Raw genomic sequence first — 57,671 nt, forward strand, 5'->3', positions numbered from 1 at the left:
GGACCAACTGACATCGCCGGGGGTCGGCGCGAGTTCGCGGTTGACGGTCGGCGCCTGCTCGGAGCGCATGCAGAGCTTGCCGCTCATGCCCATCGACAGTGTCAGCGCAGAATCCCGGCTGAGGATGGCCTCGTCGGCGGCGAGCGTCGGTCCGTCGATCGGGCCAGGCAGGCGTGCCGCACGCGACGCCACGACGAGTCGCGAGCGCGGGTACGCCATCGCCAGGGGCTCGTCGCTCATACCGGTGTCCCGCCGGAAGTCGCCGCTTCCGAACGCAAGTCGGAACGTGGCGTCGGCTCGTGCGATTTCGGGCGTCGCCTCGAGACCCATGGCAGACTCGATGAGCGCGAGCACACGGGTGCCCTCGGGGAGGCGAGCAGCAGTTGCCTCGACCTGGCTGCCGCTCTCGGTCTTGGCAAGCATGACGCCGGCGAGACCCTTCAGGCCGGACAGTGCGGCGAGATCATCGGCCCAGAACGACGTGGTCGCGTCGTTGATGCGAACCCAGGCGGAGTTGCCGGCTTCGAGCCACTCGACGACGGCTCGACGCGCTGCGGGCTTCGCGGCGGGTGCGACAGCGTCCTCGATGTCGAGGATGACGGCGTCGACCTCGGATTCGACTGCGGCAGAGAACGCCTCGGGCTTGGTAGCGGGAACCAAGAGCCACGAACGGGCGCGGTCGGGCGCGACGCCGGACGTCACGGGGGTCTCCATGAAAGTGGTCACGTAAGGCTCCTTGCGGTGAAATCGGGCACGACCAACCTTATCGATTCAGTCCGCAGGTGCCAGCTTGCGTGCATAGTGTTCAGCGAGCTGTGATCATTTTCGCTTCGCCGCCCGGCGAATCTGCAGGATCCGGACGCCGCCCGCGAGAGCCATGACCAACGCGCCTGCGATCGCCGCGAGAAGCATGCTGACGCCGAGCGGAAGTTCGAACGTCCAGACGAAGATGTTCACCGGCACGGAGCCGAGATTCTGCAGGATGAAGATCAGCAGGATCACCAGAACGATCGCGCCGACCACCAGTCCGGTCCAGGTAGCCGCGGCCTTGGTGTGGGCGATACCTTCCGGCGACTTCCCGACGGGTCGGCGCGTGTCGCGAACCGCCTCGGGATCCGGTGCGCTGTGGTCGTCGGAGTCCGGGTTCGTGATCGGGGCGGGCGTGCGGTCGTCGAACGTATCGGGGACCGGGGTGGTCTCGTGAATTCGGTCGTTGCGGTCACCTGATGCTGTGGACATGATCGGATCCTTTCGCACACCGGAACTGGATGCACTCTTTTCGCTGACGGTTCGCTTACCCGTCGGTCACCTCCCGAAACCGAGCAGAATATGCGGAAACGCGCACTAGTGGGACACTGGGAGCACTATGAGTGACTCCGCCACGACAACCGACGATTCCGCAACACCGAACCCCCGCACGCAGACGAGGCCGTCGCTGCCGTTGGTGTTCGCGGATCGACGTCGAGGGATGCCGCCGCGGCATCTCGCGGACCTCGACAAGGAGGGTCTGCAGGCTGCGGTCAAGGAGCTCGGGTTGCCCGCTTTCCGTGCCGACCAGCTCGCGCGGCACTACTACGGTCGCCTCGAAGCGGACACCTCGAAGATGACCGATCTTCCGGCTGCGGTCCGCGAGAAGGTCGGTGCCGATCTGTTTCCGCCGCTGCTCACGCCGCTGAAACACCTCGCATGTGACGACGGGGACACTCGGAAGACCCTGTGGAAGGCGAACGACGGCACACTGCTGGAAAGCGTGCTGATGCGGTACCCGGACCGAGCGACGCTGTGCATCTCGAGCCAGGCGGGCTGCGGTATGGCGTGCCCGTTCTGCGCGACGGGACAGGGTGGTCTCGATCGGAACCTCACGACGGCGGAGATCGTCGACCAGGTCCGAGCGGCAGCTGCCGACCTGCGGGACGGCGTCGTGCACGGGGGAGAGGGAAGACTCTCGAACGTCGTCTTCATGGGCATGGGTGAACCGCTGGCCAATTACAAGCGTGTCGTCGCTGCCGTGCGCAAGATCACCTCGCCTGCACCGGAAGGGCTCGGTCTGTCGCAGCGATCGGTCACGGTCTCGACCGTCGGTCTCGCGCCCGCGATTCGGAAGCTGGCCGACGAAGGCCTGTCGGTCACGCTGGCCGTGTCACTTCACACACCGGACGACGAACTGCGCGACACCCTGGTGCCGGTCAACAACCGGTGGTCGGTGGCCGAGGTCCTGGCGGCTGCGCGGTACTACGCGGACCAGACGGGCCGACGGGTGTCGATCGAGTACGCGATGATCAAGAACGTCAACGACCAGCCGTGGCGGGCTGACATGCTCGGCAAGAAGCTGCACAAGGCGCTCGGGTCACGCGTGCACGTCAACCTGATTCCGTTGAATCCGACGCCCGGCAGCGAATGGGATGCGAGTCCGAAGGACGTCGAGCGCGAATTCGTGCGTCGCGTCATCGCGCAGGGCGTGTCCTGCACCGTTCGTGACACGCGCGGTCAGGAGATCGCCGCGGCATGCGGGCAGCTCGCCGCCGAGAACTGAGCACACACGACGAAGCCCGGTACGAGATTCTCGTACCGGGCTTCGTGGCGTGACGGGTGTTACCGAGGCTTGCGCTTGACGATGACGTCGCGGACCACGAGACCGACCAGGACGATCGCAAAGCCGATGAGCCACAGGTCCTCGACGAAACCGTGGTGGTTGCCGTGCATCATGAACAGCAGCATCGCCGCGACGACCAGGGCTGCGACGCGCATCGCCTTGGGCGATTCACCGCTCCAACCCCACTTGGCCGACGGGACCTCGGCGATGTCCTCGTGCGTGTACTCGACCGGGTCGTACGAAGCGGGGTTCAGCTCGGTTTGTGCCACCGGTCGATCCTCTCGGGTCAAAGGCGCGCCGACATGCTCGGCGCGTGTGTGGTCACAATATTTGCATACGACCGTCCGTCGTAGCGAGGTGGGTGCGACGCCCGGCGTGCCTTTCGCCGGGCATGAGGTCGTCATTGCTGGGAGACTCCTGATTCGTGACCTCGGAACGACTCTCGCACCCACTCGTCCCGTACCCGCGAGACATGGTCGGTTACGGCGCACACCCGCCGGACCCGAAGTGGCCGGGTGGGGCGAACGTCGCCGTTCAGTTCGTTCTGAATTACGAGGAAGGCGCCGAAAGCAACGTTCTCGACGGCGACGCGGCGTCCGAGACCTTTCTGTCCGAGATGATCGGCGCTCAGGCCTTTCCGAACCGCCACATGAGCATGGAGTCGTTGTACGAGTACGGATCTCGGGCCGGAGTGTGGCGGGTGCTGCGTGTGTTCGAGCGTCGGGGTCTGCCGCTGACGATCTTCGCCGTCGCGCGTGCGATGCAACGCAATCCCGACGCGGCTGCGGCGTTCGTCGAACTCGGGCACGAGATCGCATGCCACGGTCTACGGTGGCTGAGCTATCAGCAGGTCGACGAGCACGTCGAACGCGAGCACATGGCCGAGGCCGTCGAGATTCTGACCGAACTCACCGGCAGCGCACCTCTGGGGTGGTACACCGGACGCGACTCGCCCAACACGCGTTCGCTCGTCGTCGAGCACGGCGGTTTCGTCTACGACTCGGACTCGTACGCCGACGATCTGCCGTACTTCCTCCGCGTCGGTCGTGGTTCGAGGACCGTCGACCATCTGGTCGTGCCGTACACCCTCGATACCAACGACATGCGCTTCTCGTCGCCTGGCGGTTTCTCGACGGGGGAGGAGTTCTTCGCGCATCTACGCGATGCGTTCGACGTCCTGTATGCCGAGGGCGAGGCCGGAGCGCCGAAGATGCTGTCGATCGGGTTGCACTGCAGGTTGGTGGGCAGGCCCGCACGCACTGCCGCGCTCGAACGATTCCTGGACCACGTGCAGTCGCACGACAAGGTGTGGGTCACCCGTCGGATCGACATCGCCCGGCACTGGCTGGAGAAACATGCCCCTACGCCGCGGCCCGCATAGCTGCCACGTATCGGTCGGTGAACCAGCGCTGCACCGCACGGCCGATCGGCCCGCCGAGCTTCGTGTACCAGGTGCCCGGTCGCGAGAAGGCTCTGATGTGGGCGTACACCTCGCCGTCGTCGTCGATCTCGACGAGGAAGCATTCCTCACCCCGCTCGGGATGACCGGGAAGGGTTCCGTAGGCGAACCCGGCACGCTGCGGTTCGTCGACGACGTACACGACGCGGCACGGAATGCGCACGGGCCCGAGATGCAGCACGACCGTCGTCCCGTCGTCCGCTGTCGGCGACGACGCCTCGGCGCGTAACCCGGCTCGGCGGTGTACCTCCCAGCTACGGAGCGCAGCCGCGACGGAATCGAACGAAGCGCGGCCGTCGCCGATCCGTACGCGCCGTTCGACGTGGTGATAACCACTCGGCAGACGGCCCCGGGTTGCGCCGATCTCGGCGTAGGAGAGGTCCATGTCGGCCAGCGTGCCATGCGTAACCAAACCGCACAGCAGACTCTCAGGCGCGATCAGGAACAATGGACGGGTGCCAGAGCCCAGAGCGCCACACGAACCGTCGTCGGACACCCCGAAACGGGTCCTTCTCCTCGGCAGCACCGGATCGATCGGTACTCAAGCGCTCGACGTCATCGCGGCGAATCCGTCCCTCTTCGAGGTGGTCGGTCTTGCCGCAGGCGGCGGCAACATCGACCTGCTCAACCGTCAGATCAGGGAGACCGGCGTCGAGTCGGTCGCCGTCGCGCGGTCGGCAGGGGAGCTGCACTGCCCGAACGTCCTGACCGGTGACCGCGCGGTCACCGAACTCGTCGAAGCGACGTCGGCGGACATCGTGCTCAACGCCCTCGTCGGGTCGCTCGGCCTCGAGCCGACACTCGCCGCGCTGAAGACCGGTGCGACACTCGCGCTCGCCAACAAGGAGTCGCTGGTCGCCGGCGGCGAGCTCGTCCAGGCCGCAGCAGCGCCCGGCCAGATCGTGCCGGTCGACTCGGAGCACTCGGCGCTGGCGCAGTGTCTGCGCGGCGGCCGTGCGGACGAAGTCGAGCGATTGGTCCTCACCGCGTCCGGCGGGCCGTTCCGCGGCTGGTCCGAGACCGAGCTGAAGTCGGTGACGCCCGAGCAGGCGGCCGCGCATCCCACCTGGTCGATGGGTCCGATGAACACGCTGAATTCGGCGACGTTGGTGAACAAGGGCCTCGAGCTCATCGAGACGCATCTGCTGTTCGGCGTTCCCTACGACCGGATCGACGTCACGGTGCATCGACAGTCGATCGTGCACTCGATGGTCACGTTCTTCGACGGCTCGACCATTGCGCAAGCAAGCCCGCCCGACATGCGTCTGCCCATCGCATTGGCCCTCGGATGGCCCGACCGCGTGCGTGACGCGGCCCGCCCCCTCGACTTCACGACGGCGTTCACCTGGGACTTCGAGCCGCTCGACGACCGCGTGTTCCCCGCGGTCCAGCTCGCCCGCGAGGCCGGCATCCTCGGCGGATGCATGACGGCGGTCTACAACGCGTCGAACGAGGTTGCGGCCGAAGCGTTCCTGGCCGGGCGTATCGATTTTCCGCAGATCGTCCGGACCGTCGCCGAGGTCGTCCAGTCCGGTAGTTCGGAATGGACGTCGACTCCGACGAGTGTCGACGACGTACTGGCAGCCGATTCCTGGGCCCGTCGGCAGGCCCGCACACTCCTGGATCGGAAGGACTAGTCGCGATGGTGTTCGTGTTCGGCGTCATCCTCTTCGCGTTGGGGATCACGGTGTCGATCGCCCTGCACGAGGCGGGGCACATGTGGACGGCCCGGGCCACCGGCATGAAAGTGCGACGGTTCTTCGTCGGGTTCGGTCCCAAGGTCTTCTCGTTCCGACGAGGCGAGACCGAGTACGGGCTGAAAGCGATTCCGGCAGGCGGGTTCTGCGACATCGCGGGCATGACGGCCATCGACGAACTGGCGCCGGACGAAGTCGACCGCGCGATGTATCGGCAGAAGACCTGGAAGCGTCTCGTCGTCATGATGGGCGGAATCGGGATGAACTTCGTCCTGGGATTCCTGCTGATCTTCATCCTCGCCGTCGGATGGGGGCTGCCGAACCTGAACCCGCCGAGCGGTGCGATGGTCGGCAACATGCCGTGCGTCACCGCGACGCAGAACGACGACCTGACCTACCCCGACTGCACCGGCACGAGCCCGGCGTACGACGCGGGCATCCGTCAGGGCGACGTCATCACGAAGGTCGGTGACACCGAGACGGCAACCTTCGCCGACGTCGTCGCCGCGACCCAACCGTTGTCCGGAACGGTCGACTTCGTCGTCGAGCGTGACGGCCGGGAACTGACCTTCCCGGTCCAGGTGCAGCAGGTTCAACGCTGGGTGTCCGACGGAACCGAGACCGGCAGGAAGTCCGCGACCGTCGGCGCCGTCGGCGTCCAGATGGAGACGTTCGGCCCGACGAAGTACAACCCGCTCGCGGCGATTCCGGCGTCGGTCGCGTTCACCGGGGACATGTTCGTCGAGACGGCGCATCGCCTGGTGCAGATGCCGAGCAAGGTTGCGGACCTGTGGACGTCCGTCACCGGCGGCGAACGCGATCCGGAGACACCGATCAGTGTCGTCGGGGCGAGCGTCATCGGTGGCCAGCTCGTCGAGCGTTCGCTGTGGCCGGTGTTCGTGCTGCTGCTCGCGAGCCTCAACTTCTTCCTGGGAATCTTCAACCTCCTGCCGTTGCTTCCGTTGGACGGCGGGCACATGGCAGTGACGATCTACGAGCGGATCCGCAACTTCTTCCGTCACCGTCGGGGTCTGCCCAACGGCGGACCCGTCGACTACATGAAGCTCATGCCCGTCACGTACGTCGTGATCGTCATCGGCGGGGCATACATGTTGCTCACGTTGACGGCGGACATAGTGAACCCCATCAAGCTGTTCTAGCTAAACTCACGGATAGAGCTAGGAAAGAAGGCATCGAAGTGACTGTTCCCGTCGGACTCGGCATGCCGGCACCGCCGGTACCCGTGCTCGCCCCTCGTCGCAAGACTCGTCAGCTGCAGGTCGGTTCGGTCGGGGTGGGCAGTGACCATCCCATCTCGGTTCAGTCGATGTGCACCACCAAGACTCACGACATCAACGCCACGTTGCAGCAGATCGCCGAGTTGACGGCGTCGGGCTGCGACATCGTTCGGGTGGCGTGCCCCACGCAGGACGACGCCGACGCGCTGGCGATCATCGCGAAGAAGAGCCAGATCCCGGTCATCGCAGATATTCACTTCCAGCCCAAGTACATCTTCGCCGCGATCGATGCCGGGTGCGCTGCGGTGCGCGTCAACCCAGGCAACATCAAGGAGTTCGACGGTCGGGTCAAGGAGGTCGCGAAGGCTGCGGGCGATGCGGGCATTCCGATCCGTATCGGTGTCAACGCCGGTTCGCTCGACAAGCGGATGATGCAGAAGTACGGCAAGGCGACGCCCGAGGCACTCGTCGAGTCTGCGCTGTGGGAAGCGGGACTGTTCGAGGAACACGGCTTCGGCGACATCAAGATCTCGGTCAAGCACAACGACCCCGTCGTCATGGTCGAGGCGTACGAACAGTTGGCGGCGCAGTGCGACTACCCGTTGCACCTCGGTGTCACCGAGGCCGGTCCCGCGTTCCAGGGCACCATCAAGTCGGCCGTCGCGTTCGGCGCGTTGCTGTCACGGGGCATCGGCGACACGATTCGCGTCTCTCTGTCGGCTCCGCCGGCCGAGGAGATCAAGGTCGGCAACCAGATTCTGCAGTCGCTCAACCTGCGTCCGCGCAAGCTGGAGATCGTGTCCTGCCCGTCGTGCGGCCGTGCGCAGGTCGACGTCTACACACTGGCCGACGAGGTGACCGCGGGTCTCGAAGGCATGGAAATTCCGCTGCGCGTCGCCGTCATGGGATGCGTCGTCAACGGTCCGGGTGAGGCGCGCGACGCCGACCTCGGTGTGGCGAGCGGTAACGGCAAGGGCCAGATCTTCGTCAAGGGCAAGGTCATCAAGACCGTCCCCGAAGCTCAGATCGTCGAGACCCTGATCGAGGAAGCAATGCGCATCGCCGAGGAATTCGACGAAGACGGAAGCGCCGAGGCAGGCGCGCCGGTCGTGACAGTGAGCTGAATCGCCCACTTCTCGGCCTGCGTCTGGCACGCTGTCATCGACGGACGAGGCACGCGTTGATCTGGAGGTGACCATCGGTGCTCAAGCTCCTCGGCGCGAAGCCATTGGGCAGCAAGGACACTGCCCATGTGCTGCGTGTGCTGGACGCCGACCCGATCGCGTCCTGCATGATCGCCGCGCGCGTCCAGGAGTCCGGTCTGGATCCTCGATCGTTCCACGGTGAGCTGTGGAGCCGGGGCGGCCCCGACGAGTCGCTGTGTTTCTACGGCGCGAATCTCGTGCCCCTTCTCGGGTCGACGGACGACCTTCGATCGTTCGCGGACCGCGCATGTCGCGGTCCGCGCATGTGTTCGTCGCTCGTCGGGCGGGCGGAGCTGACGCTGCCGCTATGGGAGATGCTCGAGGCGGATTGGGGTGCGGCTCGCGAACTTCGCAGCGATCAACCGCTGTTGGCGACGTCGCAGTACTCGTCGTACCCCGCGGATCCGCACGTGCGTCTCGTCCGCGCGGACGAACTCGACGTGTACCTCGCGGCCGCGGTTGCCATGTTCATCGAAGAGGTCGGCGTCGACCCTCGTGCCAACGACGGTGGCCGCGGTTACCGTCGTCGCATCGCCAGCTTGATCGCGGCAGGACGCGCCTGGGCGCGGTTCGAGGACGGTGCAGTCGTCTACAAGGCCGAGGTCGGGTCGCAGTCCGCGTCGGTCGGGCAGATCCAAGGCGTCTGGGTCGATCCGGTCCACCGAGGGAACGGCCTCGGATCCGCGGGCACCGCCGCAGTCGTCGACGCGGTCGTGCGGAGCGGACGCGTCGCGAGTCTGTACGTCAACAGTTACAACTACGCCGCACGACGCGCATACGAACGCATCGGTCTGACACAGGTGGCCACGTTCACGACAGTTCTCCTCGACTGACCGCGATTCGTTCGGCGACGGTGGGGCACCGGCGATCTACGATGAGCGCGATGAGATTCTCCGATGTTCGGCGCGTTCGCCGGTGTGCAACAACTGTGGTGGTGGGCGTCGTCCTCGTCGGTTCGATCTCCGCCTGCACACCGGGTCCCGACGGTCCGGAACCCGCGGCTCAGGCGTTTCTCGCGGCGTTCTCCGAACGCGACATCGACACCGCGTCGGCCGACACCGACCGTCCGGACGCGGCCGCTACGGCCCTGAACGACGCGTGGAACAACCTGCAGGCCCAATCACTGGACGCGCGAACCACTTCCGTGGAGGTGAACGGCGACACGGCGACCGTGGGATTCACCTACGACTGGCATCTGCCGAAGGACCGGGTCTGGACCTACGACGGCCAACTTCGGATGGGCCGCACCGACGGTCAGTGGGGTGTCCGGTGGTCGTCGACGAACATTCACCCCGGCCTCGGCGACACGCAGACGATGGCGTTGCGTTCGACGGCTCCTCCTCGGGCTCGTGTCAACGAACGATCCGGATCCGATGTTCTCGTTCCCGGAACTGTGCACCGCATCAAGATCGATGCGTCCGAGTCGAGCGACATCGTCTCGGCGGCCACGGGATTGGCGAGACTCCTGGCGCCGTTCGACAACACGATCTCGGCGCAGAGCATCGTCGAGTCGGCGACGTCGACCAAGGGTGACTATCCCGTCGCTCTGCTGCGTGACGATGACTACAAGACAGTCGCCGCGGCGCTGACGGCGCTGCCGGGGGTCACCGCGTCGGACGAATCCGACCTGATTTCCACCGACCGGACGTTCGCGCCGGATCTGGTGTCGCAGGTGAAGAAGACGGTCATCGACGAGGTCGACGGCAAAGCCGGCTGGAGCGTGGTGACGGTGAATCGCAACGGCGTGGAGATCGACGTGCTCACCGATACGCCGCCCGAGCCTGCCCCGTCGTTCTCGATCAGTCTCGATCGCAACGTCCAGGTTGCCGCCCAGAACGCCGTGAATGCTCGCGTCGAGCAGGCGATGACGGTCGTCATCCAGCCGTCGACAGGCGCCGTGCTCGCCGTGGCTCAGAACAAGGAAGCCGATCGAGACGGGCCGGTGGCATCGGCAGGTCTGTATCCGCCCGGGTCGACGTTCAAGATGGTCACCGCCGGTGCGGCGATCTCGAACGGTCTGGCCGGTCCGGACACCATCGTGCCGTGCCCGGGCCGGATCACGATCGGCGAGCGGAGCGTCCCCAACTACAACGAGTTCTCGCTCGGCAACGTGTCGATGGGCACGGCGTTCACTCGGTCGTGCAACACCTCGTTCGCGAAGCTCGCCAGCGAGATGCAGCCCGACGCGTTGACGGTGGCCGCGTCGCAGTTCGGCATCGGAACCGACTACGAGGTCGTGGGACTGCCGACCGACAGCGGATCCGTCCCTCCGGCAGAGGAATTGGTGCAGCGAACCGAGGACGGGTTCGGTCAGGGCAAGGTCGTCGTCTCCACGTTCGGTATGGCCCTCGCGGCGGCGACGGTCGCTCACGGTTCGACGCCGGTGCCGAATCTGATCGTGGGTCGAGAGACCAAGGTCGAGGGTGACCATCCGCCCATCACGCCCGAGATGGTCGACGGCCTTCGCGGCATGATGCGGTCGGTGGTCACGAGCGGCACGGCCGAACGCATCGCCGACCAGGGCGAGGTGTACGGCAAGACCGGTGAGGCCGAGGTCGAAGGCGGATCACATGCCTGGTTCGTCGGCTACCGAGGTGACCTGGCCTTCGCGACGCTCGTGGTGCGCGGCGGTAGTTCGGACAATGCCGTCGCCGTGACCCGAGAGATGTTCGAGCAGTTGCCCCCCGGCTATTACGCCTGAGGTCCTACGGCAGCAGGCCGTGACGTCGAGCCGCGACGACCGCTTCGTGACGCGACCGCGTGCCGAGCTTGCCCATCGCAGACCGCAGATAGGACTTCACCGTCTCGGGCCCGAGCGACAACCGTTCGGCCGCTTGCGCATTGGTGCACCCGAGCGCGATCTGCGCCAGCACGTCGATCTCCCGCGCGGACAGCGTCACCGTGCCGTCGGGTGCGTCCTGATGCAAGGCGCGAGCGATGCGCTCCGACAGCTGCGTCAGCGACGACCGCAGGGACGCGTCGTCGGCTTTCGTTGTCAGCGTACGAAGTTCGGCGTGTACATCTCGCAGGATCTCACCGGCAACCGTGGATTCGGTGTCGACGGTCCTCGCGGCGAGCATGCGTATCCGTCGATCCACCTCGTCGCGTACCTCGATCTCCCGGGAGAGCCGTCGCGACGCCTGCACCATCGACGTCGCGACGCGATCGCCGATCGGCCCGCGTTCCCTCACGGCCGCGTACATGACAGCGCGCGAGGTGCCGGCGACGACGACGGGCACCGCCAGGATGGACCGAAGGCCCTCTCCGAGCACGGGCTGGTCGAAGTCGTGGGTGATGTATTCCGAGCTTCCGTAATCGCTGACCGCGGCCGGGCGAAGCTGATCCATGACCCGGCCACCGAGCCCGAACATGCTCGGAATAGTCAGCCCGTCCAGGCCGCGGGTGCGGGTGCCGTGGAACTCGGTCAGATGCAGCGTCGTCGCGGACACCTCACCGCCGAACACCACCGGCACGCCCGAGGCCTTCACGACGTGACGAAGTTCGGCGCGGAGCGCGTCCCCATCGCGGGGGCGGAGCAGATCGGTGGTCGGCACGGGTCCACTGTAAGCGTCTGCGGCACCCGTGCGTGCAGGTTTGCCTACGCTGCTACCACGCACGCACGGGTGCTGCAGGCGCACGGACTACCCTGGTCCCCATGTCTGTGACCGCCGAGAGCAAGCCCCGTCAGCCACTCGTGCCGGGTGTAGTATCGCCCATCCGTTCCGTGCCGAAGGCGATCGAACGGCCGGAGTACGCCTGGAAGCCGACGGCCGTCGAGGGCAACGAGCCGTGGGTGCAGACGCCCGAGGTCATCGAGAAGATGCGTGTTGCGTCGAAGATCGCGGCGCAGGCCCTGCAGGAGGCAGGCAGAGCCGTCGCACCGGGTGTGACGACGGACGAGCTCGATCGCATCGCGCACGAGTACATGATCGACCACGGTGCCTACCCGTCGACGTTGGGCTACAAGGGTTTTCCGAAGTCCTGCTGCACGTCTCTGAACGAGGTCATCTGCCACGGCATTCCGGATTCGACGGTGATTCAGGACGGTGACATCGTCAACATCGACGTCACCGCGTACATCGACGGCGTGCATGGAGATACCAACGCGACGTTCCTCGCCGGCGACGTCTCCGAGGACGTGCGACTTCTCGTCGAGCGCACACACGAGGCCACGATGCGGGCTGTGAAGGCCGTCAAGCCGGGTCGCGCGCTCAACGTCGTCGGCCGTGTCATCGAGTCGTACGCCCACCGGTTCGGCTACGGCGTCGTCGAAGATTTCACGGGACACGGCATCGGCACGACGTTCCACAACGGTCTCGTCGTGCTGCACTACGACCAGCCGTCGGTCGAGACGATCATCGAGCCGGGCATGACCTTCACGATCGAGCCGATGATCAACCTCGGCGGCATCGAGGCCGAGATGTGGGACGACGGCTGGACCGTCGTGACTCGCGACCGGAAGTGGACGGCGCAATTCGAGCACACTCTCGTCGTCACCGAAACCGGTGCCGAAATCCTGACACTGCCGTGAGTGGAGCCTGCGGAATGAATCGAGAAGAACGGCCGTGAGTGGAGCCCTGCTGGTTGCGGGGACGACGTCGGATGCGGGAAAGAGTGTTCTCGTCGCCGGGATCTGCCGCCTGCTGACGCGTAAGGGTCTGTCGGTCGCCCCGTTCAAGGCGCAGAACATGTCGAACAATTCCGTGGTCACGCTCGACGGCGGTGAGATCGGTCGCGCGCAGGCGTTGCAGGCGCGCGCGTGCGGCCTCGAGCCGAGCGTCCGGTTCAATCCTGTTCTGCTGAAACCCGGAAGCGACCGTACGTCGCAATTGGTGGTTCGTGGCCGGGCGACGGCTCAGGTGTCGGCGTCGAACTACATCGAACATCGGCAGGCTCTGCGCGCGGTCGTCGCCGACGAACTCGCTTCGCTGCGTGAGGAGTTCGACTACGTCATCTGCGAGGGTGCGGGCTCGCCCGCCGAGATCAATCTGCGTGCAACGGATCTCGCGAACATGGGATTGGCCACCGCGGCGTCGCTTCCGGTGATCATCGTCGGCGACATCGACCGCGGTGGAGTGCTGGCGCATCTGTACGGCACGGTCGCGGTGCTGTCGCCCGAGGATCAGGCGCACATCGAAGGCTTCGTCATCAACAAGTTCCGCGGCGATCAGGCGCTGCTGGCGCCGGGGCTCGACCAACTCGAACGCCTCACCGGTAAGCCGACTCTCGGCGTCATCCCGTACGCCGACGGTCTGTGGATGGACGCCGAGGATTCGTTGGGCACCGTCGCCGATGCGCCGGTGGGGAGGCCGCGACCTCCCGTCGGTGCCACGTGGTTACGCGTCGCTGCCGTCAGAGTGCCCCGTATCTCGAACACCACGGACGTGGAGGCGCTGGCGTGCGAACCCGGTGTGTCGGTGCAGTGGGTGACCGAGCCGTCCCGCGTCGTTGACGCGGATCTCGTGGTCGTCCCCGGTAGCAAGTCGACGGTCTCCGACCTGGAATGGCTGCGCCGGACCGGAATGGCCGACGCCGTCCTCGCGCACGCCGGGGCAGGCAAACCCGTCCTGGGTGTGTGCGGCGGCTATCAGATGCTCGGGAAGACCATCGTCGACGGAGTCGAGTCGTCCACTGGCCGGGTCGACGGGCTCGGATTGCTCGACCTCGCAATCGAATTCCATGCCGACAAAGTGCTGGATCGCGTGTCGGGTCGATCTTCGTTCTTCGACGCCGACGGCGCATCCGGGTACGAGATCCATCATGGACGGGTCGTGCACTCCAACGATGCGAACCTGTTGGTCCACGACGACGGTCGCCCCGAGGGCAGTGTGCGCGGTTCGGTCCTCGGTACTCATTGGCATGGTGTGCTCGAGTCGGATGTCTTTCGACGGGCTTTCCTGCGCTGGGCCGCGCGTCGCGCTGGACGGACGGGCTTCGAGGTGGCGGACGACACCGTCGTCGCAGCGATGCGCGAGCAGCAGCTGGATCTGTTGGCCGATCTCGTCGCCGACGGACTCGACGTCGACGCCGTGCTCGAGGTCATCGAGCGCGGCGTCGCGCACCTCTGACGTCGTCCTGGTTCGGCGGTCAGTGTCGACGGCACCGAGCGCTGCGTTCACGAACCGAATGCGAATCCACCCGCGTGCGGTGCAGTAGCGTCGTGACCCATGGATTACAAGCAAGTGACTGCCCTCGGCGGACGCTGTTCGGTGCGCGTGGCGGGCCCGGAGTCGAGGCACACCGTATTGCTGCTTCCCGCGGTGGGCGACGCCCCCGACGTGTACGACGAGGTGGCCGAGAAGCTGCACAACTCGGACCTGAAAACCGTTGCGGTGGAAGATGTAACGGGTCTCGACCACGAAACGGTTCTTGCCGTTCTCGACGAGCTGTCGCTCCCGTGGGTGCATCTCGTGGGCAGTGGGGAAGGGGCGGAACTGGCGTGGAGTCTCGCCGCGCGGACGTTCGGCCGTTTCGCGAGTCTCGTCGTGTGCGATCGGGGGCATCCCGCCGTCGCCGACGATCAGGGTGTCGTGCTCGCCGCGGACTGCCCGCCGGTCGAACTGCCGACGACGCTCGTCATCTCGAGTTCGCTGAGGCGCGGCAGTGCCGACGCCAGCGGCCGCGTCGTGTACTCGGATTTCCGTGTAGTGCAGCTGGATGGAGTCGATTCGATTCCGGCCGGCGCCACTGCGGAACTCGCGACGGAGATCACGCTACGCACCAGTCCCTGGTGACGTGCCGTGCGTGGATAGTCGGCCCATGGCCGACTATCCACGCACGAGCCGCGCAGCGGCACTACAGGCCCAGCAGAGCGTTCTCGACGACCTCCGGCAGACCCGGGTGAATCCAGTACTGACCTCGGGCCATCTCGGGCGCCGTGAGCCCGAAGCTCATCGCCTGGATCAGCGGCTGGATGACCGTCGGAGCTTGATCGCCGATGATGTGGGCACCGAGAATGCGTCCCGTCTTCTTCTCGGCGATGATCTTGACGAATCCCTCGCGGTCCTCCATCGCCCAGCCGTAGGCGACGTCGCCGTAGTTCTGGATCTTCACGGTGATCTCGAGACCGGCTTTGTGGGCTTCGAGCTCGCTCATGCCGACCGCGGCGATCTGCGGGTGCGTGAACACCGCGGCGGGGACGAAGCGATGATCGAACGCCTGGAACTTCGCAGTGTCGTCCCACGTACGCTGCAGGAGATTGTGCTGCACGACGCGACCCTCGTGGTTGGCGACGTGCTTGAGCTGGAACGGCGACGAGACGTCGCCGATCGCGAAGACGCCCTCGGCGCTGGTGCGTCCGAACTCGTCGACGACGATGCGGCCGTCGTCGAGTTCGATGCCGCCTGCCTCGGCGCCGATGCGGTCGCCGTTGGACTCACGACCGATGGCGACGAGCAACGCGTCGCCGAGTACCTTGTCCCCGTCGCGAAGCTGGACGCCGACCTGGCCGTCTTCCGAGATCGCCGTGGACTCGCCGACATTGAGGTGGACGTCCCAGTACTTCTGTGCCAGCTCGGTGAACCGGTCGGAGATGTCCGGGTCGAGTCCGCGCAGCAGGTTGTCCTTGCGAGCGATGATCGACACCTCGGATCCCAGTGCACCGAAGACGTGCGCGAATTCTGCTGCGATGTAACCGGATCCGAGAATGACGAGATGTTTCGGCAGCGTCGGCAACCGCATGATGTCGTCGTTCGTGTGGTACGGCACGCCGCTGTCACGCACCTGCTGCGGGATGATCGGGCGCGAACCTGCTGCGACGACGATCTGGTCGGCGGTGATGATCTCGCCGGTTCCGGTGTCGATGGTGCGCGGTCCGACGAACGTCGCATGGCTGGAGTACAGCGTGACGTTCGGGCTGCCGTTCTCGCGGTAGTGCTTGCCGCCCTCGGAGATCGGATCGATGCGACCGAAGACGCGATCGACGATGTCCTCCCATCGAACCTTGTCGATCGACGCGTCGATCCCGTAGCGCGCCGAGTCACGGATGGTCTGGGCGACCTCGGCCGCGTAGACGAACATCTTCGTCGGGATGCATCCGACGTTGAGGCACGTGCCGCCGAACGGCGAATGTTCCTCGAACAGGGCGATCTTCATGTCGGAGAAGCGTTCGTCGGCGATGGAATTGCCGGAACCGGATCCGATGACGACGAGGTCGAAGTGTTTCCGGTCGCTCACGAAATGGCTCCGATCTCGGTGTGGTTCTTGCCCGACGGGTGTTCGATGCGGCTGCGGTCGAGCCAGCCTAACCATTCGTCGACTTCGGCGAATGCTCGTGCGCGTGGCTCCTCCTGCGAGAGAAACACGTCGTGGCGCGCGCCTTCGATCGGAACGACGGTCGTTCGGTCGCCCAGGCAGCCTGCCCAGCGTGCGATCTGCTTCACGTCGAGGACGGCGTCGGCGACGTCGATCCTCGAGCTGTACTTCCGTGAGAAATGCGTCACCTTCGAGCGCAGGATCAGCGACGGCACTCCGATGTCGAGTCCGCGGTGCAGTGCGGCGTGTCCGTGCCGGATCGCGCGGATCCACCCGAATCTGACGGGGAAGCCGGTCAGAGGCTTCCATTCGAGGTTGTAGGTCCACTCGCCCTCGTGTGAGCTGGCGAGTGAACGGCCGTAGGTGTCGAGTCCTTGGCCCGGCACCGGAGTCTTGGCCCTGAATCGTCCGATGACGTCGATGGCGGTCGTGCCGACGCTGCGGATCGCGGCAGGTCCCTGCAGGTCGAACCACGGGCTGTTGAGAACGACGCCTGCGATCCCCAGGCCCGCGCTTCCGCCTTCCCGACGGTTCAGCCGGTCGAGCCACAGCGGCAGGATCAATCCGCCGGTGGAATGCGCGACCAGCACGATGGACCGACCGCTCGACTCCGCGGACACGATGCCGAGCGCGGCGTTCAGCTCGGCGTCGTAGAAGGACAGGTCGGTCACGAAGTGCGGGGTCTGCCCGTCGCGAAGCGAGCGGCCGCACTTACGCAGGTCCAGCGCGTAGAACGCGTAGCCCTGCGCGGCGAAGAACTCGGCCACGTGCTGCTGGAAGAAGTAGTCCGTGAATCCGTGAACGTAGACGACCGCCTTTTCGAACGGCGGGGAATCGGCCGGTTGATAGCGGACGAGGGTGGCCTCGACCTGGCCTTCGCCGTCCGGGTCGTCACCGAGGGGAATGGTCGTCTGCTCGTAGCCGTCGCCGAGGACATCGGGCATCCAGGTAGTCACAGATCACAACTGTAGTGGTCACGGCAGGGGCGTCACGAGGAGCACAATCGAGGTATTGCGCAAAGGGCGTCGGGACGGTGTCGTACGGACGGGTAACGTAACCGCCATTCGTACACCACTCGGTAGCCGAGAACTCACGGACAAAGGAAGTCGAAACTCCAGTGTCAAATGAACAGCGGTCGAATCAACAGCAGGTCACGAACGTGAAGACCGACGTGGTCCTGGTCGGCGCCGGAATCATGAGTGCCACTCTGGGTGCGCTGCTGCGGCAGCTGGAGCCGGAATGGTCGATCGACGTGTACGAGCGGCTCGACGCGGCGGCAGCCGAGAGCAGTGACGCATGGAACAACGCGGGCACCGGCCACTCGGCCCTGTGTGAGCTCAATTACACGCCGCAGAACAAGGACGGCTCGGTCGACATCGCCAAGGCGTTGAACGTCAACGAGCAGTTCCAGGTGTCGCGACAGTTCTGGGCCCACAGCATCGAATCCGGTGTTCTGTCCGATCCGAAGAACTTCATCAACCCGATTCCGCACGTCAGCTTCGTGCACGGCGAATCCAACGTGAAGTACCTGCGCGCTCGGTACGACGCTCTGGCGTCGAACCCGCTCTTCGAGGGCATGGAGTACATCGACAGCCCCGACGAGTTCACCCGTCGTCTGCCGTTGATGGGCAAGGGTCGTGACTTCTCCGATCCCGTCGCCCTGAACTGGAGCGACGAGGGTACCGACGTCGATTTCGGCGCTCTGACGCGTCAGCTGTTGAACTACGTGTCCGAGTCCGGCGGCACCGTCCACTTCGGTACCGACGTCAAGAACATCTCGAAGCAGTCCGACGGCACGTGGGACGTCAAGATCGCGAACTTGCGAACCGGCGCGAAGAAGACCGTCAACGCGAAGTTCGTCTTCGTCGGCGCGGGCGGCGGGGCGCTGCATCTACTGCAGAAGTCCGGCATCGCCGAGATCAAGGGCTTCGGCGGATTCCCCGTCAGCGGCGAGTGGCTGCGGTGCACCAACCCCGACCTCATCGCCCAGCACTCGGCGAAGGTGTACGGCAAGGCGTCGGTCGGTGCACCTCCGATGTCGGTTCCGCACCTCGACACTCGTGTCATCGGCGGCAAGCCGGGTCTGCTGTTCGGACCGTACGCAGGCTGGTCGCCGAAGTTCCTCAAGCAGGGTAAGTTCACCGATCTTCCCGGCTCGGTCAAGCCCGGCAACTTGATGTCGATGCTCGGCGTCGGCGTCACCGAGCTCGGTCTGGTCAAGTACCTCGTGGGCGAGCTCGCGCAGTCGCAGGCCGACCGCGTGGAGACGCTCCGCGAGTTCGCGCCCCAGGTGATCGGCAAGGACTGGGAGCTCGTCACTGCAGGCCAGCGCGTACAGGTCATCCGCAAGAAGGGGCGCGGCGGCGTGCTCGAGTTCGGCACCGCCGTCATCAACGCCGCGGACGGATCCATCGCCGGTCTGCTCGGTGCGTCGCCCGGTGCGTCGACCGCCGTGCCTGCGATGCTCGACGTGCTCAAGCGCTGCTTCGGCGACCGCTACACGGCCTGGCAGCCCAAGCTCACGCAGATGGTTCCGTCGCTCGGAAAGAAGCTCGCCGAGGAGCCTGCGCTGTTCCGTGAGGTCTTCGACTGGACGTCCAAGACGTTGCAGCTCGACGAGACCACCCGGCTCGCACAGCCCACCGGTGTGTGATAGCAACAGCAGATGACTACGCAAGCGGCTGCCCTCAAGCGATCCTGGGCCTTGGATCTGTCCAACAAGACCCTGTACGACTTGCTCAAGCTGCGTGTCGAGGTGTTCGTCGTCGAGCAGGCGTGCGCGTACCCGGAGCTCGACGGCAGAGATTTGCTCGCCGAGACCCGTCACTTCTGGCTCGAGCGTGACGGCGACGTCGTCTGCACGCTGCGCCTGCTCGAGGAACACGACGACGGCGAGAAGTCCTTCCGGATCGGGCGTCTGTGCACGCAACGCTCGGCCCGAGGACAGGGGCATACGACGCGTATTCTGCGGGCCGCTCTCGCCGAGGTCGGCTCGGCTCCGTGCCGCATCAACGCGCAGAGCTACCTCGTCGACATGTACGCCAAGCACGGCTTCCTTCCCGATGGCGAGGAAGTGCTCGAAGACGGCATTCCGCACACCCCGATGCGTCGTGGTGGCGGTTCGCCGTGGAGCGAAGCCTGAAGTTTCTGGAGCGAAGCCTGAAGACTCTGGAGCGAAGCCTGGAGTCGTGCAGTAACCGATCGACACGCCGATGCGGGGAAGTCCTGTGTGATTCAGGCGCGGTCCCGCCACTGTGTACCGAGTGCCCGTGGGCACTCGGAAGCCAGATCACCGCGCGGCGCGTCATGGCCCACCGATCCCGGTGGGCCGTCCCAGTCCTCGGCGAGGAGTCCGAGGGATGAAGGAGAGTGTGTCGTGCAGCCCGGATATCCGTTCAGTGCGGTGGTCGGTCAGGATCAGCTCCGGCTGTCCTTGATTCTCTGCGCCGTGCACCCCGGCATCGGCGGTGTGCTGGTGCGCGGTGAGAAGGGCACCGCGAAGTCGACGGTGGTGCGCGCACTCGCGACGCTTCTGCCCGCCGTCGAGGACGAGGGCGGTAGCCGTCCGGCCCGTCTCGTCGAACTACCGGTGGGCGCCACCGAGGATCGCGTCGTCGGCTCGCTGGATCTCGAGAAGGTGCTGCGCGACGGCGAACGCGCGTTCCAACCCGGTCTGCTGGCCGCGGCTCACCGGGGCGTGCTCTACGTCGACGAAGTGAACCTGCTGCACGACCACCTCGTCGACGTGCTGCTCGACGCGGCCGCGATGGGGCGCGTCCACATCGAGCGCGACGGTGTATCCCATTCTCACGCAGCACAATTCGTGCTCGTCGGCACGATGAACCCCGAAGAGGGCGAGTTGCGACCGCAGTTGCTGGACCGTTTCGGTCTTGCGGTCGACGTGACGGCCTCGCGAGACGTCGACACCCGCATGGACGTCATCCGACGACGTCTGGACTACGAACGGAATCCGTCCGAGTTCGCAGGTCGATACGCCGACGAGGACGCCGATCTCGCCGCTCGTATCGTCGCTGCCCGGGCGGCCATCGACGACGTCGTGTTGAGCGACACCGAACTACGACGGATCGCAGCGCTGTGTGCGTCCTTCGACGTCGACGGCATGCGCGCGGATCTGGTCGTCGCACGCACGGCGACGGCCCACGCGGCGTGGCGAGGGTCGGCGGCCGTCGAAGAATCGGACGTCCGCGTTGCTGCGGAACTCGCGCTGCCGCACCGTCGCAGGCGAGATCCGTTCGACGAACCGGGAATCGACGAGAGCGCCCTCGACGACGCCATGCGTGACGCAGCCGAGCAGGCGGAGCAGCAGCCCGAACCCGAGCCCGATCCGGATCCCGACGGGGGAGGCGCGCCGCCGCCCCCTGCCGGCGAATCTCCCGAGTCGAACGGCTCGGACGCGCCTGAACGGCAACAGAGCGGCGACAACTCGCGTGACAAGCAGGCGGCGGCTCCCGGGTCGCAGTTCCGTGCGCGGTTGATGCAGGTCCCCGGCGTCGGGGAAGGCGCTCCGGGGCGTCGGTCGCGTTCTCGGTCCTCGCAGGGTCGTGTCGTGCGCGCAACGACGGAGCGCGACAAGGGAATTCACCTCCTGGGTACCCTGTTCGCTGCCGCCGAGCAGCAGGTCGCTCGCGGTCGGACTGCTGGACGGTTCCGGTTGGAGCCGGCCGATCTGCGGGGCGCGCTTCGCGAGGGGAGGGAAGGCAACCTCATCGTCTTCGTCGTCGACGCCTCCGGCTCGATGGCTGCGCGTGATCGGCTGTCGGCGGTGACGGGCGCGGTCCTGTCCCTGCTGCGCGACGCGTACCAGCGGCGAGACAAGGTTGCCGTCATCACGGTGCGTGGACGCGACGCCGAGGTCGTGCTGCCGCCGACGTCGAGCGTCGACGTCGCGGTCACCCGCCTGCGTCGCATGAAGACCGGCGGCAGATCGCCGCTGGCACAGGGGTTTCTGACAGCGCGCGAGGTGGTCCAGCGGGAGAAGGTACGTGACCCGCTGCGCCGCGCACTCGTGGTCGCGCTGACCGACGGTCGTGCGACCGGGGGAGTCGACCCCGTCGAGCGAGCGCGCATCGCCGCATCACGGATTGCGGCGGACGGCACCGCCTCGGTCGTCGTCGACTGCGAGACGGGCATGGTCCGGCTCGATCTCGCGCGCGAATTCGCCGAGCATCTTGCCGGGGGATACGTGCGACTCGCCGACCTGTCGGCCGAGCAGGTCGCGGCCGTCGTCCGCGCCGCGGCGTAGGGGGCGCGACATGCCACAGGGAGTACCACTGCCAGGAACCGTGCCTGCCGACGGCTTGACGACGCGGCAGCGCCGCAATCAGCCGGTCCTCGCGGTCCATACCGGGCCCGGGAAGGGCAAATCCACCGCTGCCTTCGGCATGGCTCTGCGCGCGTGGAACCAGGGATTCGATGTCGGTGTCTTCCAGTTCGTGAAGAGTGCGAAGTGGAAGGTCGGCGAGGAAGCTGCGTTCCGGACGCTCGGCGAACTGCACGAGCAGTCCGGTGTCGGCGGCGGCGTCGAATGGCACAAGATGGGCGAGGGCTGGTCGTGGACCCGCAAGAAGGGTTCGGACGTCGACCACGCGGCGGCAGCAGCCGATGGCTGGCGCGAAATCGCCCGCCGGTTGGGCGAGCAGACGCACCGCTTCTACGTCCTCGACGAATTCACGTATCCGCTGAAGTGGGGATGGGTCGACGTCGACGAGGTCGTCGAGGTGCTGACGCATCGGCCGGGCAACCAGCATGTCGTCATCACCGGCCGCGACGCCCCGCAGGCACTGATCGACGCAGCCGACCTCGTCACGGAGATGACCAAGGTCAAGCATCCGATGGACGCGGGCCGCAAAGGCCAGCGGGGGATCGAGTGGTGAGTGTCCCCGCGGTCGTGATCGCGGCCCCGGCGTCGGGAAGCGGAAAGACGACGGTCGCAACGGGATTGATGGGTGCACTGCGCGCCGCAGGCCATCGCGTCGCCCCGTTCAAGGTCGGACCCGACTACATCGACCCCGGATATCACTCGCTTGCGACGGGATTGCCCGGACGTAACCTCGACGCCGTCATGGTCGGCGCCGACCGCATCGGAGCGCTGTTCCGGCACGGAAGTGACGGGTGCGACATCGCCGTCGTCGAGGGCGTGATGGGACTGTTCGACGGCAAGATCGACCCCAGCGGCGCGGGTGACGCGTCGGCCGAGGGATCGACGGCATCCGTGGCCTCGATGCTGGGTGCACCCGTCGTGCTCGTCGTCGACGCGCGGGGACACAGCCAGAGTCTCGCCGCAGTGCTGCACGGTTTTTCGACGTTCGACTCCTCGGTGCGCATCGGCGGGGTGATCCTGAATCGCGTCGGAAGTCCGCGTCACGAGGAAGTGCTGCGACATGCGTGCGACCGCGTCGGCATTCCGGTACTCGGCGTGCTGCCGCGAATGTCCGAATTGGCCGTGCCCTCACGGCATCTCGGGTTGATCACCGCCGTCGAACACGGGCAGTCCGCAGGCGCGGCGGTCGATGCCATGGCGACGCTCGTAGCCGAACACGTCGATCTCGACGCACTCCGTGCGTTGGCTGCCTCGTCGGTCTCGACGGCCGCGTGGAACCCGGCCGACGAGGTGGGCACGCCCGTGTCGCAGGCTCCTGTCGTCGCCATAGCCGGTGGTCCGGCGTTCACGTTCGGTTACGCCGAGCATGTCGAACTACTGCGGGCAGCCGGCGCCGACGTGACGGTGTTCGACCCGTTGACCGACGGGCTCCCCGCCGGCACGGCCGGTGTCGTCGTTCCCGGTGGCTTTCCGGAGGAGCATGCCGAGCAGCTGGCGTCGAACGAGCTCCTGTTGGCGGACATTCGCCGTACCGCGGCCGCCGGAATGCCGATTCATGCGGAATGTGCTGGGCTGCTGTATCTTTCGCGCAGTCTGGACGGTCATGCGATGGCCGGGGTGATCGACGTCGATGCCCGCTTCTCGGCGTCGTTGACACTCGGCTACCGCGACGCCGCTGCACTGCACGACTCGGTGCTGTTCCCTGCGGGCGCACGGGTGACCGGACACGAATTCCACCGCACGATGCTCGTCGACGTCGCGGACGAGAATCCGACGGCTGCTTGGGGATGGCGCAACCCGAGCCGTGCCGCCAGGAAGAACGTCGTGCAGGAGGGCTTCGTGCACGGCAACGTGCACGCGTCGTATCTGCACACTCATCCGGCGGGTGTGCCCGAATCGGTTGCGCGTTTCGTCGCTGCCTGCGCGCGGTTCGCGTCCCGTGACTGACCGCGTCGTCGCGGGAGTCGGGGCGTCCAGCAACGCCCCGATCGACGGCATCGTCGACGCGATTCTCGCCGTCGTCGGAGCGGATCGGACCTTGGTGTCCGTCGCGACGATCGACACCAAGGCGGACGTCCTGGCGCCCGTCGCGGCTGCGCTGGGGGTCTCGTCGACGTCGTGGACCGCGGAGCAGCTGAACCGGGTCTCCGTGCCGAACCCGTCGGCCCGTGTGCGGCGCGAAACCGGGACCGCCAGCGTTGCCGAGGCTGCCGCGACTCTCGGAAGCGGCGGCGGACGCGTCGTCACCCCGAAGACGAACATCGGAGCGGTCAGTATCGCACTTGCTTGCGCAGTAGACTAGAACACGTTCTAATGCGAGCATGCGCTTCGGCCTCGTCCTGTTCACCTCCGACCGCGGGATCACCCCTGCCGCCGCTGCAGCGGCCGGGGAACACCTGGGGTTCGACTCGTTCTACGTACCCGAACACACGCACATCCCGGTGAGACGAGAGGCGCCTCATCCACTGACCGGTGACGCGTCGCTTCCCGACGATCGGTACGCGCGCACCCTCGACCCCTGGGTGTCGCTCGCGACGGCAGCTGCGGTGACCTCGCGGATACGGCTGGGCACAGCCGTCGCGATACCCGTCGAGCACGATCCGATCACTCTCGCGAAATCGATTGCGTCGCTGGATCATCTCAGTGGCGGACGGGTCGTGCTCGGTGTCGGATTCGGCTGGAACGTCGACGAGTTGACCGACCACGGCGTGCCGCCGAAGCGTCGACGGACGATGCTGCGCGAATATCTTGCCGCCATGCGCACGTTGTGGTCCGACGAGCAGGCCGAGTACTCGGGCGAGTTCGCCGAGTTCGGGCCGAGTTGGGCGTGGCCGAAACCGATTCGAGGCGACGCGATTCCGACCTACGTCGGAGCAGCAGGCACGGACAAGAACTTCGCGTGGATCGTGCAGTCGGCGGACGGGTGGATCACGACGCCGGGTGAGCAGGACATCGAGTCCCGTGTCGTGCGGCTGCAGCAGATGTGGCGGGACGGCGGACGCGTCGGCAACCCGGAGATCGTGGTGCTCGATGTCAAGCCCGACGTCGCCAAGCTCGCGCGATGGGGCGAGCTCGGCGTCACCGAGGTCGTCTACGGCATGCCCGACAAGTCCGAAGCCGAGGTGCTGGCCTACCTCGATCGGCTTGCGAACAAGCTTCCTGTCCTGCACTGACTGGCGCAATTCGCCGCGTCGGTGCACTGTGTGAAAGATGAAATCCTCGCCCCTCGTTCTCGGCCCGCTGGTTCGCTACGTCGGTGCCGACGACGCGACCTTCTGGTTCGAATTCGACACCCCTGGTGCCGTCGAGGTGCGGACGTCGGTGGGGCAACACGTGGAGGTGCCCACCTGGGGCGTGCACGGCCATCACTATGCACTCGTCGCGCTCACCGACCTGCCCGCGAACACCACGATCACCTACGAGGTGCTGTTCGACGGCACCCAGGTGTGGCCGGTCTCCGATACCGCCGCGATCCACACGTGCGACCCCGAGGGTCCGGTGACCTTCGCCCTCGGCTCGTGCCGACGCGGGGACAACTACGGCGACGAATCGCTGCAGCGTATCGGCGCCGACGCGCTCGCCGGTCTCGGCAACCGTATGCGCACCCAGGACCCGAGCGAGTGGCCGCAGGCGTTGCTGTTCCTGGGCGACCAGGTCTACGCGGACGATCCGTCACCGGAGATTCTCGAGCGCCTGCACGCCCGACGCGCCGCAGGCGACGGCCCGGCCGGAGCCCGCGGTACCGAAGCCGAGAACGAGATCTGCGATTTCGAGGAGTACTCGTGGCTTTACCACGAGTCGTGGGGTGTCGAACCTGTCCGAACGCTGCTCGCGAGCGTGCCGTCGTGCATGATCCTCGACGACCACGACCTCCGCGACGACTGGAACTCGTCGGCGTCGTGGCGGGCGGACATCGAGACGAGGCCGTGGTGGCACGACCGGGTCGTGGGCGCGTTCTCGTCGTACTGGGTCTATCAGCACCTCGGCAACCTGTCGCCCGACGAGTTGTCGCGCGACGAGCTCTACGAGAAGGTTCGTTCCGCGACCTCGGACGCCGAGCGGGAGAAGTTGCTCGCGGACTTCGCGCTGCGCGTCGACGAGCATCCGGAGACCGGCCGATGGAGCTTCTATCGCGACTTCGGCACGACGAGGTTGATCATGATCGACTCACGGTGTTCGCGGAGTCTCGACCCGGACGATCGGCGCATGGTCGACGCCGCCGAGTGGGCCTGGGTGCGTGAGCGGGCGCTGGAGAGCCCGTCGCGTCACGTGCTGTTCGGATCGTCGCTTCCGTTCTTGATGTTGCCCGCGTTGCATCACCTGGAACAGTGGAACGAGGCGGTGGCACAGGGCAGTTGGGGTCGCCGGATGTCCTGGGTCGGTGAGAAGCTTCGGATCGCGCTGGATCTGGAGCACTGGGCGGCGTTCGGAAAATCGTTCGTCGACATGTCAACGCTGACGCGGGAATTGAGTCGAACGGACGATCCACCCGCCTCCATCCTGTGGCTCTCGGGCGACGTGCACTGCTCGTACGTGGCGCGCGCCGATTTCGGGGTCGGCGGTGAGAACGTCCCGGTGACCTATCAGCTGACGATGTCGCCGTTCCGCAATCCGCTGGATCTGCCGATTCGCGCGGTGAACCGGCTGGCCATCCGAAAGCCTGTCGCGCGCTTGCTCGGCCGCCTCGCGCGATCCGCGAAAGTTCCACCCGTCGACGTGGCCTGGGAGGCCGAAGCCGGGCCATGGTTCGACAACGGCGTCATGTTGCTCACCACCGACGGCGAAACTGCCTCGGTGAGAGTCGAACACGCGCACGTCGACGTCGTCGGCAGGCAGACGCTCGAACAGACTGCGGAAAAGAAGTTGACCGTCTGACATAGATTGGCCGATGTGGCTCATCTCGAACTGACCGACATCGACTACTTCCTTCCCGACGGGCGGCAACTGCTCGGCGGCGTCGGATTCCGCGTCGGCGACGGTGCGAAAACCGCCCTGATCGGGCCGAACGGAACCGGCAAGACGACGTTGACGCGCATCGTCGCCGGAGACATCGAACCCGACGACGGATCGGTGACGCGGTCGGGTTCGCTCGGTGTGATGCGTCAATTCGTCGGGCAGGTCCGTGACGATTCGACGGTGCGGGACTTGCTGCTGTCGGTGGCGGCGCCTGCTGTTCGTCACGCTGCAGAGGCACTCGATGCCGCCGAGAACGCGATGATCGAGGCCGACGACGAGAAGACGCAGCTGAAATATGCTTCGGCGCTGTCGGATTGGGGCGATGTCGGCGGCTACGACATCGAACCGTTCTGGGACGAGGTCACGATGGCAGCCCTCGGCATGCCGTTCGATCGAGCGAAATGGCGCACCGCAGCGACACTCAGCGGCGGCGAGCAGAAACGGCTGGTGCTCGAAGCGTTGTTCGGCGGACCCGACCAACTTCTGCTCCTCGACGAGCCGGACAACTACCTCGACGTACCGGGAAAACGCTGGCTGGAGAAGACGATTCGCGAATCGCCCAAGTCGGTTCTGTTCATCAGTCACGACCGTGAGCTGATCGCGAACGCCGCGACGCGCATCGTCACACTGGAGCCGGGAGCGGCAGGGGCGTCGTCGTGGGTGCACGGCGGCGGGTTCGACACGTACTACCGGGCGCGCGAGGACCGGAACGCCCGACTGGACGAACTACGACGTCGATGGGACGAGGAGCGCGTCAAACTTCGTGCGCTCGTGTTGCGCCTGCGTGAGAAGGCCAAGTTCAACGACGGCGTCGCCGCGCGGTATCACGCGGCGCAGACGCGTCTCGCCCGATTCGAGGAGGCAGGCCCACCGGAGGCCGTGCCGCTGAAACAGAAGGTGACCGTCCGTCTGCACGGCGGCCGCACCGCGAAGCGCGCGCTCGTGTGCACCGACCTCGAGATGACCGGGCTGATGAAGCCGTTCGACACCGAGATCTGGTTCGGCGATCGCGTTGCGGTGCTCGGCTCGAACGGTTCGGGCAAGTCGCACTTTCTCCGATTGCTCGCCGGCGGTGGGACCGACCCGGAACGCGAACACCTGCCCGTCCAGGAACTCGCACTCACCCCGGTGCCGCACACGGGTACCGCTGTTCTCGGTGCGAGGGTTCGGCCGGGATTGTTCGCACAGACGCACACACGACCCGACCTCGCAGGTAAGACGCTGCTCGACATCCTGCACATGGGTAACGAGCACCGCGACGGAATGGGACGCGAGGCAGCCAGTCGCGCACTCGATCGATACGGACTGGCGTCGGCGTCCGAGCAGGTGTACGACAACCTGTCGGGCGGACAGCAGGCGCGGGTGCAGATTCTCCTCCTCGAACTGTCGGGCGCCAGCATGCTTCTGCTCGACGAGCCGACCGACAACCTCGATCTGCTGTCGGCGGACTCGCTGCAGGACGCCATCGCCGCGTTCGAGGGAACCGTGATCACCGTCACGCACGACCGCTGGTTCGCGAAGAGTTTCGACCGATTCCTGGTCTTCGGATCCGACGGCCAGGTCTACGAATCCGACGAGCCGGTATGGGACGAGAAGCGTGTTACACGCGCACGGTAGCGCGTAACACGAGGGCGGTAAGTTGCCTTCCGTGATCGAAAACGAAGGTGATGCGACCGACTCTCCCTATCTCGTCGGCTTGAATCTGTCGGGTCGACGCGTCGTCGTCGTCGGTGGTGGCACCGTGGCGCAGCGACGGCTGCCGCTGTTGATCAGCTCGGGTGCTCGGGTCCACGTGATCACACGCGCGGCGACGCCAGCGGTGGAGGCGATGGCGTCGTTCGGGCAGATCACGATGGAACTGCGCGAGTACGCCGACGGCGATCTGGACGGCGCCTGGTATGCGATCGCATGCACCGACGAGGCCGGCACCAACGCGGCGATCGTCGCAGAAGCAGAGCGGTCGAGAATCTTCTGCGTTCGCGCCGACATCGCGCGGGACGGCACAGCCGTCACCCCGGCATCGGCCGAGTACGACGGGCTCACCCTCGGTCTTCTGGCCGGCGGTGACCACCGCCGATCCGCGGCGGTGCGCAACGCCGTCGTCGAAGCCATGCACTCCGGGCTGATCGCCGACTCGACGGACACGCCGCACACCGGCGTGGCACTCGTCGGCGGTGGTCCGGGCGATCCGGATCTCATCACGGTTCGCGGACGCAAACTACTCGCGTACGCGGATGTCGTCGTCACCGACCGTCTCGCGCCGCCGGAACTGATCGCCGAGCTCGGACCACACGTCGAGGTCATCGATGCGTCCAAGATTCCGTACGGCCGCGCGATGGCGCAGGAGGCCATCAACCAGGCGTTGATCGACCATGCGAAGGCGGGCAAGTTCGTCGTCCGGCTCAAGGGCGGCGACCCGTACGTGTTCGGGCGCGGCTACGAAGAGTTGGAGGCGCTGGCGGCCGAAGGCGTACCGGTCACGGTCGTACCGGGAATCACGAGCGCGATCTCCGTTCCGTCGGCTGCCGGGGTTCCGGTGACCCACCGCGGTGTGACGCACGAGTTCGTCGTCGTCAGCGGTCACGTCGCGCCCGATCACCCGGACTCGCTCGTCGACTGGAATGCCCTGGCGAAGCTGAAGGGCACGATCGTCCTGCTGATGGCCGTCGAACGCATCGAGAAGTTCGCGACGGTTCTGATCGACGGCGGCAGGCCCGCGTCGACGCCGGTGCTCGTGGTTCAGGAGGGAACGATGCGAACGCAGCGCGAAGTGCGCGCCGATCTGGCGACCGTCGCCGAGAAGGTCAAGGCCGAGGGCATCAGGCCTCCGGCGATCGTCGTCGTCGGGACCGTTGCTGGTTTTTCGGCGGACTCTCGGTAACGTGAACTCTCGTGCCCGACCACTCGCAGCCCGCAGCGGCCTCCACGCAGATCGTCTATCCGGTGACCACCAGGGCTTTCGGCCTGGCGATCATCGTGCTGAGTGGTCTCCAGCTGATGGTGGTTCTCGACGGAACCGTCGCGAACCTGGCCCTGGCCCCGTTGCAGGCCGACCTCGGGCTGAGTGACGCCGGCCGAAACTGGGTTCTGACGTCCTACGCACTCGCGTTCGGCGGGCTGATGCTGCTCGGTGGGCGGCTCGGTGATGCGTACGGCCGAAAGAAGATGTTCCTCGGCGGCGTCGTGCTGTTCACGGTGGCATCGTTGCTGTGCGGGCTCGCGGTCAACGAGGCGACACTGGTTGCCGCTCGCGCACTGCAGGGCGTCGGTGCGGCGGTCGCGTCGCCGACGGCGTTCGCCCTCGTTGCGACCACGTTCGCGCCGGGCCCGGTCCGCAATCAGGCCGTGGCGATCTACGCGGCGATGACGGGTGTCGGATCGATCGCCGGGCTCATCATCGGCGGTGCGCTGACTCAGGTGTCGTGGCGATGGATCTTCCTGATCAACGTCCCGATCGGCATCGTCATCGTCATCCTCGCGGTGGTGTCGCTTCGCGAGACCAGCGGAATGCGGCTGGCCTTGGATTTCCCGGGAGCGATACTCGGCACGCTCGGATGTACCGGAGTGGTGTTGGCGCTGAGCGAGGGCACCGAACTCGGCTGGACCAGTCCGCTGGTGATCGGCTCGTTCGTCGCGGGTGTCGTGCTGCTCGGGCTGTTCCTCGTCGTCGAGCGCCGTGCCGACAATCCGCTGCTACCGTTCTCGCTCTTCTCCAGCAAAGACCGCGTCGCGACGTTCGTTGCCATCTTCTTCGCGGGTGGCGTCATGTTCTCGCTTGCGGCGTTCGTCGCGTTGTTCGTGCAGGACGTGCTGGGCTACAGCCCGCTGGCGGCCGGTCTTGCGTTCGTTCCGTTCGCGTTCGGACTCGGTGCCGCTGCGTTCATCACCTCGCAGCTCGCCGTCCGAATCCAGCCCCGCTTTCTCGTCATGGCCGGTGCAGCGATCATGGTCGGCTGGCTGCTGTTCTCGGTGCTGACGATGGACGGCGATTCGTCGTACTTCCCCGGCATCTTCTTCCCGGTCATCGGCATCGGGTTCGGCGTCGGTATGGCGTCCATTCCGCTTCCGCTGTGTGCCATCGCCGGTGTCCAGCCGACCGAGATCGGACCGCTGACGGCGATCGCACTCGTCGCGCAGACGTTGGGCGGCCCTGTCGCCCTGGCCGTCATCGGCGCACTGGTGACGTCGCGGACCTTGTCTCTCGGCGGCACGACCGGACCTGCGAACCTGATGAACGCAGCGCAGCTCGACGCGCTCAGTTCCGGCTACATGTTCGCGTTGTTCTGCTGCGCGATCGCGGCCGTCGTCGCGGGCATCGCGGCGTACTTCATCCGATTCAGCCCACAGCAGGTCGCGCAGGCGCAGGCCGCGCAGGAGGATGCGCAGAAGGGCTGACGGTCACACTCCGAGCACGAGCTTCGCGATCGCGAAATACACGATCAGCCCCGAAGCATCGCAGAACGTCGAGATGAACGGCGTCGAGAACACGGCGGGATCGACGCCGATCTTCTTCGCGATCAGCGGCATCGCCCCGCCGACCGTCGCGGCGAGCGTGCAGATGGCCAGGAGTGTCGAGCCGATGACGAGGCCGAGATGGAAGTCGTAGACGAGCCCGGCGATCACGAATCCCAGCGAGCCCAGCATCGCGCCCATCGTCGCGCCCACGCGCACTTCGCGGAACAACACCGCCGCGATGTCACGGGGTCGGACGTCGCCGACCGCAAGTGCACGCGTCACCGTCGTCGCGGCCTGTGACCCGGTGTTGCCGCCCGTGCCGGTCAGCAACGGAATGAACAGAGCCAGGGTGACGACGGCAGCGAGCGCATGCTCGAAGATCTCGAGAACCTGAACCGTCAGTATCGCGGACAATGCCAGCACGAGCAGCCACACGACTCGGGAGCGCACGATCGACAGGACGGGCGTCGACAGATAGGGCCGTCGGAGAGGCTCGGTACCGCCTGCCCTCGCGGCATCCTCGTCCTCGGCCTCCTCGAGAATCCGCGACGCCTGTTCGATCGTCACGATCCCGATCAGGCGGTGCTCGGAATCGACGACGACCACCGCCGGGCTGCGATTGCCGAGACACATGCGTGCGGCGTCCTCGGCGGAGATCTCGGCGGTGACGACGGGTCCCGCACTCGCGAGATCGCCGATCGTCGTGTCCGGTGCCGCGGTGGCGACGTCGGCCAGAGTGGCGACACCGACGAGGCGTCGACGGTCGTCGGTGACGGGCAGCATGTAGACCGACTCGGCATCGGCGCCGGTGGTTCGAACCTGGTGCAGCGCCTGTGCAGCCGTGGTCGACGGGTGCACGCGGATGTACTCCGGGCTCATTCGTCGGCCGACCGAACCCTTCGCGTAGCCGAGCATCGGTGCCGTCAGGTCACGTTCGGTCGCCGACAATCCCTGCATCAACCGGTGTGCGACGTTCGACGGCAGTTCGTCGACGAGTTCGACGCGATCGTCCGGGTCGAGTTCCTCGAACAGCGTGATGACGTCGTCGTCGCGCAGAGCGCCGAGCAGTTCGCCGCGCAGTGAGGCGTCGAACTGCTCGAACACGTCGAGGGCCTGGTCCTTCGGCAGAAGTCGGTACAGCACAGCTCTTTCCGCCGAATCCGCGCGTTCGAGGACCCGAGCCGCATCGGCCGGGGACAAGTCGGCGACGAGCTCCGACATCGCAGCCAGATCCTTGCGCTGCAGCAGCTCGGTCGCCCGGGCGATCGTGTCATCGAAAGTGTTCTGCACTGAACCCATTGTGCCCGGCGGGGTCGACGCGTGTTCGCGCACGTGTTCACCAGCTGCGCACCGGACTGCGTCGGCAGATGAATATTCGGTCGGCACATTCGTGGCGCGCCACCATCCACAGGATGGCTTCATCCACAGACGAACCTTGTAGGCGGATTTGTCACACCGTCGCCGTGCTGTACTTCCGTGATGCGCCCCGACTCGTACGGTTTGATCACCCGCGCTTCGGCATTGGAGGCCGGATACACCGACACCGAACTGCAACGCCTGTGTGCGCGCGGCGAACTGATACGAATGGTCCCTGGGATCTACGTGCGACCGGAGCTGTTCGACTCGTTGAATCCGCGACAGAAACACCGGCTCCGAACCATCGCGACGCTGCGGGTGAACACGGCTGACGCCGTCGCGAGTCACCTGTCGGCGGCAGTTCTGCACGGTCTCGACATGTGGGACACCGATCTGACGCGGGTACATCTGACGATTCCCGGCGGTAGTGGCCGCACTACGTCGGGCCTTCATGTACACACGGGAGCCTTGTCGAACGAATCGGTCACGGTGTCGGACGGAATCCGGCTGACCACTCTCGATCGGACGGTGAGTGATTGTGCTCGGATAGTCGATTTGGATCACGCTGCGGTGATCGGAGATTCGGCTCTGAGATCGAAGAAAGTGTCCATGGACCAGTTGCGTCGGGCCATCGAGGCATCGGCGCGGTCGAACGGAATCGGTGCCGCTCGGCGGGCCTTCGCCGCTATGGACATCGGCAGCGAGAGCCCAGGTGAAACCCTCAGCCGACTCAGAATGATGGAGCTCGGCATGCCGAAACCCGTTCTTCAACAGGTGCTCAGGGTCAAGGGGCGGTTTCTCGCCCGGGTCGACTTCTATTGGAAGCGATGGCGGGTCGTCGGTGAATTCGACGGCGAAAGTAAGTACGACGATCACGAGGATGTCGTGAAGGAGAAGTGGAGGGAGGACGACTTGCGCGATCACGGGTTGGAAGTCATCCGGTGGGGATGGCGCGATCTGTGGTCTTTCGCTCGTGTTCGCGACAAGTTCGAGCGTGCGTGTCGACGGGCCGAGCGGCGGCGATGAGTATGCCGACCGATTGTTCATCTACGCACGAGACCCCGTCGGCAGGTGATTATTTCGTCGGCAAACCCGATCCCAGCTACCGCAACTCCGCCTTGTCCGCCGCTGCCTGACCCGATTCCCAGCCCTCCGCGTCGAGCCTCGGTCCGCGCATCGCCTTCACCCTCGGGAAGAGTCGGTCGAATGCCTCTTCGACGGCGACGGTCTTGGCGGCGAGCATGGGAAGGAGGTCGCGGGAGTCTCCCGATGCTTCGTCCAGGGCGTGCGCGTCGGCGTCGGCGAGGCGTTCACCGATCCGCACCGCATACGCGAACAGGAACGCCTTGCCGAACGCGGCCGACGCGGAACCCTTGCGCCGCTTGGCTTTCGGAGAGTGCGACAATGCGCGTGTCGCCTGGATGAGGAGCGAGGTGAACAACACGACGGTCTGCTCGACGTCGATCGGTGACCCGACGAGCGTCGCTACGGCGAACTCGGGATCCCAGATCGACTTCACCCGGTTGACCTCGCCGACCACGTGCAGCAGTTGAGCTTTCGCCGGCGCGTGCGGATTGTCGACGTGGACGCGGCGGCTGTCGACGTCGACGTTTCCTTCGCTCAGAAGAAGCGAGTCGATCGAGTACCGGGTCATCAATTCCTGCGCCTTGGCCGTCAGGATCTCGGCTTCCTCGTCGAAGTCGGTGGCGTCGGCCTTGGCGAGCAGGCCACGAATACGGCCCAGTACCTTCGAGTTCGGAGAATCCGCACCGGCCGTTGCCGTGACGCGTGGGGTTGCCCGCTTCCTCGGCCACTGCGATGGCAGCGGGCCGATCTGCGGCCACCGCGGCAGGGTCTGCCACTGGCCGAGCAGCGCGAGCACCGCGATCCACTGATCGCTCGCCGCGATGTAGTCGGACTTGCCGCTCGAACGAAGCAGCGCTGCAAGAAAACTGGGCGACGCCTCCACGCGCGACGCAGCCTTCGGATACAGCGCGCAGATCTCCGACAACTGGTCGACCCAGAACTCGGGCGCGCGGTCGTTCGCGTTCGTCAGATCCGACTGATGGAGAATCACCGCAGCCGCGAGCGACGACACGGCGACGGTCTGTTGGCGTCGCACGATGTGCAGCAGATCGAACGGCTGCCACCCGGCCTCGTACATCGTCTGGATCATGTTGGTCAACGCGAGCGACCCCAGCGCCATCGCATCGAAGTCTTCCAGCCCGATCAGACGGTCCGTGATGTCGTCGACGACGCGTAAGTCCTTGTCGCGCCCGAACGACGCGTCGGCGCCCGCCCTGAGCAGCTTCGGCACGGGATTCATTCGGTAACCACGATCAGTTCGGTCGACGACGCGACCTCGACGCGCAGCCCTGCCTTCGACGCGACTCTGGCGAGTCCCTTCACGTCCTTGGGTTCGGCTGTCGTCAGCGTCAACGCGCGAGCCAGCAGTCCCTTGTGATGCTTGTTGAAATGGCTGACGACCGACCGGGATCCGTCGGGCTTCTCGGTCAGCACGGTCGCTGTGATCGCACCGGGTATCGGTCCGAGCTGTTGATACGTACCGGATCGCAGATCGACGACGACGCCGTCGGCCGCGGAGACCACAGCGTCGGTCAGCTCCGGCTTCCAATGCGAACGCAGTGTTCCGAACCCGGGGATCTTCGAACCACCGGACAGACGGTACGTCGGGATCGGGTCGTACGCGCGGACGACACCGAACAGCGCCGAGCCGATCCACAACCGGGCGGCCGCACGGGCGCGACCGGCCTTCGTGAACGATTTCGCGTCGAGCGCGTCGTAGAGAACACCGGTGTAGCGGCTCAGCGCCGGGGCTGTCGGTGACGTGAACAACGACGCATTGCGTTCGATCTCGTCGTCCTGCGTCGGCCCGAGACCGAGTGCCGCGCGCGAGCCGGGGACATCGTCGGCGAGTTCGACGAGCGCGTCGGCCAGCTTCTGCCGAAGTGGGTTGAGCTCGGGCAGCGACAGGCGGGTCAAGTCCAGCGGGGAGTCCTCGCCACCGTCGGACTTCGTTTCGGACGGGGGCAGCAGAACGATCACGGGCATCAACGTTACCCACCGCCGGCAAGAGGTGGGCGGCTGCCGGTCAGCGCCGGGCCACCGACTATTCTCGTACCCCGTGATCACCCGCCTCTCTCAGCTGTTTCTCCGCACTCTCCGCGACGACCCCGCGGACGCCGAAGTCGACAGCCACAAGCTGTTGGTTCGCGCCGGATACGTCCGGCGCATCGCGCCCGGCGTCTACTCCTGGTTGCCGTTGGGGCTCAAGGTGTTGCGGCAGATCGAGAAGGTCGTTCGGGAAGAGATGAATGCGATCGGCGCGCAGGAGATCTCGCTGCCCGCACTGCTACCGCGTGAGCCCTACGAAGCGACGAACCGCTGGACCGAATACGGCGACGCACTGTTCCGACTGCAGGACCGCAAGGGCAACGACATGCTGCTCGGTCCGACGCACGAGGAGCTGTTCGCGCTGACGGTCAAGGGTGAGTACAACTCGTACAAGGACTTGCCGGTCACGCTGTACCAGATTCAGACCAAGTACCGCGACGAAGAGCGTCCGCGTGCAGGCATCCTGCGCGGCCGCGAGTTCGTGATGAAGGACTCGTACTCGTTCGATCTCGACGAGGACGGTCTGAAGGCGTCGTACAACGCACATCGCGAGGCGTATCAGCGCATCTTCGAACGTCTCGGTGTCAAGTACGTCATCGTGGCGGCGACGTCGGGAGCCATGGGCGGAAGCGCGTCGGAAGAGTTCCTGGCCGAGAGCGAGATCGGCGAGGACACCTACGTGCGTTGCGTCGAATCGGGCTATGCGGCCAACGTCGAAGCCGTCACGACGCCTGCGCCGGACCCGCTGCCCATCGAGGGTCAGCCCGCCGCGGTGGACCACGAGACGGGCGACACACCGACCATCGCGACGCTCGTCGACTGGGCCAACTCGGCCGACCTCGGCCGCACGATCACCGGCGCAGACACCCTCAAGAACATTCTGCTGAAGGTACGGAACGCGGAAGGGGAGTGGGAACTTCTCGCGATCGGCCTGCCCGGCGACCGCGAGGTCGACGAGAAGCGGCTCGAGGCAGCGCTCGAACCCGCGGAGTTCGAACTGCTCACCGACGCGGACTTCGCGGCCAATCCGTTCCTGGTCAAGGGCTACATCGGTCCGCGTGCACTGCAGGCGAACGGTGTTCGCTACCTCGTCGATCCCCGGGTCGTCGACGGCACGTCGTGGATCACCGGCGCCGACATCGGGGGCAAGCACGTCGTGAACCTCGTCGCCGGCCGTGATTTCACACCCGACGGCACCATCGAGGCAGCCGAGGTGCGAGACGGCGACCCGTCGCCCGACGGCCAGGGCACGCTGGTCTCGGCGCGCGGAATCGAGATCGGCCACATCTTCCAACTCGGCTACAAGTACACCGACGCGTTCTCCGTCGACGTTCTCGGCGAGACCGGCAAGCCGGTCCGACTCGTCCAGGGTTCGTACGGTGTCGGCGTGTCCCGGCTGGTCGCGGTCGTCGCCGAGCAGATGCACGACGACAAGGGCCTGCGCTGGCCTGCCGAGATCTCGCCGTACGACGTGCACCTCGTCATCGCCAACAAGGACGACGCCGCCCGCGAAGGCGCAGAGTCCATCGCGTCGGCGCTCGACGTGCAGGGCCTGGAGGTCCTGTTCGACGACCGCAAGGCATCGCCTGGCGTGAAGTTCAAGGATTCCGAGCTGCTCGGCATGCCGCTCGTGGTCGTGGTCGGTCGCGGATGGGCCGATGGCAAGGTCGAGATCCGCGATCGGTTCTCCGGTGAGAGCCGAGAGGTCGACAGGGATGCCGCCGTCGCCGAGATCGTGAAGGCAGTTCGCCCTACCGCCTGATTTCCACTCGGGCTCGGTTACCCCTTGATAGCTTCGGGGGTAACCGAGTGTGAGAGGTGATTCGCCGTGGCCGGTTTCTCGCTGTTCGATCCGACGACATTCGACGGTGCACAGTTCGACGACGAGACGGCGCGGCAACTCCGTGCCGTGATCGACTGGTTCGAGAACCGAGGCAAAGCCAGGTTGCTCGACGACGACCTCAATGCGGTCTGGACGGCCGACTTCCTCGATTTCGTCGCCGAGGAGAAAATCTTCGCGACGTTCTGCACCCCGCAGGCGTATGCGAACGGGGACCCGAACAAACGCTGGGATGCGTTTCGCAACGCTCAGTTGAGCGAGATCCTCGGGTTCTACGGGCTGTCCTACTGGTACGCCTGGCAGGTCACCGTTCTCGGCCTCGGGCCGATCTGGATGAGCGACAACGACGCGGCCAAGCGTCGTGCCGCCGAGCAGTTGGACGCAGGTGGCGTCATGGCGTTCGGCCTGTCCGAGCGCGCGCACGGCGCCGACGTCTACTCCACCGACATGCTCCTCACGCCCACGGACGACGGTTTCATGGCGTCGGGGGAGAAGTACTACATCGGTAACGGCAACGTCGCAGGCATGGTCTCGGTCTTCGGTCGGCGCACCGACACCGTGTCTTCTGGTCAGTCCGCAGGCTCCGCTCCTGCCCAATCCGGTCACTCCGCGGGCTCCGCTCCTGCCGAATCCGGTCACTCCGCAGGCTCCGCTCCTGCCGACTCCGGTCACTCCGCAGGCTCCGCTCCTGCCGGCCCAGATGCCTATGTCTTCTTCGTCGCAGACTCGTCCCACCCGAATTTCGTGTTGCGCGGCAACGTGGTTCACGGTCAGATGTACGTCAGCACGTTCGCGCTCGAGAACTACCCGGTGCGTGAGGAGGACATCCTCCACACTGGGGCCGACGCGTTCTCCGCGGCGCTGAACACTGTCAACGTCGGCAAGTTCAATCTGTGCACCGGATCGATCGGCATCACCGAGCATGCCTTCTACGAAGCGATCACACATGCGCACAATCGAATTCTCTACGGCAACCGCGTCACCGAGTTTGCGCACGTGCGAGCGAGTTTCGTCGACTCTTACGCGCGGCTGGCGGCGATGAAACTGTTCAGTGCACGCGCGGTCGACTACTTCCGGTCTGCGACGCTGGACGACCGTCGCTATCTGCTGTTCAATCCGATGACGAAAGCCAAGGTCACGTCCGAAGGCGAGACGGTCGTGCGGTTGCTGCACGACGTCGTCGCCGCCAAGGGCTACGAGAAGGACACGTACTTCCGGGAGGCGGCGCAGTTGATCGGCACGCTTCCGAAACTCGAGGGGACAGTGCACGTCAACGTCGCGCTGATGCTCAAGTTCATGCCGTCCTACATGTTCGCGCCCACCGAGTACCCGGAAGTCGGTGTGCGCGACGACGCCTCCGACGACACCTTCTTCTTCGCGCAAGGTCCGGCCCGTGGCGCGAGCAAGGTGCGATTTCACGACTGGAAACCCGTGTACGAGAAGCACTCTCATGTGCCGAATGTCGCCCGCTTCCACGAACAAGCCCTGGCGTTCGAGCAGTTCCTGGCCGAGGCGGCACCCGACGAGAACCAGCAGACGGATCTCGACTTCCTGCTGAATGTCGGTCACTTGTTCTCGCTGATCGTGTACGGGCATCTCGTTCTCGAACTGGCGGAACGTATTTCGACGCCCTTGCTGGATCAGATCTTCGACTTCCAGGTTCGCGACTTCTCCGGCTATGCCGTCGCGCTGCACGGAAAGCCGTCGTCGACGGAGGCTCAGCAACGTTGGGCGCTCGGTGCGATCCGCAAACCCTTCGCCGACAAAGCACGTTTCGACGCGGTGTGGAACGAAGTCGTTGCCTACGACGGTGCCTACGAGATGAAAGCCTGAGGTTATCGACGACTCTCGACCCGGGAAAACGTACAAACTGCGGCTACCTTGATCCTAGAACGGTGCTGGGTCATCGGCGTCTACCCTTTCTTTTCCGGTGATGTCGACGTTCCAGGGGTCGGTGGGTTGATCGTGGTTGGTGGTCTCGCTGGCCTTCTCGGCCTGGCTGGTCTTTTCTGTCGCGTTGGTCTTGTCGGGCTCGCTGGTTTTGTCGGGCTCGTCGGGCGGTGGGGCTGTCGATTCCGGTTCGTGTGATGTCTTTTCGCATGTGGGTCGGCGTTTGCGGGGTATGTGTGGTGTGAGTGTGTGGCCGGTGAGATCGGTTGCGCCGACGCTGCTTCCGGGGAGGGTGACGGCGGTGCTGTCGGAGTTCGATGTCCAGTGTTCGATGGCTCCGGCGAGCATGGTGGTGTGCCAGGCGCCCATGGTTTTGAGGGAGTGGTGGTAGCGGCACAGGCAGTGCAGGTTGGTCAGAATCGTCCAGCCGCCGTGGGCGGGGTCGTGGTGGAGGTAGGGGATGATGTGGTCGAGTTCGCAGCTGGCTGCGGGGACGTCGCAGCCGGGGAATCGGCAGGTGCGGTCGCGGTGGCGGACCAGGTCGGCGAGCTGTGTGCGGGGCTTGTACTGCAGTGCTCCGGCGGGTGGTTCGATGAATCCGCCGTGGCCGTCGGGGTAGAGCGCCTGCGCGACAGCGGGGTTGGCGGCGATTGCTTTCTCGAGGGCAGCGATGAGTGTGTAGGAGCCGCGGTAGGGGCCGGTGCCGGCGGGGACGGTCTGTGCGCGAGTGGCGCCTGCAGCCGGTTTCGGCAGGCGTAGTCCGCGTCGGCGTCGCCCGCGTCCGAGAGGGTGGAACGTCAGATGATCGACAGATGTTGGGCGTCCGGTAGCTGCAGGGTAATTCTCTGATTCGGCCGCGGCGTCCCCGGGATCACCCTCCATCTCGGCGCTTTCGTGACCGACAATTCCTTCGGCCGCCTCGCTGCCGTCTTCTTCGACCTGGCCGTCGGTCGCGTCGCTATCGGTGCCTGTGTTCTCGTCCTCGCGTGCGTTCCCGGACCCTGTGTCGTCGGCCGCGCCTTGATTCTCCGCGCTCTGGTTCTCCGCGCTTTGGTTCGCTGCGCTCTGGTTTTCCGTGTTCTCGCTCTGCAGGTCGTCCTGCTGCGCATTCTCGGCCGTGTCGTGGTTGTCGGTGTTGTTGTCGAGGGTGATGTGGAGTTCGTCGGCGATGTTGCGGGCTTCGGTGATGACGATCTGCCAGTCGCTGTTGGCGGCGAGTTCGCGGGCGTAGGCGGCGTCGATCAACCCGTGTCCGGCGAGGTAGGCGGGTAGATCGTTCAATGCGGCGAGGGTGGCGAGGTCGATGGTGATCGACGTCAACGGCACCCGCCGATCCGGCAGCACACGGTTGGCGGTGCAGGGGTGGTCTTCGTCGACTTCGCAGGTGCAGGCGAGATAGGTTTCGCGTCGCATGCACGCGGTGTAGGCGGCGGCGAGGCGTTGGCTGCGGGTACGAGGGTCGCGCGGGCATACGGTGGCGGCCATTTCGGTGATCGATTGCCAGCAGGCGGCGGCGTCGGCGGCGTCGAGGGTTGCTTCGATGGTGGCGATCAGGTCTTTGTCGCGGTAGCGCACTCCGGTGAGCTTTTTCAGGTCTTCCCGCACCTCGGCGACTTCGTCGGGTGCGGTGCGCTGGATGATGGCGGCGATTTCGGTGGCCAATGGTCCGGGCGAGAGCCTTCTGGCGGCGTGTAGCACTTCGGCTTCGATCCGGGTGGCGGCATCCAAAGACAGCGGGGAGGTGACGCGGTAGATCGCGCGGACGCGGGCGAGGTCGAGTTCGCCTAATTCGAATGCTGTTTTGATCGCGGGCAGTCGTAGCCGTAAATCCATGCCGATCTCGGCGAAGGTGCCTGCGACGGTTTTCGAGCAGCCCAAAATCTTCGCGGTTTCGGAGGCCGCATAGTTACCGGCATCGGTGATCAAATCCCCGACCTGAATGGTTTGATGGATGCACGAATCCCACACCTGCGCCGCCAGAGCGACTTTCCGTGCGCACGCCTGGTTTTCCAGGACCGCGACCTCCGACAGCTCACCCAACAGGTCGCGGTCGATGACCGGTTTCTTCTGCGGTCCGACGTATTTCGCGAACGCGCTGCGCTCAGTGAATGGCATGGATTCAAGCCCCCCGACTCGATTCGAACTTATGTTCGATAGTACCACCGAGTGAAAGAAAGTCAAGGAAAAGGGCTGCGTCACAGCGGATCTCGATGCAGCGGGCACTATCACATGCCACCGACAAGAACCGCGAATCGGCGAGCAGCGTCCATCGTGCTCGTCCTGTGAGTGGGGCGGGCTCGGCAAGCGAGCGCTGTCTCAGGGGATATGGGACAACTGTGACTCACAACTTCGTGAACTACTTTGTAGTGAACCGCTGATTTGCCGCGGCTCAACGAGGGTCAGTGCGCAGCCTGCGGGCCCGAATCATCCACTCGCACAACGCTCCGAAGCTGTTCCAGGGTCGGCCCGAAGGAGCATGACGCGAGTTCGCTCAGTGCCTGGTCGTCGGTGTGTTCGGGTGCTTGCATTGCGAGCAGACAGTTGAGCAACATGCCGTGGGCGATGAAGTCCCGTGCCTCGTCGGGTGTGCATCCGGTGCCCTCGCGAATCTGGGTGAAGATTGCGCCCATCCCGGCGCGGCCCTGAGCTCCGATGTCCGGGATGCTGCCGGCGGTGAAGCCGTGCATCATCACGAGCAGCAGATCGCGGTCTGCGACGAGTTGGGTGTAGGCGGCCCCGAGTGCTGCCCACACGTCGTCGTCGGGGTACGGCTCGTCGCCGCCCAGGACTTTCTCGAACGCGGCCATGATGCCGTCGATTGCGCGTTGGAACACCAGGCGGAACAGTTCGCCCTTGGTGCCGAACATGCGTACCACGTAGGGCTGCGACACACCTGCTTCCTTGGCGACGGCATCGGTGCTGGTGCCGGCGAACCCGCCTCTCGCGAACGCGCGCATCGCGGCGTCGAGCACGAGCTCACGTCGGTCCGATGCATCCATGCGTGTGGTCTTCGTCGGCGTTGCCATGTTGACAGATTATCAGTCGATTACTAGCGTCATTGCACAAGTAATCATTAGATGCTTACAACTCCGGTGACAGCGAAGGTGACTCCGATGACCACGACATCCCCGCCAGTTCCACCGAGCGAGCGCACCATTCCGATCTGGGTCGGAATCGTTGCCGCGTCGCTCCCGATGTTCATGGCAACACTCGACAATCTGGTGATGACCAGTGCACTTCCGGTGATTCAGGCCGACCTCTCCGCATCCGTCGGGGAACTGCAGTGGTTCATGAACGCGTACACCCTGAGCTTCGCGACGTTGATGCTCGTCGCGGCGACACTCGGAGACAGGTGGGGTCGACGACGCGTCTTCCTCGGCGGAATCGCCGTCTTCACGCTCGCGTCGATCGCGTCGGCCCTCGCCACGACGCCGGCGATGCTGATCGCGGCTCGTGCGGTCCAGGGTGCGGGCGCGGCAGCGATCATGCCGTTGTCGCTCACGCTGCTCGCGTCGGTCGTGCCCGCGGCCAAGCGTCCGCTCGCCATCGGAATCTGGGGTGGCGTCTCCGGGCTCGGTGTCGCGCTCGGTCCCGTCGTCGGTGGTGCCGTTGTCGACGGCGTCGCATGGGAAGGCATTTTCTGGATCAACGTCCCCGTCGCCCTGATCGCGGTTCCGCTCGCTCTCGTCGCGTTGAAGGAATCGCTCGGGCGCAGGCAGCCGCTCGACTACACCGGAGTTCTGTCGGCCGGGGCGAGCGTGTTCCTGCTCGTCTGGGCTGTCGTGCACGGAAACGACGACGGATGGGCCTCGACCTCGGTGCTTCTGACGTTCGCCGGATCCGCCGTCGCGATGATCGTCTTCGTGGCGAGGCAACGACGCGCATCGTCCCCTGTGGTGCCGTTGCGTCTGTTCCGCTCGCGCAGCTTCTCGCTCGCGAACGTCATCGGAGTGACGTTCACCCTCGGCATGTTCGGTGCGGTGTTCCTGCTGTCGCAGTATCTGCAGATCGTCATGGGCTACAGCCCGTTCCAGGCTGGTCTGCGGACGCTGCCGTGGACAGCGGCGCCGATGGTCGTCGCGCCGCTGGCCGGGCTCCTCGCGCCGAGGCTCGGTCTGCGAGCGTTGCTCGTCGCGGGCCTGACGCTCCAAGCCGGATCTCTGGTGTGGATGGCCGCGATTCTCGAGCCGGGAACGTCCTACGTGAGCATGGTGCCCGCGCTGGCGATGGCAGGCATCGGTATGGGGTTGACCTTCGCACCCTCGGCCACCGCCGTCCTGGCCGACATGGCCGAGGTCGACCATGCCACTGCGAGCAGCACCAACTCGACGATTCGCGAAATCGGCGTCGCGCTCGGCATCGCGGTACTGACCGCCGTGTTCCTCGGGGCAGGCGGCACATTGACGCCCACCGGCTACACCGACGCGCTCGCTCCCGCGCTTCTCGTCGGAGCCGGAGCGGTCGCGCTCGGAATCGTCGCCGCGCTGTTCATGCCGGGAAGAACCGGTGCCGAGTCGGTCAGGGCTGACCGGGGAACGGAACCGACGACGGAGACACTCCCAGGATCTCGCGCCAATTCGCCAGTCGCAGTGCCGCTTCCGTGAGTGCAGCGATTCCGGTCTCCCGTGTGGGACCGGAATTGCTGCGTTCGATCACCGACCGCCACGCGATCGACGTGTCGACCTCGGCTTGGGCTGCGAGTTGTGCTGCTGAGACTGGGTCGGTCACGGCAAACGGAATCGAGTAGGCCGGACTGGGAAGCGGCGCAGTCACGCTCGCAGCTTTCAATGCATCGATCGTCGCGTCGCGCCGGGCTCGATGCGCCGCGGCGTTCGTCGCGACGAGGTCCGCACGCGTCGGATTCGAGAAGGCGCCGACGACGCCGTAGGCGAATACTGCCGCGTACTCGGCGTTCAGCGCGTCGACGAGAGCCTGCTGTTCTTCTCCGAGCTCGTTCATGCGAGCACCACCGACACCTCGACGGCGCATGCCGCGCTGACGGATCCGAGAAGGCCTGCGCGGTAGCCGGACTCTTCGCGCGCGGAACCGGCTGCGGCACGCTGGGATTCGCTCAGCAGGCTCTTCAACTCGTCCCGTGTCGGTGGGGGAGTTGGTGCCTGGGTGGTCGTCGGACTCGCGGTCGTGGTCTCGTTCGGGTCGGTCCCCGCGACGCGGTCGATCTCCGCGGAAATCGCCGACGCATGGGCTTCTCGTTCGGACTGCACGACCCCGAGCGGGCCTGCGAGATCGGGCAGCGTCGCGATTGCGGCACCCGCGGCCGCCGCGTCGCGGCGTGCGAGATTCAGGTGCTGAGTCAGTGTGTCGACGGTGGCTGCGGTCTCGGCGCCGGACGAACATCCTGCGGTCGCCGCCAGCCCGACGGTGGAGAGAACGACACCGCCGGTCAACCGCAACGCGGTTCGACGACTGAGTGTGGGAGAAATCGCGGACGTCGGCACGTTCGACATCGTGCCAGGTGTCCTTCGGATCCGGCGAACCCGCACCTGGTCACGAACACCTCGAAATGGCGCTAGGCTGTACGTTCGATCCCCGAGACGTTCGACCCCTGTGTCGAACGCGACCACAACTGAACGAGGAGTTCGCGAGAGATGCCTGTTCCGTCGAAGGAGAGGGTCGTCGCGCTCCTGTCCGATCTGGTCCACGACCGAGGTTTCGACCTCGAGGACGTGACGGTCGTCTCGGCGGGCAAGCACAGCGCCGTGCGCATCATGGTGGACCGTGAAGAAGGTACGGGCCTCGACGCGCTTCCTGCTCTCAGTCACGAGATCTCGGAATTGTTCGACGGCGTCTCCGATTTCGGTGAAGCGCCGTACACGCTCGAGGTGACGACGCCGGGGATCGATCGCCCGCTCACCGAGGAGCGTCACTGGCGACGCGCCCGCGGCCGCAAGGTCCGCGTCGAGGTGGCGGACGAGAAGTTCGACGGCCGAGTCGGTGCTCTGGACGGCGGATCGATCACGTTGGTGACGCGGACCAAGGGCGTACTGGCGACTCGGGTCGTCGCATTGTCGGATATCTCGAAAGCCGTTGTGCAGGTGGAATTTTCGCCGCCCAAGGAAGACGAGATGGAATTGGCGGGCGGGGTGTTCGGCAGTCGTCCCAGGCCGGCCGACGCCGACGAGATCGTGAACGTGGACACACCGGAAGAAGGGTTCGACAAGTGAATATCGACATTGCAGCGCTCCGCGCCATCGAGGCGGACAAGGGAATCTCGATCGACATGGTCATCTCGACCATCCAGACCGCCTTGCTGACTGCATACCGCCACACCGAGGGGCATCAGCCGCACGCGTGGATCGACGTCGACCGCAAGTCCGGCTCGGTGCGTGTGATGGCGAAAGAAATCGACGCCGACGGCAACACGATCTCCGAATGGGACGACACTCCCGAGGGCTTCGGCCGGATCGCGGCGACCACCGCGCGTCAGGTCATTCTCCAGCGGCTCCGCGACGCCGAACACGAGAAGTCGTTCGGCGAGTACGCGACGCACGAGGGCGAGATCGTCGGTGGCGTCATCCAGCGTGACACGCGAGCAAACGCCAAGGGCACCGTGATCGTGCGGATCGGCAGCGACGCCAACGGCGCGGACGGCCTGTTGCCGCCCGCGGAGCAGGTCCCGGGCGAGACGTACGAGCACGGCGAACGCATCAAGTGCTATGTCGTCGGCGTCACACGCGGACAGCGCGGACCGCAGATCACGCTGTCGCGTACGCACCCGAACCTGGTACGCAAGCTCTTCGCGCTCGAAGTTCCCGAGATTGCCGACGGCTCGGTGGAAATCGTCGCGGTGGCACGTGAGTCCGGTCACCGATCCAAGATCGCCGTCCACTCGACCGTGTCGGGCCTCAACGCCAAGGGCGCGTGCATCGGCCCGATGGGTCAGCGTGTGCGGAACGTGATGAGCGAGCTCGCCGGCGAGAAGATCGACATCATCGACTTCGACGACGATCCCGCCACCTTCGTCGGTAACGCGCTGTCGCCGTCCAAGGTGGTGTCGGTCACCGTCGTCGACGCGGCTGCCCGCGCCGCTCGCGTCGTCGTGCCGGAATACCAGCTGTCGCTCGCGATCGGCAAGGAGGGTCAGAACGCCCGACTCGCTGCTCGTCTGACCGGTTGGCGTATCGACATCCGCAGCGACGCGGCCGCGGCACCCGAGTCGACCAGCGCATAAGGGTGGAATGCGGAGATCGGGGCAAGACAGCGCTAGACTGGTCGATGGTTCGGAACGATCTCACTGCCCGAGGTCACGAGAGCACCGGTTCGATGCATGACAGTCGGCCGGTGCGCACTTGTGTCGGATGCAGGGAGCGAGCTCCGGCCTCCGATCTGCTGAGGGTCGTGGTTCGAGATCGGCATTCTTCGGAATCCGTCGTAGTACCCGACCTTCGTCACCGGCTTCCCGGACGTGGTGCATGGCTGCATCCCGTAGCGGTTTGTTTGGAGAACGCAGAACGGCGCCGAGCTTTCGGTAGAGCGTTACGCGTGTCGGGAACAGTCGACACGTCGGAGGTTGTTGCTTTCATCGAAAGCAGAAACCTGTGAGGTCTCGGCCTCGCACACGCATCGAGGCGGCAGTCTTTACCAGCGACAGAGCTTCACCCGTCGAGAAGAACAGGCAACAGCACTGATGAGCACACCGTGAAGCACCAACGATGAACGTCCATCGGAGATAACCCGAGGTCGTGCGGGCTTAATGCCTCGCTCGGCCTCTCAGTGAGGAGAGCAGTGGCAGGCAAGGCCCGCGTGCACGAGTTGGCCAAAGAACTCGGTGTCACAAGCAAGGAACTACTCGCACGGCTCAAAGAGCAAGGCGAGTTCGTCAAATCTGCATCGTCCACGGTCGAGGCGCCGGTAGCGCGTCGTATCCGTGAGTCGTTTCCGTCCGCGAAGTCGGACGCCCCTTCGGGCAACGGTCGTAGCTCGGATGCACCCAAGCCCAGCACCGGCGCAAAGCCCGGTGGACCGCGTCCCGGCCCCAAGCCGGCACCCCGTCCGGCTCCGTCCGCGCCCGCAGCACCTGCGGCGCAGACTCCCGCAGCACCTGTAGCGCAGACACCGGCTGCCCCCGCGGCACCGGCTGCATCCACCCCGGCGCCGACGTCGGCGCCCCGCCCGACCCCGGCTCGTCCGGCTGCACCGTCGCCGTCCGCACCTGCGGCACCCGCTCCTCAGGCGCCCGCAGCGTCGGCTGGATCGCGTGAAGCAGCACGTCCGGCAGCTCCGAAGCCCGGCGCTCCCGGCCCGAAGCCGGGCCCGAAGGCGCCTCGCGTCGGTAACAACCCGTACTCGTCCGCTCCGGCGGAACGGCCCGCGCCTCGTCCGGCACCGGGTGGACCTCGTCCGGGCGGCAACCGTCCGGCTCCTGGCCAGGGCGGTCCCCGTCCGGCTCCCGGCCAGGGCGGTCCCCGTCCGGCTCCCGGCCAGGGCGGTCCCCGTCCGGCTCCCGGCCAGGGCGGACCTCGCCCGTCTCCCGGCTCGATGCCTCCTCGTCCGAACCCGGGCGCGATGCCGTCTCGTTCGGCGCGCCCCGCACCGGGTGGTCGTCCGGGTCGTCCCGGCGGAGCACCGGGCGGTCGTCCCGGTGGCGGCGGCGGTGGATACCGCGGCGGCGGCGGAGCTCCCGGTGCACCCGGCGGCGCTCCCGCAGGCGGAGCAGCAGGTGGTTTCCGTGGTCGCCCCGGCGGCGGCGGTCGTCCCGGACAGCGTGGCGCTGCAGCAGGTGCTTTCGGTCGTCCCGGAGGCGCACCTCGTCGTGGACGTAAGTCGAAGAGGGCGAAACGCGCCGAGTACGAGAGCATGCAGGCTCCCGCAGTCGGCGGCGTGCGGTTGCCCCGTGGCAACGGCGAGACCATTCGCCTCGCCCGCGGTGCATCGCTGTCCGACTTCGCGGACAAGATCGACGCGAACCCGGCTGCACTCGTGCAGGCGCTGTTCAACCTCGGCGAGATGGTCACGGCAACGCAGTCGGTCAACGACGAGACGCTAGAGCTTCTCGGCAGCGAGATGAACTACGTGGTCCAGGTCGTCAGCCCCGAGGACGAGGATCGCGAGCTGCTCGACAGCTTCGACCTGACCTACGGCGAGGACGAGGGCGGCGAGGAAGACCTCGAACAGCGTCCTCCGGTGGTCACCGTCATGGGCCACGTCGACCACGGTAAGACCCGACTGCTCGACTCGATCCGCAAGGCCAACGTCCGTGAGGGCGAGGCAGGCGGCATCACGCAGCACATCGGTGCCTACCAGGTTCTGACCGAGCTCGAAGGCAGCGAACGGCTCGTCACCTTCATCGACACCCCGGGTCACGAGGCGTTCACCGCCATGCGTGCTCGTGGTGCCAAGGCGACGGACCTCGCGATCCTGGTCGTCGCAGCCGACGACGGCGTCATGCCGCAGACGGTCGAGGCGATCAACCACGCGCAGGCAGCAGATGTGCCGATCGTGGTCGCGGTCAACAAGATCGACAAGGAAGGCGCGAACCCGGACAAGATCCGGCAGCAGCTCACCGAATACGGTCTCGTGGCCGAGGAGTACGGCGGCGACACGATGTTCGTCGACATCTCGGCGAAGCAGGGCACCAACATCGACGCACTGCTCGAAGCAGTGCTGCTGACGGCGGACGCTGCTCTCGACCTGCGAGCGAACCCGGACATGGACGCTCAGGGTGTCGCCATCGAGGCGCACCTCGATCGTGGACGCGGACCGGTGGCGACCGTGCTCATCCAGCGCGGAACGCTCCGCGTCGGAGATTCGATCGTGGCCGGAGACGCCTATGGACGTGTCCGTCGCATGGTCGACGAGCACGGCGAGGACGTCACCGAGGCGCTGCCGTCGCGGCCCGTCCAGGTCGTCGGCTTCACGTCGGTACCGGGTGCAGGTGACAACCTGCTCGTGGTCGACGAGGACCGCATCGCACGTCAAATCGCCGATCGACGCAACGCCCGCAAGCGCAACGCGTTGGCAGCGAAGAGTCGTAAGCGCATCAGCCTCGACGATCTCGATGCAGCGTTGAAGGAGACTTCGCAGCTGAACTTGATCCTCAAGGGTGACAACTCGGGAACCGTCGAGGCTCTCGAGGAGGCGTTGCTCGGGATCCAGATCGACGACGAGGTCGAGCTGCGCGTCATCGACCGCGGTGTCGGTGGCGTCACGGAGACCAACGTCAACCTGGCGTCGGCATCCAACGCGATCATCATCGGCTTCAACGTTCGAGCGGAAGGCAAAGCCACCGAGCTCGCCAACCGCGAGGGCGTCGACATCCGGTACTACTCGGTCATCTACCAGGCAATCGACGAGATCGAGAAGGCCCTCAAGGGCATGCTCAAGCCGGTGTACGAAGAGGTCGCTCTCGGCCAGGCCGAGATTCGCGCGCTGTTCCGTTCCTCGAAGGTCGGAAACATCGCCGGTTGCCTCGTCACCTCCGGTACTGTGCGTCGCAATGCGAAGGCACGACTGCTGCGTGACAACGCCGTGGTCGCCGAGACGGTCACGATCTCCTCGCTTCGCCGCGAGAAGGACGACGTCGTCGAGGTTCGCGAGGGGTACGAATGTGGTCTGACGGTCACGTACTCGGACATCAAGGTGGGCGATGTCATCGAGGCGTACGAGCTTCGCGAGAAGCCACGCGACTAGTTCGCGCGGTGCGAGTGGTAGTGGAGCAAGGGGAGTAACACTGCACTCGATCGGACAACCGGCGGCGGTACTTTCGGGTACCGCCGCCGGATCGTTCGGTCGAACACGATCGAAGGATGGCCGCGTGTATCTGGGTGCTCTCGAGCTGGACGTGCTGCTGGGAGACGTGCGTTCGCTCGACGAAAAGCGTTCGATGGTCGAGCCCGTTCTGGCTGCGCTCAAGCAGTTCGGAGTGTCCGCGACCGAGGCAGGGGAAAGATCGCGCATGCGCCGGTCACTGTTCGGCGTCGCCGTGGCGGGATCGGATGTCGACGGTTTGCACGACATGCTGGACGAATGCGAGCGTCACGTCGCCGAACGCCAGGATCTGGAATTGTTGGCGGTCAGAAGAAGAGTGTTCGGCCCCGAGGACTGAACCGGGGATAGTTGTTCGAGGAGCGTGAAAGTTCATGGTGGATCAAGCGAGAGCTCGTAGGCTCGCCAAGCGGATTTCGTCCATCGTCGCGACAGCGATAGATCACGAGATCAAGGATCCACGCCTGGCGTACGTGACGATCACCGACTGCAAGGTGACCGCAGATCTGCACGACGCGACGGTGTTCTACACGGTGCGAGGCGAGAGCCTCGACGCCGAGCCCGATCTCGCCGGTGCAGCCGCCGGACTGGAAAAAGCGAAGGGCGTGCTTCGCTCGAAGGTCGGTGCGGGCACGGGCGTCCGGTTCACTCCGACGTTGACGTTCGCGACGGATACCGTCCCGGATACTGCACGTCACATGGAAGAACTGCTCGAGCGTGCCCGTCAGGCCGACAGCGAGGTGGCTCGCGTCGCCGCGTCGGCGAAGCCCGCGGGTGAGGCCGATCCGTACAAGGCCCCGCGCGAGACGACCGAGAGTTCCGAGTCCACCGACCTGGACTGAACGAGGTGACGATGACTCCAGGCACGTCGTCGGACACGACGGTCGACGACAAGTTCGCCCAGGCGATTTCGTTGCTCGAAGCAGCGAGCACGGTCACCGTGCTGTGTCACGTGCAGCCGGACGCGGACACCATCGGCAGCGGTCTCGCGCTGGCCATCGTGCTGAAGCGTCGCGGCGTGGACGTCGAGGTGTCCTTCGCCACGCCGAGCGAACTGCCGGAGTCCATGAGCGAGCTTCCCGGCCGCGAGATGTTGGTCTCGGCCGGGGAAGTTCGTCGCGGTGTCGACCTGGTGGTGTCGGTCGACGCGGGTAGCCGAGGGCGGCTCGGCGATCTCGGCGACTGCCTCGACGCGGCGGACGCGTCTCTCGTCATCGACCACCATCGGTCGAACACGCGGTTCGGCACGTTGAACGTCGTCGATCCAGCTGCCGAATCGACGACGGCCGTCATCACGCGCCTGCTCGACGCCTGGAGCGTCGACATCGACGCCGACATAGCGCACTGTCTATTCGCCGGTCTCGTCACCGACACCGGCTCGTTCCGATGGGTCCGTCCCGGATCCCATCTGCTCGCCGAGCGTCTGCTCGCGACGGGTATCGACGGCGCCGCCATCGCCCGCCAGTTGTTGGACAGTCACCCGTTCGGGTGGTTGCCCATGCTCGGTTCCGTGCTCGGCTCGGCGACGCTCGTGCCGGAGGCCGTCGCGGGGCTCGGACTGGTGTACGCGGCCATCCTCTGCTCCGATTCCGCCGGTCTGCGATCCGAAGAAATCGAAAGCGTCATCGACATCGTGCGCACGACGTCCGAAGCCGAGGTCGCGGCGGTGTTCAAACAGCAGACCGCCGACGAGTGGACGGTGTCACTGCGGTCGAAGTCGTCCGTCGACGTCTCGGTCGTCGCGGCGACGCTCGGAGGCGGCGGGCACCGCAACGCCGCCGGCTTCACCGCGTTCGGGACCAAGGAAACCGTCGTCGCGGCGCTGATCGAGGCGCTCGGCTGATCGATGGCTTCGACAGACGCGTTCGTCGGCCGTGACGCGAGTGCTCGCAGGATTCTGGGTCTTGCGCTGCCCGCCCTCGGTGTACTGGCGGCCGAACCCCTCTATCTGTTGTTCGACGCCGCAGTCGTCGGTCGACTCGGTGCGCTGCCCTTGGCGGGTCTGGCCGTGGGCGGCCTCGTCCTCGCTCAGGTCAGTACCCAACTGACCTTCCTGTCGTACGGCACGACGGCCCGTGCGGCACGCATGCACGGCGCCGGACGCGAACGCGACGCCATCGGGGAGGGTGCCCAGGCCACGTGGCTCGCCCTGATGCTCGGTATCGCGATCATCGGTGTGATGCAGGTGCTGTGCGGACCGATTCTGTCGGTCATCGGTGGCGGCGGTGACATCTCGGCGGAGGCGACGCTCTGGTTCCGCGTCGCAGTGCTCGGCGTCCCGTTCATTCTGGTGTCGTTGGCCGGAAACGGCTGGATGCGCGGGGTGCAGAACACGAGGCGACCGCTGATGTTCGTGGTGTCCGGACTCGGTCTGTCCGCGATTCTGTGTCCGCTGCTCGTGCACGGGCTGTTCGGTTTTCCGCGGCTCGAACTCGTGGGATCGGCGGTTGCGAACGTCGTCGGCCAGGCGGTGGCCGGCGCGTTCTTCATCGCCGCGGTGCTCCGAGCAGGCGTGCCGCTGCGGCCCGACTGGTCGATCATGCGCGCTCAGCTGGTGCTGGGGCGCGACCTCGTTCTGCGGAGCTTGGCGTTCCAGGCGTGTTTCCTGTCGGCGGCAGCAGTCGCGTCGCGCTTCGGTGCGGCGGCCGTCGCGGCGAACCAGGTCGTCCTGCACCTGTGGAATCTCGTCTCTTTGACACTCGACTCGTTGGCCATTGCCGCCCAGACGCTCGTCGGTGCTGCACTGGGCCGAGGAGACAGCAGGGGCGCGACCCGACTCGGCTGGCGGCTGACGGTGTGGTCCACCGTGTTCGCGCTCGTCCTCGCGGCGGTGTTCGCGCTCGGACTGCCGGTCATCCCGAACCTGTTCACCAGCGACAGCGCAGTGATCGACGAGATGGCGTCGATCTGGTGGATCTTCGTCGTCATCGTTCCGATCGCAGGCGTCGTGTTCGCGCTCGACGGGGTGCTGCTCGGCGCAGGAGATGCCGCGTTCCTCCGTACTGCCACGCTGGCGTGCGCGCTCGTGGGTTTCCTGCCGGCGATCTGGCTGGCGTTGGCGTTCGACTGGGGCTTGCGCGGAATCTGGTGTGGCCTCGGCATCTTCGTGACCTTGCGGATGGTCGCGGTGGTCGCGCGGACGTTGTCGGGCAAATGGACCCTCGTGGGAGCCGACATCCAGCGCAGGTCGGCCTGACGGTCATCGGGACGCCGGGTGCAGCGCCACCTCGTGACTCTTGACGACGAAGTACACCTGCTTGCCGGGTTCGAGATCGAGCTCCCGCGCGGCCGTGGGCGTCACATCCGCGGCGACGCCGGGGGAGCCGTCGGGGTTGTCGGACCCGCGAAGCCGAACCGTCGCGCCGTGCACGTCGATCTCGGCGAGGGTCACCGGCAGCACGTTGCGAGGGCTGCCGTGGGGTGGCTCGGAATACACGGCGACGGAGGCAGGCGAGAAGACCGCGACCGCCGAGCCGTCGGCGACATCTCCGTGACCGAACACCTCAAGGCCCCACGGCGTTCGAATAGACCCCGAACCGTCGACGTGGCCCGGCAGCAGATTGACCCCCGCGATGCGGGCGGCGAACGAACTGCGGGGTGCGGTGAGGACCTCCGTCGTCGTACCGCGTTCGACGATTCGGCCCGACTCGACGACAACGACGGTATCCGCGAGCGCGAGAGCGTCGAGCAGGTCGTGGGTGACGATGACGGCCGTTCGATGCTGGTCACGTAGGACCGTGCGGAGCAGCCGTCGCACGGCAGGCGCGGTCCCGACGTCGAGTGCCGACATCGGCTCGTCCAACAGCAGAACACGGGGGTCGGCGGCGAGGGCGCGTGCGATCGCGATGCGCTGAGCCTGACCTCCCGACAGCTGCGACGGTCTGCGTCCGGCCAGGTCGGCAGCGTCGACGGCCGTCAACCAGTCGTGCGCGATACGGCGTGATTCTCGACGTCCGACGCCCCGGCTTCGGGGTGCGAAGGCGACGTTGGCCTCGGCGGTCAGATGAGGAAACAGCAGCGCTTTCTGCGTCAGTGTTGCGACGCCACGCGCATGGGCGGGGACGAACGTGCCGTCCGTCGTGTCGGTGACGACGTCGGATCCGAGAACGACGCGTCCGCGGTCGGGGCGCAGGAGACCCGCGACAAGAGACAGCAGTGTCGACTTGCCTGCGCCGTTGGGCCCGAGGACGGCCACCACCTCGCCGTCGTCGATCTCCATGTGGAAGTCGACGTCGCGGCCGGTGATCTCGGCGCAGAGGGAAACGGATGTCACAGTGCACCTGCCAGTCGGCGGCCTCGTGCCGCGAGCACGATGACTGCGGCGACGGCGATCAGCAGCAGCGACAGTGCCACCGCGGCGTCGGCGTCGGTCTCACGCTGGAGGTAGATCTCCAGCGGCAGCGTTCTGGTGACGCCCTGCAGCGAGCCGGCGAAGGTCAGGGTTGCGCCGAATTCACCGAGTGCGCGCGCGAACGCCAGCACGGCGCCCGACACGAGACCCGGAAGAACCAGAGGAACGGTGACCCGTCGCAACACCGTCGTCGGGCGGGCTCCGAGTGTGGCGGCGACCGTCTCGTAGTCGCGTCCCGAACTGCGCAGTGCGCCTTCGAGGCTCACGACGAGAAACGGCAACGACACGAACGTCTGCGCGAGAACCACTGCTGTCGTGGAGAAGGCGATGCCGATGCCCCACGCGTCGAGATATTCGCCGAGCAGCCCGAGCCGGCCGAAGGTGTAGAGCAGTGCGATACCGCCGACGACGGGAGGCAGGACGAGGGGGAGCAGCACGAGTGCCCGCAGCACGGACAAGCCGGGAAAGTCCGTGCGGGCGAGCACGAGAGCCATCGGCACGCCGAAGACGACGCACAGGCATGTGCTCGTCGCGGCGGTCTTCAGGCTCAGCAGAAGTGCGCTCTTCGACGCATCCGACGTGATCAGCGGCACGAAATTCGGCCAGTCGATCTTCAGGATGATCGCCACGAGAGGTGCGACGACGAAGAGCGCACCGATCGCGGCCGGAACGAAGACCCACGCCGGAATCCCGACGCGTACGTCGTTCCCGCGCCGAGCAGAGGTCACGGCGCGCCGAATCCTGCCTCTGTCAACACGCGTCGGCCGGTATCGGACGTCACGAGAGCAACGAATGCTGCTGCGGTGCCGGCATTGTCGCTGCTGTTCAGTGTTGCGATCGGGTAGGTGTTGACGGCTTCCGCGGATTCCGGGAAGTCGACCGTCGCCACCTGGTCGCCGACGCCTGCTGCGTCGGTCACGTAGACCAGTCCGGCATCGGCCTGGCCGGAGGTGACCTTGCCGAGCACGTCCGTCACCGCGGATTCCTCGCTGACGGCAGGGATCTCGGTGCCGGTGGCGTCCTCGACCTTTTTCGTCGCGCTACCGCAGGGGACTTGAGGTGCGCAGATGACGGTCAGCACGTCGGGGTCGGCCAAGTCGGCGAACGAGGTGACGTTCTTCGGGTTTCCGGGCGCGGTGACGATGGTCAGCGTGTTGGTGGCGAAGTTCGCCGGCTCGCCCGCGACCAGGTCGCCGTCGACGGCCTTGGTCATGTTGCTGGTGTCCGCCGACGCGAACACGTCGGCGGGCGCACCCTGAATCAGCTGGGTGACGAGGTCGGACGAGCCCGCGAAGTTGAATTCGACGTTCGTACCGGGGTTTTCGGCCTCGAACGTCTCGCCGAGTTCGGTGAACGTCGTCTTCAGCGACGCGGCGGCGAACACCGTGATGTCACCGGTGACGGCGCCGCTCGATGCTGTGGCCGATGCGTCGGAGTCGCTGTTCGTATCCGGGTTCGAACAGCCGGCAACGAGAGCTGCGGATGCTCCGACAGCGGCGAGCGTGGCGAGGGTGCGATTCACGGAGGGTTCCTTCGTCTTCGGGGCAGGGTTCAGGGTGCTTCGACGATGACGGTCGTCGCCTTCACCACGGCGACGGCGACCTTGCCGGGTTCGAGGTCCAGATTCCGCACGGATTCGGTGCTCATGAGCGAGACGACGGTGAACGGTCCGCACTGCATTTCCACCTCACTCATGACGGTGTCCGAGGTGACCTTCGTGACCAGGCCGACGAGGCGATTGCGTGCCGAACTTCCGGTTCCGGTCGGGTCCGGAGGAGGCGACGCGTTCTCCCGGGCGAACCTCGCGAGGTCTCGACCGTCGACGACCTTCCGGCCTGCCTCGTCCTTGGTCGACGCGAGTGTGCCGCCGTCGATCCACCTACGTACGGTGTCGTCGCTCACTCCGAGGAGAGCAGCAGCGTCCTTGACGCGAATCCTCGAATGCGGCATGAATCGAACTGTAGACCAGCGCCTGCGGAACCGGTCGGGTGGGTCAGCGGCGTCTGCGTGCGTTCACGAAGCGTGCGAGAACCATCGCGGCCATCAGCGCGATGCCGCATACGACTGCGGTCAGAAGGAAACCGGTGACGAAGTCATCCGATGCGATGCCTGCCAGGAGTGCTGCCATCACCGTGATGACGATTGCGGCGCGCATGCCGCCCTTCTCGGAGGCGGAGAGATTTCCCATGGCTCGATTGTGACACCGGGGTGTCGACCCGCCCACGCGCCTGTGGGAATCGTCGAGCAGGATAGGGCGTTGGTAGTTCTTCGAATCGAGTAACGCTCCATCGGAAGGACGGCGTAGTTGACAGCCAAGCTCTGGGCAGTGAGTGACATCCATATCGGGCACCGCGGCAATCGTCCGGTGACCGAGGCGATCGCACCCGAGTCGCCGGAGGACTGGCTCATCGTCGCCGGCGACGTCTCGGAGAAGACCGACGACATCAAGTGGGCGCTGGAGCATCTGCGCAGCAAGTTCGCGAAGGTCATCTGGGTTCCCGGAAACCACGAGCTGTGGACCACCGCCAAGGATCCCGTGCAGATCCACGGCGTCGCCCGGTACGAGTATCTGGTGAATCTGTGCCGCGAGATCGACGTCGTCACTCCGGAGGATCCCTACCTCGTGTGGGAAGGCGAAGGCGGGCCCGCGACCCTCGTGCCGATGTTCCTGCTCTACGACTACTCGTTCCTCCCGCGCGGCGCGATCGACAAGGAGCACGGGCTGACGATCGCCCGCGACAAGAACGTCGTCGCCACCGACGAGTTTCTGCTGTCGCCGCAGCCGTACGCGACCCGAGACGCGTGGTGCCACGCGCGGATCGAATCGACTCGCGCGCGCCTGGACGCGCTCGACCTGTCGATCCAGACGGTGCTCATCAACCACTTTCCGCTGGTTCGGCAACCGACGGATGTGCTGATCTATCCCGAGTTCGCACTGTGGTGCGGTTCCACGCTCACCGCCGACTGGCACACGCGCTACAACGCTGTGTGCTCGGTGTACGGCCACCTGCACATTCCGCGCACCACGTTCTACGACGGCGTTCGGTTCGAAGAGGTGTCGGTCGGCTACCCGCGGGAATGGCAGCGACGCGGGTTGCCCGAGCAGGTCCTTCGTCAGATACTTCCCGTGCCCGAGTATCCGGCGGGGTCGTTGAACAAGTGGGGTGGCCATTTCAA

At 65.9% G+C, this 57,671-nt stretch carries 52 protein-coding genes and 1 pseudogene (2 of these 53 only partly in view); 34 read left to right on the forward strand and 19 right to left on the reverse strand.

Translation table 11 applies throughout. From position 1 onward, the window contains the following. Both A3K89_RS18115 and A3K89_RS18120 read right to left on the reverse strand, forming a co-directional pair. A protein-coding gene (locus A3K89_RS18115) for an HpcH/HpaI aldolase/citrate lyase family protein (protein ID WP_068428616.1) crosses the window boundary here: on the reverse strand, positions 1 to 714 show its 5' portion. Its footprint begins 126 nt before the window's first position; 714 of the gene's 840 nt are visible here — the first part of the coding sequence; it begins with the start codon at positions 712 to 714; its stop codon lies beyond the left edge, outside the window. Between the two features lie 105 nt (positions 715 to 819). After that, positions 820 to 1,239: a LapA family protein gene (locus A3K89_RS18120; protein WP_068429161.1), complete on the reverse strand. Its 420-nt coding sequence runs from the start codon at positions 1,237 to 1,239 to the stop codon at positions 820 to 822. A gap of 229 nt (positions 1,240 to 1,468) precedes the next feature. Between A3K89_RS18120 and rlmN the strand changes: the two genes are divergently transcribed. Beyond that, positions 1,469 to 2,533: a 23S rRNA (adenine(2503)-C(2))-methyltransferase RlmN gene (gene rlmN, locus A3K89_RS18125; RefSeq protein WP_068428621.1), complete on the forward strand. Its 1,065-nt coding sequence runs from the start codon at positions 1,469 to 1,471 to the stop codon at positions 2,531 to 2,533. 59 nt (positions 2,534 to 2,592) lie between these two features. On the opposite strand, the gene A3K89_RS18130 is transcribed toward rlmN, so the two are convergent. After that, positions 2,593 to 2,862, reverse strand: coding sequence for a DUF2631 domain-containing protein (locus A3K89_RS18130; RefSeq protein WP_068428624.1), 270 nt, complete (start codon positions 2,860 to 2,862; stop codon positions 2,593 to 2,595). 203 nt (positions 2,863 to 3,065) lie between these two features. Here A3K89_RS18130 and puuE point away from each other — a divergent pair, with 203 nt between their 5' ends. Beyond that, on the forward strand, positions 3,066 to 3,974 hold the full coding sequence (gene puuE / locus A3K89_RS18135; RefSeq protein WP_068428627.1) for an allantoinase PuuE: 909 nt from the start codon (positions 3,066 to 3,068) through the stop codon (positions 3,972 to 3,974). Here puuE and A3K89_RS18140 read toward each other — a convergent pair. Beyond that, positions 3,955 to 4,437: a DUF1990 family protein gene (locus tag A3K89_RS18140; RefSeq protein ID WP_068428630.1), complete on the reverse strand. Its 483-nt coding sequence runs from the start codon at positions 4,435 to 4,437 to the stop codon at positions 3,955 to 3,957. The two genes, puuE and A3K89_RS18140, sit on opposite strands and share 20 nt — an antisense overlap. Between A3K89_RS18140 and dxr the strand changes: the two genes are divergently transcribed. From dxr to A3K89_RS18165, 5 genes are all read left to right on the forward strand, one after another. Next, entirely contained in the window at positions 4,436 to 5,689 is a 1,254-nt protein-coding gene (dxr, locus tag A3K89_RS18145) for a 1-deoxy-D-xylulose-5-phosphate reductoisomerase (RefSeq protein WP_084423868.1), read from the forward strand. The genes A3K89_RS18140 and dxr overlap by 2 nt on opposite strands. Before the next feature lie 5 nt (positions 5,690 to 5,694). Then, entirely contained in the window at positions 5,695 to 6,909 is a 1,215-nt protein-coding gene (locus A3K89_RS18150; protein WP_068428636.1) for a M50 family metallopeptidase, read from the forward strand. Between the two features lie 62 nt (positions 6,910 to 6,971). Continuing rightward, on the forward strand, positions 6,972 to 8,111 hold the full coding sequence (ispG, locus tag A3K89_RS18155) for a flavodoxin-dependent (E)-4-hydroxy-3-methylbut-2-enyl-diphosphate synthase (protein WP_068429164.1): 1,140 nt from the start codon (positions 6,972 to 6,974) through the stop codon (positions 8,109 to 8,111). Positions 8,112 to 8,188: 77 nt separating this feature from the next. Beyond that, positions 8,189 to 9,025, forward strand: coding sequence for a GNAT family N-acetyltransferase (locus A3K89_RS18160; RefSeq protein ID WP_068428638.1), 837 nt, complete (start codon positions 8,189 to 8,191; stop codon positions 9,023 to 9,025). Between the two features lie 50 nt (positions 9,026 to 9,075). After that, on the forward strand, positions 9,076 to 10,893 hold the full coding sequence (locus tag A3K89_RS18165; protein ID WP_068429169.1) for a penicillin-binding transpeptidase domain-containing protein: 1,818 nt from the start codon (positions 9,076 to 9,078) through the stop codon (positions 10,891 to 10,893). A 4-nt stretch (positions 10,894 to 10,897) separates the two neighbouring features. On the opposite strand, the gene A3K89_RS18170 is transcribed toward A3K89_RS18165, so the two are convergent. Beyond that, a complete protein-coding gene (locus A3K89_RS18170; RefSeq protein WP_068428641.1) occupies positions 10,898 to 11,746 on the reverse strand; it encodes a helix-turn-helix transcriptional regulator in 849 nt (282 codons plus the stop codon). Positions 11,747 to 11,847: 101 nt separating this feature from the next. On the opposite strand from A3K89_RS18170, the gene map reads away from it, so the two are divergent. The 3 genes from map (at position 11,848) to A3K89_RS18185 (ending at position 14,926) form a co-directional block, all read left to right on the forward strand. Continuing rightward, the gene (gene map, locus A3K89_RS18175) at positions 11,848 to 12,723 is read left to right on the forward strand and encodes a type I methionyl aminopeptidase (RefSeq protein WP_068428645.1); all 876 of its coding nucleotides are present in this window, start codon (positions 11,848 to 11,850) and stop codon (positions 12,721 to 12,723) included. Between the two features lie 34 nt (positions 12,724 to 12,757). Beyond that, positions 12,758 to 14,260, forward strand: coding sequence for a cobyric acid synthase (locus tag A3K89_RS18180; RefSeq protein ID WP_068428647.1), 1,503 nt, complete (start codon positions 12,758 to 12,760; stop codon positions 14,258 to 14,260). A gap of 99 nt (positions 14,261 to 14,359) precedes the next feature. After that, a complete protein-coding gene (locus A3K89_RS18185) occupies positions 14,360 to 14,926 on the forward strand; it encodes an alpha/beta fold hydrolase (protein ID WP_068428651.1) in 567 nt (188 codons plus the stop codon). 61 nt (positions 14,927 to 14,987) lie between these two features. On the opposite strand, the gene mtr is transcribed toward A3K89_RS18185, so the two are convergent. Next, positions 14,988 to 16,367 (reverse strand): mycothione reductase, encoded by a 1,380-nt coding sequence (gene mtr, locus A3K89_RS18190; protein WP_068428654.1) that lies wholly within the window; start codon positions 16,365 to 16,367, stop codon positions 14,988 to 14,990. After that, complete coding sequence (locus A3K89_RS18195) at positions 16,364 to 17,401, reverse strand: alpha/beta hydrolase (RefSeq protein WP_174551453.1); 1,038 nt, start codon at positions 17,399 to 17,401, stop codon at positions 16,364 to 16,366. Before A3K89_RS18195 ends, mtr begins: the two co-directional genes overlap by 4 nt. 203 nt (positions 17,402 to 17,604) lie before the next feature. On the opposite strand from A3K89_RS18195, the gene mqo reads away from it, so the two are divergent. The 11 genes from mqo to A3K89_RS18250 all read left to right on the forward strand — a co-directional run bounded on the left by mqo (position 17,605) and on the right by A3K89_RS18250 (position 31,137). Beyond that, entirely contained in the window at positions 17,605 to 19,098 is a 1,494-nt protein-coding gene (gene mqo / locus A3K89_RS18200; RefSeq protein WP_347812643.1) for a malate dehydrogenase (quinone), read from the forward strand. Between the two features lie 12 nt (positions 19,099 to 19,110). Next, the gene (locus A3K89_RS18205) at positions 19,111 to 19,587 is read left to right on the forward strand and encodes a GNAT family N-acetyltransferase (RefSeq protein ID WP_068428661.1); all 477 of its coding nucleotides are present in this window, start codon (positions 19,111 to 19,113) and stop codon (positions 19,585 to 19,587) included. Positions 19,588 to 19,821: 234 nt separating this feature from the next. Next, positions 19,822 to 21,708, forward strand: coding sequence for a VWA domain-containing protein (locus A3K89_RS18210; protein ID WP_068428664.1), 1,887 nt, complete (start codon positions 19,822 to 19,824; stop codon positions 21,706 to 21,708). A 10-nt stretch (positions 21,709 to 21,718) separates the two neighbouring features. Then, positions 21,719 to 22,339 (forward strand): cob(I)yrinic acid a,c-diamide adenosyltransferase, encoded by a 621-nt coding sequence (cobO, locus tag A3K89_RS18215; protein ID WP_068428667.1) that lies wholly within the window; start codon positions 21,719 to 21,721, stop codon positions 22,337 to 22,339. Next, positions 22,336 to 23,733, forward strand: coding sequence for a cobyrinate a,c-diamide synthase (locus A3K89_RS18220; protein ID WP_371828811.1), 1,398 nt, complete (start codon positions 22,336 to 22,338; stop codon positions 23,731 to 23,733). Before cobO ends, A3K89_RS18220 begins: the two co-directional genes overlap by 4 nt. Then, positions 23,726 to 24,088, forward strand: a complete 363-nt coding sequence (locus A3K89_RS18225) for a cobalamin biosynthesis protein (RefSeq protein WP_068428673.1) — start codon at positions 23,726 to 23,728, stop codon at positions 24,086 to 24,088. The genes A3K89_RS18220 and A3K89_RS18225 overlap by 8 nt, the downstream gene beginning before the upstream one ends. Before the next feature lie 19 nt (positions 24,089 to 24,107). Then, positions 24,108 to 24,959, forward strand: a complete 852-nt coding sequence (locus A3K89_RS18230) for an LLM class F420-dependent oxidoreductase (protein WP_068428676.1) — start codon at positions 24,108 to 24,110, stop codon at positions 24,957 to 24,959. 37 nt (positions 24,960 to 24,996) lie between these two features. Then, positions 24,997 to 26,661, forward strand: coding sequence for a DUF7800 domain-containing protein (locus A3K89_RS18235; RefSeq protein ID WP_068428679.1), 1,665 nt, complete (start codon positions 24,997 to 24,999; stop codon positions 26,659 to 26,661). A gap of 15 nt (positions 26,662 to 26,676) precedes the next feature. Then, on the forward strand, positions 26,677 to 28,359 hold the full coding sequence (locus A3K89_RS18240; RefSeq protein WP_068428682.1) for an ABC-F family ATP-binding cassette domain-containing protein: 1,683 nt from the start codon (positions 26,677 to 26,679) through the stop codon (positions 28,357 to 28,359). Positions 28,360 to 28,390: 31 nt separating this feature from the next. After that, the gene (cobA, locus tag A3K89_RS18245) at positions 28,391 to 29,623 is read left to right on the forward strand and encodes a uroporphyrinogen-III C-methyltransferase (RefSeq protein WP_068428685.1); all 1,233 of its coding nucleotides are present in this window, start codon (positions 28,391 to 28,393) and stop codon (positions 29,621 to 29,623) included. A gap of 11 nt (positions 29,624 to 29,634) precedes the next feature. Further along, a complete protein-coding gene (locus A3K89_RS18250; protein ID WP_068428688.1) occupies positions 29,635 to 31,137 on the forward strand; it encodes an MFS transporter in 1,503 nt (500 codons plus the stop codon). A 3-nt stretch (positions 31,138 to 31,140) separates the two neighbouring features. On the opposite strand, the gene mgtE is transcribed toward A3K89_RS18250, so the two are convergent. After that, entirely contained in the window at positions 31,141 to 32,487 is a 1,347-nt protein-coding gene (gene mgtE, locus A3K89_RS18255) for a magnesium transporter (protein WP_068429174.1), read from the reverse strand. 189 nt (positions 32,488 to 32,676) lie between these two features. Between mgtE and A3K89_RS18260 the strand changes: the two genes are divergently transcribed. Further along, positions 32,677 to 33,579 carry a type IV toxin-antitoxin system AbiEi family antitoxin domain-containing protein gene (locus A3K89_RS18260; protein ID WP_068428691.1) on the forward strand — a complete coding sequence of 301 codons (903 nt, stop codon included), beginning with the start codon at positions 32,677 to 32,679 and terminating at the stop codon, positions 33,577 to 33,579. Positions 33,580 to 33,655: 76 nt separating this feature from the next. Here the strand turns inward: A3K89_RS18260 and A3K89_RS18265 are convergent, their stop codons facing one another. Both A3K89_RS18265 and yaaA read right to left on the reverse strand, forming a co-directional pair. Then, complete coding sequence (locus tag A3K89_RS18265; RefSeq protein ID WP_068428694.1) at positions 33,656 to 34,879, reverse strand: DUF2786 domain-containing protein; 1,224 nt, start codon at positions 34,877 to 34,879, stop codon at positions 33,656 to 33,658. Next, a complete protein-coding gene (gene yaaA / locus A3K89_RS18270; protein WP_068429175.1) occupies positions 34,876 to 35,619 on the reverse strand; it encodes a peroxide stress protein YaaA in 744 nt (247 codons plus the stop codon). Before yaaA ends, A3K89_RS18265 begins: the two co-directional genes overlap by 4 nt. A 79-nt stretch (positions 35,620 to 35,698) precedes the next feature. Between yaaA and A3K89_RS18275 the strand changes: the two genes are divergently transcribed. Further along, complete coding sequence (locus A3K89_RS18275) at positions 35,699 to 37,450, forward strand: proline--tRNA ligase (protein ID WP_068428697.1); 1,752 nt, start codon at positions 35,699 to 35,701, stop codon at positions 37,448 to 37,450. A 66-nt stretch (positions 37,451 to 37,516) separates the two neighbouring features. Beyond that, positions 37,517 to 39,361: an acyl-CoA dehydrogenase family protein gene (locus A3K89_RS26450; RefSeq protein ID WP_254303569.1), complete on the forward strand. Its 1,845-nt coding sequence runs from the start codon at positions 37,517 to 37,519 to the stop codon at positions 39,359 to 39,361. A 54-nt stretch (positions 39,362 to 39,415) separates the two neighbouring features. Here the strand turns inward: A3K89_RS26450 and A3K89_RS26455 are convergent, their stop codons facing one another. Both A3K89_RS26455 and A3K89_RS18295 read right to left on the reverse strand, forming a co-directional pair. Next, positions 39,416 to 41,533, reverse strand: a complete 2,118-nt coding sequence (locus tag A3K89_RS26455) for an HNH endonuclease signature motif containing protein (RefSeq protein ID WP_068428702.1) — start codon at positions 41,531 to 41,533, stop codon at positions 39,416 to 39,418. 284 nt (positions 41,534 to 41,817) lie between these two features. After that, positions 41,818 to 42,444, reverse strand: a complete 627-nt coding sequence (locus A3K89_RS18295) for a TetR/AcrR family transcriptional regulator (RefSeq protein WP_068428705.1) — start codon at positions 42,442 to 42,444, stop codon at positions 41,818 to 41,820. An 87-nt stretch (positions 42,445 to 42,531) separates the two neighbouring features. On the opposite strand from A3K89_RS18295, the gene A3K89_RS18300 reads away from it, so the two are divergent. Beyond that, a complete protein-coding gene (locus A3K89_RS18300; RefSeq protein ID WP_068428708.1) occupies positions 42,532 to 44,022 on the forward strand; it encodes a DHA2 family efflux MFS transporter permease subunit in 1,491 nt (496 codons plus the stop codon). Here A3K89_RS18300 and A3K89_RS18305 read toward each other — a convergent pair. After that, the gene (locus tag A3K89_RS18305) at positions 43,937 to 44,377 is read right to left on the reverse strand and encodes a ferritin-like domain-containing protein (RefSeq protein ID WP_068428712.1); all 441 of its coding nucleotides are present in this window, start codon (positions 44,375 to 44,377) and stop codon (positions 43,937 to 43,939) included. The genes A3K89_RS18300 and A3K89_RS18305 overlap by 86 nt on opposite strands. Further along, positions 44,374 to 44,886, reverse strand: a complete 513-nt coding sequence (locus A3K89_RS18310) for a hypothetical protein (protein WP_206030694.1) — start codon at positions 44,884 to 44,886, stop codon at positions 44,374 to 44,376. The genes A3K89_RS18305 and A3K89_RS18310 overlap by 4 nt, the downstream gene beginning before the upstream one ends. Positions 44,887 to 45,027: 141 nt before the next feature. Between A3K89_RS18310 and rimP the strand changes: the two genes are divergently transcribed. The 8 genes from rimP (at position 45,028) to A3K89_RS18355 (ending at position 53,339) form a co-directional block, all read left to right on the forward strand. Then, positions 45,028 to 45,603 (forward strand): ribosome maturation factor RimP, encoded by a 576-nt coding sequence (rimP, locus tag A3K89_RS18315; protein WP_068428716.1) that lies wholly within the window; start codon positions 45,028 to 45,030, stop codon positions 45,601 to 45,603. Next, the gene (gene nusA, locus A3K89_RS18320) at positions 45,600 to 46,610 is read left to right on the forward strand and encodes a transcription termination factor NusA (protein ID WP_068428719.1); all 1,011 of its coding nucleotides are present in this window, start codon (positions 45,600 to 45,602) and stop codon (positions 46,608 to 46,610) included. Before rimP ends, nusA begins: the two co-directional genes overlap by 4 nt. 92 nt (positions 46,611 to 46,702) lie before the next feature. Beyond that, positions 46,703 to 46,981: a YlxR family protein gene (locus tag A3K89_RS25545; protein WP_240930997.1), complete on the forward strand. Its 279-nt coding sequence runs from the start codon at positions 46,703 to 46,705 to the stop codon at positions 46,979 to 46,981. Positions 46,982 to 47,164: 183 nt separating this feature from the next. After that, positions 47,165 to 50,068: a translation initiation factor IF-2 gene (gene infB / locus A3K89_RS25550; RefSeq protein ID WP_084423871.1), complete on the forward strand. Its 2,904-nt coding sequence runs from the start codon at positions 47,165 to 47,167 to the stop codon at positions 50,066 to 50,068. 124 nt (positions 50,069 to 50,192) lie between these two features. Further along, a complete protein-coding gene (locus tag A3K89_RS18340; RefSeq protein WP_068428733.1) occupies positions 50,193 to 50,483 on the forward strand; it encodes a DUF503 domain-containing protein in 291 nt (96 codons plus the stop codon). A 34-nt stretch (positions 50,484 to 50,517) separates the two neighbouring features. Continuing rightward, entirely contained in the window at positions 50,518 to 50,985 is a 468-nt protein-coding gene (gene rbfA / locus A3K89_RS18345; protein WP_068428737.1) for a 30S ribosome-binding factor RbfA, read from the forward strand. A gap of 5 nt (positions 50,986 to 50,990) precedes the next feature. After that, a complete protein-coding gene (locus tag A3K89_RS18350) occupies positions 50,991 to 51,986 on the forward strand; it encodes a DHH family phosphoesterase (protein WP_068428739.1) in 996 nt (331 codons plus the stop codon). A gap of 3 nt (positions 51,987 to 51,989) precedes the next feature. Beyond that, positions 51,990 to 53,339, forward strand: coding sequence for an MATE family efflux transporter (locus A3K89_RS18355; RefSeq protein WP_068428742.1), 1,350 nt, complete (start codon positions 51,990 to 51,992; stop codon positions 53,337 to 53,339). A 3-nt stretch (positions 53,340 to 53,342) separates the two neighbouring features. On the opposite strand, the gene A3K89_RS18360 is transcribed toward A3K89_RS18355, so the two are convergent. The 5 genes and pseudogenes from A3K89_RS18360 to A3K89_RS18380 all read right to left on the reverse strand — a co-directional run bounded on the left by A3K89_RS18360 (position 53,343) and on the right by A3K89_RS18380 (position 56,682). Continuing rightward, entirely contained in the window at positions 53,343 to 54,416 is a 1,074-nt protein-coding gene (locus A3K89_RS18360; protein ID WP_217266270.1) for a sulfate/molybdate ABC transporter ATP-binding protein, read from the reverse strand. Next, the gene (locus A3K89_RS18365; RefSeq protein WP_068428745.1) at positions 54,413 to 55,222 is read right to left on the reverse strand and encodes an ABC transporter permease; all 810 of its coding nucleotides are present in this window, start codon (positions 55,220 to 55,222) and stop codon (positions 54,413 to 54,415) included. Before A3K89_RS18365 ends, A3K89_RS18360 begins: the two co-directional genes overlap by 4 nt. After that, entirely contained in the window at positions 55,219 to 56,016 is a 798-nt protein-coding gene (gene modA / locus A3K89_RS18370; protein WP_068428748.1) for a molybdate ABC transporter substrate-binding protein, read from the reverse strand. The genes A3K89_RS18365 and modA overlap by 4 nt, the downstream gene beginning before the upstream one ends. Before the next feature lie 29 nt (positions 56,017 to 56,045). Beyond that, positions 56,046 to 56,465: pseudogene (locus tag A3K89_RS18375) on the reverse strand (TOBE domain-containing protein); the annotation flags it as partial. A gap of 22 nt (positions 56,466 to 56,487) precedes the next feature. Further along, complete coding sequence (locus A3K89_RS18380) at positions 56,488 to 56,682, reverse strand: hypothetical protein (protein WP_068428750.1); 195 nt, start codon at positions 56,680 to 56,682, stop codon at positions 56,488 to 56,490. A gap of 117 nt (positions 56,683 to 56,799) precedes the next feature. Between A3K89_RS18380 and A3K89_RS26460 the strand changes: the two genes are divergently transcribed. Beyond that, positions 56,800 to 57,671: the 5' portion of a metallophosphoesterase family protein gene (locus A3K89_RS26460; protein WP_068428751.1), read on the forward strand. The gene runs 52 nt beyond the window's last position; the window shows 872 of its 924 coding nt (coding positions 1–872); its start codon is at positions 56,800 to 56,802; its stop codon lies off the right edge, out of view.

Origin of the sequence: Rhodococcoides kyotonense, assembly GCF_001645385.1 — a bacterium.
GTDB classification, from domain to species: domain Bacteria; phylum Actinomycetota; class Actinomycetes; order Mycobacteriales; family Mycobacteriaceae; genus Rhodococcoides; species Rhodococcoides kyotonensis_B.

What these genes read in the sequence shown, in the direction of transcription:
- A3K89_RS18120 (WP_068429161.1), bottom strand. Translation starts at nt 1,239, where the DNA reads ATGTCCACAGCATCAGGTGACCGCAACGACCGAATTCACGAGACCACC.
- rlmN (WP_068428621.1), top strand. Translation starts at nt 1,469, where the DNA reads ATGCCGCCGCGGCATCTCGCGGACCTCGACAAGGAGGGTCTGCAGGCT.
- puuE (WP_068428627.1), top strand. Translation starts at nt 3,066, where the DNA reads ATGGTCGGTTACGGCGCACACCCGCCGGACCCGAAGTGGCCGGGTGGG.
- dxr (WP_084423868.1), top strand. Translation starts at nt 4,436, where the DNA reads ATGTCGGCCAGCGTGCCATGCGTAACCAAACCGCACAGCAGACTCTCA.
- A3K89_RS18140 (WP_068428630.1), bottom strand. Translation starts at nt 4,437, where the DNA reads ATGGACCTCTCCTACGCCGAGATCGGCGCAACCCGGGGCCGTCTGCCG.
- A3K89_RS18150 (WP_068428636.1), top strand. Translation starts at nt 5,695, where the DNA reads ATGGTGTTCGTGTTCGGCGTCATCCTCTTCGCGTTGGGGATCACGGTG.
- ispG (WP_068429164.1), top strand. Translation starts at nt 6,972, where the DNA reads ATGCCGGCACCGCCGGTACCCGTGCTCGCCCCTCGTCGCAAGACTCGT.
- A3K89_RS18165 (WP_068429169.1), top strand. Translation starts at nt 9,076, where the DNA reads ATGAGATTCTCCGATGTTCGGCGCGTTCGCCGGTGTGCAACAACTGTG.
- map (WP_068428645.1), top strand. Translation starts at nt 11,848, where the DNA reads ATGTCTGTGACCGCCGAGAGCAAGCCCCGTCAGCCACTCGTGCCGGGT.
- A3K89_RS18185 (WP_068428651.1), top strand. Translation starts at nt 14,360, where the DNA reads ATGGATTACAAGCAAGTGACTGCCCTCGGCGGACGCTGTTCGGTGCGC.
- A3K89_RS18205 (WP_068428661.1), top strand. Translation starts at nt 19,111, where the DNA reads ATGACTACGCAAGCGGCTGCCCTCAAGCGATCCTGGGCCTTGGATCTG.
- cobO (WP_068428667.1), top strand. Translation starts at nt 21,719, where the DNA reads ATGCCACAGGGAGTACCACTGCCAGGAACCGTGCCTGCCGACGGCTTG.
- A3K89_RS18230 (WP_068428676.1), top strand. Translation starts at nt 24,108, where the DNA reads ATGCGCTTCGGCCTCGTCCTGTTCACCTCCGACCGCGGGATCACCCCT.
- A3K89_RS18235 (WP_068428679.1), top strand. Translation starts at nt 24,997, where the DNA reads ATGAAATCCTCGCCCCTCGTTCTCGGCCCGCTGGTTCGCTACGTCGGT.
- A3K89_RS18260 (WP_068428691.1), top strand. Translation starts at nt 32,677, where the DNA reads ATGCGCCCCGACTCGTACGGTTTGATCACCCGCGCTTCGGCATTGGAG.
- A3K89_RS18265 (WP_068428694.1), bottom strand. Translation starts at nt 34,879, where the DNA reads ATGAATCCCGTGCCGAAGCTGCTCAGGGCGGGCGCCGACGCGTCGTTC.
- A3K89_RS26455 (WP_068428702.1), bottom strand. Translation starts at nt 41,533, where the DNA reads ATGCCATTCACTGAGCGCAGCGCGTTCGCGAAATACGTCGGACCGCAG.
- A3K89_RS18295 (WP_068428705.1), bottom strand. Translation starts at nt 42,444, where the DNA reads ATGGCAACGCCGACGAAGACCACACGCATGGATGCATCGGACCGACGT.
- A3K89_RS18300 (WP_068428708.1), top strand. Translation starts at nt 42,532, where the DNA reads ATGACCACGACATCCCCGCCAGTTCCACCGAGCGAGCGCACCATTCCG.
- A3K89_RS18305 (WP_068428712.1), bottom strand. Translation starts at nt 44,377, where the DNA reads ATGAACGAGCTCGGAGAAGAACAGCAGGCTCTCGTCGACGCGCTGAAC.
- A3K89_RS18310 (WP_206030694.1), bottom strand. Translation starts at nt 44,886, where the DNA reads ATGTCGAACGTGCCGACGTCCGCGATTTCTCCCACACTCAGTCGTCGA.
- rimP (WP_068428716.1), top strand. Translation starts at nt 45,028, where the DNA reads ATGCCTGTTCCGTCGAAGGAGAGGGTCGTCGCGCTCCTGTCCGATCTG.
- A3K89_RS25545 (WP_240930997.1), top strand. Translation starts at nt 46,703, where the DNA reads ATGCATGACAGTCGGCCGGTGCGCACTTGTGTCGGATGCAGGGAGCGA.
- rbfA (WP_068428737.1), top strand. Translation starts at nt 50,518, where the DNA reads ATGGTGGATCAAGCGAGAGCTCGTAGGCTCGCCAAGCGGATTTCGTCC.
- A3K89_RS18355 (WP_068428742.1), top strand. Translation starts at nt 51,990, where the DNA reads ATGGCTTCGACAGACGCGTTCGTCGGCCGTGACGCGAGTGCTCGCAGG.
- A3K89_RS18380 (WP_068428750.1), bottom strand. Translation starts at nt 56,682, where the DNA reads ATGGGAAATCTCTCCGCCTCCGAGAAGGGCGGCATGCGCGCCGCAATC.